This window comes from Pseudonocardia adelaidensis (genome assembly GCF_039543345.1).
Lineage (GTDB): Bacteria > Actinomycetota > Actinomycetes > Mycobacteriales > Pseudonocardiaceae > Pseudonocardia > Pseudonocardia adelaidensis.
The window spans coordinates 111,318-165,847 of sequence record NZ_BAABJO010000016.1 but is presented as its reverse complement, the minus strand read 5'-3'; the positions used below and the strand labels follow the sequence as shown (position 1 = coordinate 165,847).

General features: G+C 71.1%; 59 protein-coding genes, 2 tRNA genes and 1 pseudogene (2 of these 62 cut by a window edge). 31 read left to right on the top strand and 31 right to left on the bottom strand.

Annotated elements, in window-relative coordinates; all coding sequences use genetic code 11:
* The 6 genes from ABEA81_RS22305 to ABEA81_RS22280 form a co-directional block, all read right to left on the bottom strand.
* Window positions 1-137, bottom strand: the beginning of a protein-coding gene (locus ABEA81_RS22305) for an RraA family protein (protein ID WP_345607208.1). Its footprint begins 688 nt before the window's first position; 137 of the gene's 825 nt are visible here — the first part of the coding sequence; its start codon is at window positions 135-137; its stop codon lies off the left edge, out of view.
* A 34-nt stretch (window positions 138-171) separates the two neighbouring features.
* Window positions 172-948: an IclR family transcriptional regulator gene (locus tag ABEA81_RS22300; RefSeq protein WP_345607207.1), complete on the bottom strand. Its 777-nt coding sequence runs from the start codon at window positions 946-948 to the stop codon at window positions 172-174.
* Window positions 945-2,954, bottom strand: coding sequence for an ABC transporter permease (locus ABEA81_RS22295; protein ID WP_345607206.1), 2,010 nt, complete (start codon window positions 2,952-2,954; stop codon window positions 945-947). The genes ABEA81_RS22300 and ABEA81_RS22295 overlap by 4 nt, the downstream gene beginning before the upstream one ends.
* The gene (locus ABEA81_RS22290; protein WP_345607205.1) at window positions 2,951-4,270 is read right to left on the bottom strand and encodes an extracellular solute-binding protein; all 1,320 of its coding nucleotides are present in this window, start codon (window positions 4,268-4,270) and stop codon (window positions 2,951-2,953) included. The genes ABEA81_RS22295 and ABEA81_RS22290 overlap by 4 nt, the downstream gene beginning before the upstream one ends.
* A gap of 306 nt (window positions 4,271-4,576) precedes the next feature.
* Window positions 4,577-5,710: a Gfo/Idh/MocA family protein gene (locus ABEA81_RS22285; protein WP_345607204.1), complete on the bottom strand. Its 1,134-nt coding sequence runs from the start codon at window positions 5,708-5,710 to the stop codon at window positions 4,577-4,579.
* 55 nt (window positions 5,711-5,765) lie between these two features.
* Window positions 5,766-6,551: a FadR/GntR family transcriptional regulator gene (locus tag ABEA81_RS22280; protein WP_345607203.1), complete on the bottom strand. Its 786-nt coding sequence runs from the start codon at window positions 6,549-6,551 to the stop codon at window positions 5,766-5,768.
* A gap of 133 nt (window positions 6,552-6,684) precedes the next feature.
* Between ABEA81_RS22280 and ABEA81_RS22275 the strand changes: the two genes are divergently transcribed.
* The 7 genes from ABEA81_RS22275 to ABEA81_RS22245 are packed head-to-tail and all read left to right on the top strand — an operon-like array spanning window position 6,685 to window position 13,779.
* Window positions 6,685-7,989 carry an AGE family epimerase/isomerase gene (locus ABEA81_RS22275; RefSeq protein ID WP_345607202.1) on the top strand — a complete coding sequence of 435 codons (1,305 nt, stop codon included), beginning with the start codon at window positions 6,685-6,687 and terminating at the stop codon, window positions 7,987-7,989.
* The gene (locus ABEA81_RS22270) at window positions 7,982-9,280 is read left to right on the top strand and encodes an ABC transporter substrate-binding protein (protein WP_345607201.1); all 1,299 of its coding nucleotides are present in this window, start codon (window positions 7,982-7,984) and stop codon (window positions 9,278-9,280) included. The genes ABEA81_RS22275 and ABEA81_RS22270 overlap by 8 nt, the downstream gene beginning before the upstream one ends.
* A gap of 17 nt (window positions 9,281-9,297) precedes the next feature.
* Window positions 9,298-10,221 carry a carbohydrate ABC transporter permease gene (locus ABEA81_RS22265; protein ID WP_345607200.1) on the top strand — a complete coding sequence of 308 codons (924 nt, stop codon included), beginning with the start codon at window positions 9,298-9,300 and terminating at the stop codon, window positions 10,219-10,221.
* Window positions 10,209-11,090, top strand: a complete 882-nt coding sequence (locus ABEA81_RS22260) for a carbohydrate ABC transporter permease (RefSeq protein WP_345607199.1) — start codon at window positions 10,209-10,211, stop codon at window positions 11,088-11,090. The genes ABEA81_RS22265 and ABEA81_RS22260 overlap by 13 nt, the downstream gene beginning before the upstream one ends.
* A gap of 29 nt (window positions 11,091-11,119) precedes the next feature.
* Window positions 11,120-11,881, top strand: coding sequence for an SDR family NAD(P)-dependent oxidoreductase (locus ABEA81_RS22255; RefSeq protein ID WP_345607198.1), 762 nt, complete (start codon window positions 11,120-11,122; stop codon window positions 11,879-11,881).
* A gap of 48 nt (window positions 11,882-11,929) precedes the next feature.
* On the top strand, window positions 11,930-13,084 hold the full coding sequence (locus ABEA81_RS22250; protein WP_345607197.1) for a mandelate racemase/muconate lactonizing enzyme family protein: 1,155 nt from the start codon (window positions 11,930-11,932) through the stop codon (window positions 13,082-13,084).
* A gap of 11 nt (window positions 13,085-13,095) precedes the next feature.
* Window positions 13,096-13,779 (top strand): RraA family protein, encoded by a 684-nt coding sequence (locus ABEA81_RS22245; protein WP_345607196.1) that lies wholly within the window; start codon window positions 13,096-13,098, stop codon window positions 13,777-13,779.
* A 1-nt stretch (window position 13,780) separates the two neighbouring features.
* On the opposite strand, the gene ABEA81_RS22240 is transcribed toward ABEA81_RS22245, so the two are convergent.
* A complete protein-coding gene (locus ABEA81_RS22240) occupies window positions 13,781-14,575 on the bottom strand; it encodes an LppU/SCO3897 family protein (protein ID WP_345607195.1) in 795 nt (264 codons plus the stop codon).
* Window positions 14,576-14,759: 184 nt separating this feature from the next.
* Window positions 14,760-16,055, bottom strand: coding sequence for an adenosylmethionine--8-amino-7-oxononanoate transaminase (locus tag ABEA81_RS22235; protein ID WP_345607194.1), 1,296 nt, complete (start codon window positions 16,053-16,055; stop codon window positions 14,760-14,762).
* A gap of 124 nt (window positions 16,056-16,179) precedes the next feature.
* Between ABEA81_RS22235 and ABEA81_RS22230 the strand changes: the two genes are divergently transcribed.
* Window positions 16,180-16,503, top strand: a complete 324-nt coding sequence (locus tag ABEA81_RS22230; RefSeq protein ID WP_345607193.1) for a DMT family transporter — start codon at window positions 16,180-16,182, stop codon at window positions 16,501-16,503.
* Window positions 16,500-17,042: a TetR/AcrR family transcriptional regulator gene (locus ABEA81_RS22225; RefSeq protein WP_345607219.1), complete on the top strand. Its 543-nt coding sequence runs from the start codon at window positions 16,500-16,502 to the stop codon at window positions 17,040-17,042. The genes ABEA81_RS22230 and ABEA81_RS22225 overlap by 4 nt, the downstream gene beginning before the upstream one ends.
* On the opposite strand, the gene ABEA81_RS22220 is transcribed toward ABEA81_RS22225, so the two are convergent.
* A complete protein-coding gene (locus tag ABEA81_RS22220) occupies window positions 17,043-17,630 on the bottom strand; it encodes a TetR/AcrR family transcriptional regulator (protein ID WP_345607192.1) in 588 nt (195 codons plus the stop codon).
* 80 nt (window positions 17,631-17,710) lie between these two features.
* Between ABEA81_RS22220 and ABEA81_RS22215 the strand changes: the two genes are divergently transcribed.
* Window positions 17,711-18,280: a dihydrofolate reductase family protein gene (locus ABEA81_RS22215; RefSeq protein WP_345607191.1), complete on the top strand. Its 570-nt coding sequence runs from the start codon at window positions 17,711-17,713 to the stop codon at window positions 18,278-18,280.
* On the opposite strand, the gene ABEA81_RS22210 is transcribed toward ABEA81_RS22215, so the two are convergent.
* Window positions 18,261-19,382: an epoxide hydrolase family protein gene (locus ABEA81_RS22210; RefSeq protein WP_345607190.1), complete on the bottom strand. Its 1,122-nt coding sequence runs from the start codon at window positions 19,380-19,382 to the stop codon at window positions 18,261-18,263. The genes ABEA81_RS22215 and ABEA81_RS22210 overlap by 20 nt on opposite strands.
* Window positions 19,383-19,501: 119 nt before the next feature.
* Between ABEA81_RS22210 and ABEA81_RS22205 the strand changes: the two genes are divergently transcribed.
* A complete protein-coding gene (locus ABEA81_RS22205; RefSeq protein WP_345607189.1) occupies window positions 19,502-19,897 on the top strand; it encodes a DUF4189 domain-containing protein in 396 nt (131 codons plus the stop codon).
* A gap of 20 nt (window positions 19,898-19,917) precedes the next feature.
* Here ABEA81_RS22205 and ABEA81_RS22200 read toward each other — a convergent pair whose 3' ends face one another.
* The 5 genes from ABEA81_RS22200 to ABEA81_RS22180 form a co-directional block, all read right to left on the bottom strand.
* Window positions 19,918-20,589: an AAA family ATPase gene (locus tag ABEA81_RS22200; protein WP_345607188.1), complete on the bottom strand. Its 672-nt coding sequence runs from the start codon at window positions 20,587-20,589 to the stop codon at window positions 19,918-19,920.
* 7 nt (window positions 20,590-20,596) lie between these two features.
* A complete protein-coding gene (locus tag ABEA81_RS22195) occupies window positions 20,597-20,932 on the bottom strand; it encodes a TFIIB-type zinc ribbon-containing protein (RefSeq protein WP_345607187.1) in 336 nt (111 codons plus the stop codon).
* Window positions 20,933-20,972: 40 nt separating this feature from the next.
* Window positions 20,973-21,263 (bottom strand): DUF1905 domain-containing protein, encoded by a 291-nt coding sequence (locus ABEA81_RS22190; RefSeq protein WP_345607186.1) that lies wholly within the window; start codon window positions 21,261-21,263, stop codon window positions 20,973-20,975.
* Between the two features lie 126 nt (window positions 21,264-21,389).
* Entirely contained in the window at window positions 21,390-21,851 is a 462-nt protein-coding gene (locus tag ABEA81_RS22185) for a protein-tyrosine phosphatase family protein (RefSeq protein WP_345607185.1), read from the bottom strand.
* Complete coding sequence (locus tag ABEA81_RS22180; RefSeq protein WP_345607184.1) at window positions 21,848-22,243, bottom strand: helix-turn-helix domain-containing protein; 396 nt, start codon at window positions 22,241-22,243, stop codon at window positions 21,848-21,850. Before ABEA81_RS22180 ends, ABEA81_RS22185 begins: the two co-directional genes overlap by 4 nt.
* A gap of 178 nt (window positions 22,244-22,421) precedes the next feature.
* Between ABEA81_RS22180 and ABEA81_RS22175 the strand changes: the two genes are divergently transcribed.
* The 5 genes from ABEA81_RS22175 (at window position 22,422) to ABEA81_RS22155 (ending at window position 25,997) form a co-directional block, all read left to right on the top strand.
* The gene (locus ABEA81_RS22175; protein ID WP_345607183.1) at window positions 22,422-23,144 is read left to right on the top strand and encodes an aspartate/glutamate racemase family protein; all 723 of its coding nucleotides are present in this window, start codon (window positions 22,422-22,424) and stop codon (window positions 23,142-23,144) included.
* 29 nt (window positions 23,145-23,173) lie between these two features.
* Window positions 23,174-24,643: an NCS1 family nucleobase:cation symporter-1 gene (locus tag ABEA81_RS22170; protein WP_345607182.1), complete on the top strand. Its 1,470-nt coding sequence runs from the start codon at window positions 23,174-23,176 to the stop codon at window positions 24,641-24,643.
* A gap of 297 nt (window positions 24,644-24,940) precedes the next feature.
* On the top strand, window positions 24,941-25,189 hold the full coding sequence (locus ABEA81_RS22165; RefSeq protein ID WP_345607181.1) for a hypothetical protein: 249 nt from the start codon (window positions 24,941-24,943) through the stop codon (window positions 25,187-25,189).
* Between the two features lie 86 nt (window positions 25,190-25,275).
* Complete coding sequence (locus tag ABEA81_RS22160; RefSeq protein ID WP_345607180.1) at window positions 25,276-25,650, top strand: YidH family protein; 375 nt, start codon at window positions 25,276-25,278, stop codon at window positions 25,648-25,650.
* The gene (locus ABEA81_RS22155) at window positions 25,647-25,997 is read left to right on the top strand and encodes a DUF202 domain-containing protein (protein WP_345607179.1); all 351 of its coding nucleotides are present in this window, start codon (window positions 25,647-25,649) and stop codon (window positions 25,995-25,997) included. Before ABEA81_RS22160 ends, ABEA81_RS22155 begins: the two co-directional genes overlap by 4 nt.
* Before the next feature lie 5 nt (window positions 25,998-26,002).
* Here ABEA81_RS22155 and ABEA81_RS22150 read toward each other — a convergent pair whose 3' ends face one another.
* Window positions 26,003-27,820 carry a glycoside hydrolase family 15 protein gene (locus ABEA81_RS22150; RefSeq protein WP_425570633.1) on the bottom strand — a complete coding sequence of 606 codons (1,818 nt, stop codon included), beginning with the start codon at window positions 27,818-27,820 and terminating at the stop codon, window positions 26,003-26,005.
* 126 nt (window positions 27,821-27,946) lie between these two features.
* Window positions 27,947-28,447 carry a MarR family winged helix-turn-helix transcriptional regulator gene (locus ABEA81_RS22145; protein ID WP_345607177.1) on the bottom strand — a complete coding sequence of 167 codons (501 nt, stop codon included), beginning with the start codon at window positions 28,445-28,447 and terminating at the stop codon, window positions 27,947-27,949.
* A 115-nt stretch (window positions 28,448-28,562) separates the two neighbouring features.
* On the opposite strand from ABEA81_RS22145, the gene ABEA81_RS22140 reads away from it, so the two are divergent.
* From ABEA81_RS22140 to ABEA81_RS22130, 3 genes are read left to right on the top strand one after another with little or no spacing between them, the layout of a single operon-like run.
* Entirely contained in the window at window positions 28,563-29,657 is a 1,095-nt protein-coding gene (locus ABEA81_RS22140; RefSeq protein ID WP_345607176.1) for an enolase C-terminal domain-like protein, read from the top strand.
* A complete protein-coding gene (locus ABEA81_RS22135) occupies window positions 29,654-32,737 on the top strand; it encodes an FAD-binding and (Fe-S)-binding domain-containing protein (RefSeq protein WP_345607175.1) in 3,084 nt (1,027 codons plus the stop codon). The genes ABEA81_RS22140 and ABEA81_RS22135 overlap by 4 nt, the downstream gene beginning before the upstream one ends.
* Complete coding sequence (locus ABEA81_RS22130; protein WP_345607173.1) at window positions 32,734-33,189, top strand: PPC domain-containing DNA-binding protein; 456 nt, start codon at window positions 32,734-32,736, stop codon at window positions 33,187-33,189. Before ABEA81_RS22135 ends, ABEA81_RS22130 begins: the two co-directional genes overlap by 4 nt.
* A 200-nt stretch (window positions 33,190-33,389) precedes the next feature.
* Here the strand turns inward: ABEA81_RS22130 and ABEA81_RS22125 are convergent, their stop codons facing one another.
* Genes ABEA81_RS22125 through ABEA81_RS22115 form a run of 3 tightly spaced genes read right to left on the bottom strand, consistent with a single transcriptional unit; the run spans window position 33,390 to window position 35,693 of the window.
* Window positions 33,390-34,013: an ABC transporter permease gene (locus tag ABEA81_RS22125; protein WP_345607172.1), complete on the bottom strand. Its 624-nt coding sequence runs from the start codon at window positions 34,011-34,013 to the stop codon at window positions 33,390-33,392.
* A gap of 16 nt (window positions 34,014-34,029) precedes the next feature.
* Window positions 34,030-34,650 carry a TetR/AcrR family transcriptional regulator gene (locus ABEA81_RS22120; RefSeq protein WP_345607171.1) on the bottom strand — a complete coding sequence of 207 codons (621 nt, stop codon included), beginning with the start codon at window positions 34,648-34,650 and terminating at the stop codon, window positions 34,030-34,032.
* Window positions 34,647-35,693, bottom strand: a complete 1,047-nt coding sequence (locus tag ABEA81_RS22115; RefSeq protein WP_345607170.1) for a medium chain dehydrogenase/reductase family protein — start codon at window positions 35,691-35,693, stop codon at window positions 34,647-34,649. Before ABEA81_RS22115 ends, ABEA81_RS22120 begins: the two co-directional genes overlap by 4 nt.
* Before the next feature lie 104 nt (window positions 35,694-35,797).
* Here ABEA81_RS22115 and ABEA81_RS22110 point away from each other — a divergent pair, with 104 nt between their 5' ends.
* A complete protein-coding gene (locus ABEA81_RS22110) occupies window positions 35,798-36,445 on the top strand; it encodes a TetR/AcrR family transcriptional regulator (RefSeq protein ID WP_345607169.1) in 648 nt (215 codons plus the stop codon).
* Window positions 36,446-36,471: 26 nt separating this feature from the next.
* Here ABEA81_RS22110 and ABEA81_RS22105 read toward each other — a convergent pair whose 3' ends face one another.
* On the bottom strand, window positions 36,472-37,353 hold the full coding sequence (locus ABEA81_RS22105; protein WP_345607168.1) for a PaaX family transcriptional regulator: 882 nt from the start codon (window positions 37,351-37,353) through the stop codon (window positions 36,472-36,474).
* A 107-nt stretch (window positions 37,354-37,460) separates the two neighbouring features.
* Between ABEA81_RS22105 and ABEA81_RS22100 the strand changes: the two genes are divergently transcribed.
* The 5 genes from ABEA81_RS22100 (at window position 37,461) to ABEA81_RS22080 (ending at window position 43,030) form a co-directional block, all read left to right on the top strand.
* Window positions 37,461-38,774, top strand: coding sequence for an MFS transporter (locus ABEA81_RS22100; RefSeq protein WP_345607167.1), 1,314 nt, complete (start codon window positions 37,461-37,463; stop codon window positions 38,772-38,774).
* A gap of 54 nt (window positions 38,775-38,828) precedes the next feature.
* A complete protein-coding gene (locus tag ABEA81_RS22095; protein ID WP_345607166.1) occupies window positions 38,829-39,227 on the top strand; it encodes a DoxX family protein in 399 nt (132 codons plus the stop codon).
* 185 nt (window positions 39,228-39,412) lie between these two features.
* Window positions 39,413-40,009, top strand: coding sequence for a superoxide dismutase (locus ABEA81_RS22090; protein ID WP_345607165.1), 597 nt, complete (start codon window positions 39,413-39,415; stop codon window positions 40,007-40,009).
* Between the two features lie 882 nt (window positions 40,010-40,891).
* On the top strand, window positions 40,892-42,139 hold the full coding sequence (locus ABEA81_RS22085; protein WP_345607164.1) for a hypothetical protein: 1,248 nt from the start codon (window positions 40,892-40,894) through the stop codon (window positions 42,137-42,139).
* Between the two features lie 144 nt (window positions 42,140-42,283).
* On the top strand, window positions 42,284-43,030 hold the full coding sequence (locus tag ABEA81_RS22080; protein WP_345607163.1) for a hypothetical protein: 747 nt from the start codon (window positions 42,284-42,286) through the stop codon (window positions 43,028-43,030).
* A gap of 717 nt (window positions 43,031-43,747) precedes the next feature.
* On the opposite strand, the gene ABEA81_RS22075 is transcribed toward ABEA81_RS22080, so the two are convergent.
* Window positions 43,748-44,386: a TMEM175 family protein gene (locus ABEA81_RS22075; protein ID WP_345607162.1), complete on the bottom strand. Its 639-nt coding sequence runs from the start codon at window positions 44,384-44,386 to the stop codon at window positions 43,748-43,750.
* 403 nt (window positions 44,387-44,789) lie between these two features.
* Between ABEA81_RS22075 and ABEA81_RS22070 the strand changes: the two genes are divergently transcribed.
* From ABEA81_RS22070 to ABEA81_RS22060, 4 genes and pseudogenes are all read left to right on the top strand, one after another.
* Window positions 44,790-44,915 (top strand): hypothetical protein, encoded by a 126-nt coding sequence (locus tag ABEA81_RS22070; RefSeq protein ID WP_345607161.1) that lies wholly within the window; start codon window positions 44,790-44,792, stop codon window positions 44,913-44,915.
* 133 nt (window positions 44,916-45,048) lie between these two features.
* Window positions 45,049-45,180 (top strand): annotated as a pseudogene (locus tag ABEA81_RS42735) (tyrosine-type recombinase/integrase); the annotation flags it as partial.
* A gap of 49 nt (window positions 45,181-45,229) precedes the next feature.
* Window positions 45,230-45,547 carry a hypothetical protein gene (locus tag ABEA81_RS22065; RefSeq protein ID WP_345607160.1) on the top strand — a complete coding sequence of 106 codons (318 nt, stop codon included), beginning with the start codon at window positions 45,230-45,232 and terminating at the stop codon, window positions 45,545-45,547.
* Window positions 45,528-45,956, top strand: coding sequence for a site-specific integrase (locus ABEA81_RS22060; RefSeq protein WP_345607159.1), 429 nt, complete (start codon window positions 45,528-45,530; stop codon window positions 45,954-45,956). Before ABEA81_RS22065 ends, ABEA81_RS22060 begins: the two co-directional genes overlap by 20 nt.
* A gap of 64 nt (window positions 45,957-46,020) precedes the next feature.
* Here the strand turns inward: ABEA81_RS22060 and ABEA81_RS22055 are convergent.
* From ABEA81_RS22055 to ABEA81_RS22040, 4 genes are all read right to left on the bottom strand, one after another.
* Window positions 46,021-46,096 (bottom strand) — tRNA-Arg (locus ABEA81_RS22055).
* Between the two features lie 56 nt (window positions 46,097-46,152).
* Window positions 46,153-46,242, bottom strand: a tRNA-Ser gene (locus ABEA81_RS22050).
* A gap of 54 nt (window positions 46,243-46,296) precedes the next feature.
* Complete coding sequence (locus tag ABEA81_RS22045) at window positions 46,297-48,258, bottom strand: acetoacetate--CoA ligase (RefSeq protein ID WP_345607157.1); 1,962 nt, start codon at window positions 48,256-48,258, stop codon at window positions 46,297-46,299.
* A gap of 99 nt (window positions 48,259-48,357) precedes the next feature.
* Window positions 48,358-49,056, bottom strand: coding sequence for a dienelactone hydrolase family protein (locus tag ABEA81_RS22040; protein ID WP_345607156.1), 699 nt, complete (start codon window positions 49,054-49,056; stop codon window positions 48,358-48,360).
* Between the two features lie 61 nt (window positions 49,057-49,117).
* Between ABEA81_RS22040 and hisC the strand changes: the two genes are divergently transcribed.
* Window positions 49,118-50,170 (top strand): histidinol-phosphate transaminase, encoded by a 1,053-nt coding sequence (gene hisC, locus ABEA81_RS22035; protein ID WP_345607155.1) that lies wholly within the window; start codon window positions 49,118-49,120, stop codon window positions 50,168-50,170.
* A gap of 56 nt (window positions 50,171-50,226) precedes the next feature.
* Here the strand turns inward: hisC and ABEA81_RS22030 are convergent, their stop codons facing one another.
* Together ABEA81_RS22030 and ABEA81_RS22025 are read right to left on the bottom strand one after the other, a co-directional pair.
* The gene (locus ABEA81_RS22030; RefSeq protein ID WP_345607154.1) at window positions 50,227-50,502 is read right to left on the bottom strand and encodes a GlsB/YeaQ/YmgE family stress response membrane protein; all 276 of its coding nucleotides are present in this window, start codon (window positions 50,500-50,502) and stop codon (window positions 50,227-50,229) included.
* Window positions 50,503-50,640: 138 nt separating this feature from the next.
* The gene (locus ABEA81_RS22025) at window positions 50,641-51,321 is read right to left on the bottom strand and encodes a response regulator transcription factor (RefSeq protein ID WP_345607153.1); all 681 of its coding nucleotides are present in this window, start codon (window positions 51,319-51,321) and stop codon (window positions 50,641-50,643) included.
* A gap of 311 nt (window positions 51,322-51,632) precedes the next feature.
* Between ABEA81_RS22025 and ABEA81_RS22020 the strand changes: the two genes are divergently transcribed.
* On the top strand, window positions 51,633-52,733 hold the full coding sequence (locus ABEA81_RS22020; RefSeq protein WP_345607152.1) for a glycoside hydrolase family 16 protein: 1,101 nt from the start codon (window positions 51,633-51,635) through the stop codon (window positions 52,731-52,733).
* Window positions 52,734-52,806: 73 nt separating this feature from the next.
* On the opposite strand, the gene ABEA81_RS22015 is transcribed toward ABEA81_RS22020, so the two are convergent.
* The 3 genes from ABEA81_RS22015 to ABEA81_RS22005 form a co-directional block, all read right to left on the bottom strand.
* Window positions 52,807-53,820: an MsnO8 family LLM class oxidoreductase gene (locus tag ABEA81_RS22015; RefSeq protein WP_345607151.1), complete on the bottom strand. Its 1,014-nt coding sequence runs from the start codon at window positions 53,818-53,820 to the stop codon at window positions 52,807-52,809.
* A 51-nt stretch (window positions 53,821-53,871) separates the two neighbouring features.
* Window positions 53,872-54,081 (bottom strand): hypothetical protein, encoded by a 210-nt coding sequence (locus ABEA81_RS22010; RefSeq protein WP_345607150.1) that lies wholly within the window; start codon window positions 54,079-54,081, stop codon window positions 53,872-53,874.
* 105 nt (window positions 54,082-54,186) lie between these two features.
* Window positions 54,187-54,530, bottom strand: partial view of an XRE family transcriptional regulator gene (locus ABEA81_RS22005; protein ID WP_345607149.1) — the 3' portion only. The gene runs 220 nt beyond the window's last position; the window shows 344 of its 564 coding nt (coding positions 221-564); its start codon lies beyond the right edge, outside the window — the gene reads right to left on this strand; its stop codon occupies window positions 54,187-54,189.

Below are 54,530 nucleotides of genomic sequence, written 5' to 3'. Positions count from 1 at the left end.
CACGCCTCCTCCGTGGTGGCGAGCCTCAGGCTCGCCAGCACCTCGTCGGGCACGCGGGGCCGGCCCGACCCGAAGCGCTCACCGGTCCACTCGCCGGTGAGCTCCTCGAGGTCGTCCTTGCCGGGATGGATGCGCACGTCCGCTTCGCCTTCTTCCTCGCTCGTTCCATGGCTAGATCAGATCGGTCATTCCGTGAACGGTGGCCTTCAACAGCGGCGCGTAGCCGAGCAGCTCGGCGCGGTCGACCGCGAACGTCACCGTCGAGATGCTCACCCCCCCGCGAGGCCGGCCCGCCCGGTCGAGGATCGCGGCGCCGAGGCAGCGCACGGTGGCCTCGTTCTCCTCGTCGTCGATCGCGAAACCGCGCTCGCGCACCGCGGCCAGCTCGGCGTGCAGGGCCGGGAGGTCGGTGATCGTGGCCGGGGTCCTGGCCGGCATCCCGGCCGAGGCCACCACCGCATCCACCTCGTCGGGCGGGAGGTGCGCGAGCACCGCCTTGCCGATCGCGGTGCAGTGCAGCATCAGCTGGTTGCCCACCCGCGAGCGCATCTCGTACGGCTTGTCGCTGTCGACCTTGTGCAGGTACACGGCGTGGTCGCCGACGCGGACCGCCAGGTGCACCGTGTTGCCGCCCGCGCCCTCCTGCAGCCGGCGCAGCGCGGGCCCGACTCCGGCCGACACGACCGACACGAGCTGCGCGCCGAGCCCGGACAGGCGGCCCCCGACGCCGTAGCGCCCGTCGCCGCAGTTCTCCGCGAATCCCTCCGCGGTGAGCGTGGACAGCACCCGGTAGGCCGTGGAGCGGGGAACCGCCGCGCGCTCGGCCACGTCCATCAGCCGGTGCGGACCGCCGGGCACGGCGAGCGCCTCCAGGATCCGCATGGCCTTCTCGACGGACGTACCCGCTGCGCTGGTGCGGCCCCGGCGGGTGGGAACTGCTGAGGTCATCCCTTCACGGCACCCGCCGTCAGTCCCTCGGTCAAGAACCGTTGGCCGAACGCGTACATGAGCACCACCGGGATGCTGATCAACAGCGACGCCGCCGCCAGCTGACCCTGCGGCACCACGTCACCGAAGATCATCGACTGCATGCCGACCGGCAGCGTCTTGTAGTCGTCCCGGGTGATGAACACGAAGGCGAACAGGAACTCGTTCCACGCGTTGGTGAGCGTGAACAGCGCGACCGCCAGCAGGCCCGGCTTCGCGAGCGGCAGCACGATCCGCACGAACGCACCGAACCGCGTGCAGCCGTCGACCAGCGCCGACTCCTCCAGGTCGGCCGGGATCGACTTGAAGTAGCCCACGAGCAACCAGGTCGCGAACGGCAGCGTGAACGTCGGGTACGTGATCACGAGCGACCACAGGGAGTCGTTCAGCCCGACGCCGCTCATCATCTGGTAGAGCGGGATGAACAACAGCGCCCCGGGCATCACGTAGGTGAGCAGGATCGTCACCGTGAAGCTCTCCGAGCCGCGGAACTTCAGCCGCGCCAGCGCGTAGCCGGCGAGCGCGGCGCAGATCAGCGCGATCACGGTGGACGCCGTGGCCACCAGGACGGTGTTGATGTACCAGGTGCCGAACTCCCGGCCGGAGAAGAGGTTGGTGAACTGCTCGGTGCTCCACGGCGTGGGCCACAGGTCGCTGGTGCGCATGACGATCTGGGTATCCGACTTGAACGCCGTGACCGTCATCCAGTACAGCGGGGCGAGCACGAACCCCAGCAGCGCGATGAGCGCGGCGCCCGAGCTGACGCCGTTCACCAGCCGGGCCGCCATCTGGTTGCCCCGCGCGGCCAGCGTGGAGACGACCCGGCCGATCACCGCGGCGAGCAGCACGAACACGCCCAGCACGAGCACGGCTTTCCAGATGATCTGCGGCGACGCCCAGGCCAGCGCCACGGTGGCGATGGCGAGCCACACCCACGGCATCGCCTTGCGCTGCGCGGGGGTGAGCCGGCTGCGTCCGAGGTCGCTGGTGCCCGGCAGGTCGCTGCGGCGCATCAGCCGCACCAGGATGACCACGAGGATGCCGATGATCGGCAGCATCACCAGGGTGACCGCCGCGCCCGCGCCGAACTGCAACTGCTGGATGGCCTTGGAGTAGGCCACCATCACGTACGGCGCCGTGGCGTCGCCGGGACCGCCCTGGGTCATCAGCCAGATCAGGTCGAAGTTGTTGAACGTCCAGATGGACGACAGCAGCACCGTGACGATCATGACGTGGCGCAGGCCCGGCAGTGTCACGTGCCGGAAGCGCTGCCACGGAGTGGCGCCGTCCACCTCGGCCGCCTCGTAGAGGGTGCTGTCGATCGCCTTCAGCCCGGCGAGGAAGGTCACCGTGAAGAACGGGATGCCCTTCCAGACGTTCACCAGGATGACCGCCGGCATCGCGAGCGCGGGGTCGGACAGCCACTCCGCGGGCCAGCTGTCGACGAGCCCGATCGCGGCGAGCATCGGCCCGATCCCGGAGTCGGTGAGCACCACGTTGACGCTGCCGAAGATCGGGTCGAACAGCGACCGCCAGGTGAACGCGGTGACGACCGTCGGCACGACCCACGGCAGCAGGATGATCCCGGCGAGGATCGCGCGGCCCTTGCGCATGTGGTGCAGCATCAGCGCCGCGATGAGGCCGAGCACCACCTTGAAGATCTCGGCGTACGCGGTGAAGACGAACGAGTTGATCACGCCGGTGTGGAACACCGTGTCGTGGACGAGTGCGGTGTAGTTGTCCAGCCCGACGAAGACGGACTCCGCCCCGTGCCGCTCGGTGGTGCTCGTGACGATCCCGCTGATGATCGGGAACAGGATCAGCGCGGCGATCAGGAGCCCGGCGGGTGCGAGGAACGCCGTGGCGAGGCGCCAGTCGCGCCCGAGCCTCCGCTGAGTGCCGGTGAGCGAGGACGCCGTGGCGGTGCTCGAGCGGGCTGGCGACGGCCGCGGGCGCAGAACGGTCACTGCTTGAGGCCCTGCTGCTCGAAGATCTGGACCATGCGGTCGTGGGTAGTGGCCACCGCCTTCGCCGCGGGGGTGCCCTGGACCACCGACTGCATCATGTCGGTCAGCAGGTAGGCGGCCACCGCCGCCTGCTGCCCGGGGCTCGGCGGCTGCGGGAACGAGAAGCCGGTGGACGTGGTCATGGGGAGCGCTGTCCTGGTCTGCTCGCGGATCGGGCCGAACGCCGGGTCACCGTTGGAGTAGTACGGGTCGGAGTCCCACACCTTGTCCCACGCCGGGTTGACCAGGCAGGGCGCGCCCTGCGCGACACCCAGCAGGGCGGTGCCGCTCACCATGAACTTCGCCACCTGCTTGGCCAGGTCGGGGTTCTTGGCTCCCTTGAAGATGACGAACGAGTTCGACTGGCCGTATGCCAGCGGGCGGTCGATCGCCGGGCCGGTGGCGCCGCTGATCACGTGCGTGTTCGGGTAGACCGGGTTGCCCTTGGTCTTCGAGTCGGCGTAGACGCTGAACTGGTTCAGGGTGAGCCCGAGAATGTTGGCCAGCCAGTTCTCGTTGTTGCTGGAATCGGTCCAGCTCTCGATCCCGGGCGGGAGCATCGGCTTGTACTTCGGATTGGAGTAGATGTCACCGATGAACTCGACGGCCTTGACGGTCTCCGGCGAGTTGAACGTCACCTTCTGCCCGGTGTTGTCCGCGATCGCGCCGCCGTAGGTGTTGACGACGTTCTCGATGAACCCGTTGGCGTCGCCGGAACGGTTCACCGTGATGCCCCAGCCGAAGCGCCGCTTCGACGGGTCGGACACCTCGAGGGCGTTGTCGCGCAGCTCCTCCCAGCTGTAGTAGGGCTTCAGCGCGATGCCCTTCTCCTGGTACCAGTCCTTGCGCAGGTACATCCCGGACGCGATGAAGTGGTACGGGATCGCGTACCAGCGGCCGTCGAACACGCAGTAGTTGGTGGCCTCGGTGGCCGGCTCGCCGTAGAGCCCCTTCATCTCCTCGACCACGTCGGTGACGTCGGTGAGGTCGCCGAGGTTGTGGAGCTGGCCGACGAACCGGGAGTCGCTCATGAAGGCCAGGTCCCGGGTGGTGCTCGCCTTCACGTCGGCGTCCATCTTGGCCACCATGTCGCCGGCGTCACCCGACACCAGGTCGTTCTGCACGGTGGTGCCGGTGGCCTGCGCGAACGCCTGCAGCGAGCGGTCGAGGGCCTGGTTGGCGGCCTCGGAGTACAGCTTCTGGGAGAGCATCCCCACCGAGCCGCCGCGGTAGGGCGCCGCGGCGTCGAGCACCGCCTGCGGAACCTGAACATCCACCTTGGGAGCGGCGGGCTGGCCGCCGCACGCCGTGAGCCCGACAGCTCCGAGCGCGCTCATTCCCAGGAACTTCCGCCTCGACCAAACGAGTCCGGACTTCTGTGCCATGACGACTCCTCCCGCGTCCTTGCGGTGAGACCAGGTGTCTTCGGGTGATGTGCTGCCGACCGGGTCGGGAGGCACGAGCCCTTCGGGGGGACCCGCATCCGCCCTTGCGCCAGGAGCGAGCTTTTCGCCTAGTGGAACGCCGTGCCGGGTAGTGCGATCGCGGTCACACTATGGGTGACCAAGGCGCGTGTCAACGGGTCATTCGGCCGAGATCTCGCGCGTCCCGGGGAGGCCGTCGAAGAGACCCGCGGACCCCCGCGGGCGCCACAGCGGAACGCCCCCCTCGGTGGGGTTGTCGAGCTCGACGACCGCGGCCTCCTTCGCGGAGTCCAGCGCCGCGAGGACGATCCGCATGTTCGCCACGCTCTGCGCGATCGTCCCGACCACCGGGCCGCCGTGGCGCACCGCGTCGGAGAAGTCGCAGAGCTCGGCGTAGTAGCCGTTGTCGATGCCGCGGAAGACGTCGCTCCTGGTGGTGCCGTCGGCCCGCAGGAGCGTCACCCGCCGTTCCGCGTCCGGCCCGGACAGCACGAGCACGCCCTCCGTGCCGTAGAGGCGCATGTCGTTCGGCTCCGCGGGCACCGGCACCTCGGAGTAGCACGCGGTGTAGTTGCCGATCGCGCCGCCGGCGAACGTCAGGTTCAGCGCGAGGTCCGACGGCGAGTCGATCGTGCTGTTGGCCCACTGCACCGCCCCGTGCACCCGCACCGCATCACCGCAGAGCATGCGGATCTGGGCGATGTCGTGCACGCCCGCGTCGAGGTGCACGCCGCCGCGGTACTGCGGCTGCTGCCGCCACGGCGTGCTGGTGAACCGGCCCTCGCGCGGCACGAGCTGACCGGCACGCCGGTACGCCATGAGGTGCAGCTTGCCGATGGCGCCGTCGTCGACCAGCGCGCGGGCGTGCCGGATGTCGTCGCGGTAGAAGTAGTTCTCCCCGACCAGCACCACGCGGTCCGGGAACTCGCGCTCGAACGCGAGGAACGCCCTCGCCTGCTCCTCGTCGGTACCGGTCGGCTTCTCGCACAGCAGGTGCTTGCCCGCGACCAGCGCGTCCCGCGCGATCCCGTAGAGCAGCGGGATCGGCACCGAGACCAGCACCGCGTCGACGTCGTCGCGGGCGAGCAGGTCGCGGTGGTCCTCGTGGGACCGGGCGGCGTCGACGCCGCTGTAGGCCGCGAAGCGCGCCGCCTGCTCGGGCGACCGGTCGGCGAACGCCGTGACGACGAACCGGTCCGGCATCCGGCGCAGCGCAGGCCAGTGCAGCTTCTCGACCGCCAACCCGGTTCCGATCAGCCCGAGCCGGATCGGACCCTCACCCACCGCTGCCATGCCTCACCCGTCCTCCTCTTCGATTTCGGATCCGCCCGCCGCGGCGTGCGACCGGCTACTGGGCCATGCCCTCGTCGGTGCCGCCCCGCGCGCTGCCGACGTCCTGCGCCGGGCCGCGCTCGCCCCGCTGCTTCGCCGCGAGGATCGGCGAGTTGCGGAGCAGGTGGGCGCGCATGGTCTCCCGGGCCGCGTCCGGGTCCCGCGCCTGCAGCGCCGTGAAGACCTGGGCGTGCGCCTCGGTGGCGCGCCGCAGGCTGTCCGGGCTCGCCTGGTTGGTGACGCGGCGGCTCGCGGTGCCCAGCCAGCGGGCCGAGTACATGATCCGATCGAGGATCCGGTTGTTCGCCGCCCGGCAGATCTCCATGTGGAACTCGTGGTCGACCTCGAGGTAGGCGTCCGGATCGTCCTCGAGCCCCGCCATCCGGTCGAGCTCGGCGCGGAGGCGGGCCAGCGTCTCGTCGGTGATGCCGGCCGCCGCCATCGCGGCGAGCTCCGGCTCCAACAGCACCCGCACCTCGAGCAGCTCCTGCAGCAGCTCGTCGACGAGCTCCTCCGGCAGCCACTCGACCAGCAGCGGACTCAGGTAGTCCCACTCGGCGCGCGGCCGGACCGTGACCCGCCGCCCCTGCGCGATGTCGACGATGTCGAGCGACGCGAGGATCTTGAGCGTCTCGCGCGCCACCACCCGCGAGACACCGAACTCCCGGGAGATGTCCAGCTCGGAAGGCGCCCTGCCCTCGCCGATCTCACCGTTGACGATGCGCCGGGTGAGGTGGGCGGCCACCTGCACCGGGAGAGTCCGGACCTTGACAGCGTCCGAGGACTCTTGTCTCCTGTGCATGTCATCAGCTTATAGGACAAGCTGACCCTCCGCGCCCCTGGCACCCGGAAAATCCCGCAGCCGGGGCGCGCCGCCCAGGCGGTCGACCACCGCCTCCAGTCCCAGCGTCGGCGACCCCAGGGGGCGAGCACACATGGAACCCGCAGCTCGTGCGGCCGCGTTCCGCACCCCCGACGTCGTGCGCGCCCACCTGGCCGGCATCCTCGACTTCTGGGCGGGAACCCGGGACCCGCGCACCGGCGGCTTCGTCTCGCAGGTGCTCGCCGACGGCACGGTCCGCGACGGCGGCACCCGGCACCTCGTGGCCAGTGCCCGGTTCGTCGTCCAGTTCGCGCTCGGCGTGCTGCACGGCGCGGGCAGCAGGTCCGCGGGGGCCGCGGCCGAGGCGCTGGAGTTCCTCACCCGCGCCCATCGGGACCGCCGGCACGGCGGCTACCACTGGGTGCTGCGCGTGACGGGCACCGGCATCGAGGTGGCCGACCCGCGCAAGGAGGCGTACGGGCACGCCTTCGTGCTCCTCGCGGGCGCCACGGCGACGAGCGCCGGCGTGCCGGGCGGGCGGGAGCTGCTCGACGAGGCCCGCGAGATCTGCGAGGAGAAGCTCCTGCGCGGCGGCCACCTGGCCGTCAACACGACCTCGGCGGACTGGACCGAGGTGTCGCCCTACCGCGGCCAGAACGCCAACATGCACCTCTGCGAGGCGTTCCTCGCCGCCTACGACGCCTCCGGCGACCCGAGCGACCTGCACCGCGCCTACCGCATCGCGGACGCCATCGCGCGCCGGATCCCCACCGGCATCGGCGGGTTCGTGTGGGAGAACTACCAGGAGGACTGGTCGCCCGACTGGGCGGAGGCGCCGCGCGACCCGGTGAGCGTCGAGAGCGCGTTCGGGATCTCACCCGGGCACCAGGTCGAGTGGGCGAAGCTGCTCGGGATCCTCGCCCGCCACGACCCTGCGGAGTGGCTGCTGCCCCAGGCGGTGCACCTGCACCGGCTGGCCTGGGACCACGGCTGGCTCCCCGCGCGGGGCGGCTTCGCCAGCGGCCTGCGCCGGGACCTGACCGTCAGCCATCCGGCATCGGCCTACTGGGCACCCGCGGAGGCGATCGGGGCCGCGGCCGTGTTGCTCGAGCGCACCGGCGACGAGGGCTACCGGCACTTCTCCGACCGCGCGTGGGAACACGCGCTGACCCACCTGGCCGATCACGAGCACGGCGGCTGGTTCGTCGCCGCCGAGCCCCGCGCCGCCCGCCGCGACCTCCGCAAGGGCGACGCCTTCGAACCCGACTACCACGCCGCCGGCGCGTGTGCCGAGGTCCTCCGCTCGTACGCGGGGCAGGGGCATTCGCAAGGGCAGCTGAGAAGCCCCGACCTGAAAGACCTCGACCTGAAAAACCTCGACGAGGAGGTTCCCATGGGAGGTACGCATCATGTCTAGTGCCCTGAGCAGGCGCCGGTTCCTCGGTGGCTCGATGGCGCTCGCCGCGGGCGCCGCGGTCGGGCCGTTCCTGGCCGCCTGCGGCGGTGGCTCCGACGGCCCGGTCACCGAGATCGACGCCCTGCTCATCACCGGCGGCGACCGCTACCCGGCCTACTGGGAGAAGGTCACGTCAGCGTTCACGCAGCAGACCGGGATCACGGTCAAGTACGACCTGCTCCAGTTCACGCCGCTCACGTCCAAGGAGATCACGCTCGCCGCCGCGCGGAGCACGCAGTACGACGTCTACAGCACCCACACGGCGCAGATCGGGGCCTTCTTCCCGCACTTCGAGCCGCTCAACAACTACTTCGACCAGGCCGACCTCGCGGACTTCTTCCCCGTCGCGATCCAGTACATGACGAACCCGGCCTCCGGGGAGCTGGCCGCGATCCCGCGCAACATGGACGCGCGCACCCAGTACTACCGGCGCGACCTCTACGAGGCAGCGGGCGTGCAGCCCGCGACGACGTGGGAGGAGCTGGTGTCCGTCGGGCAGCGGCTCACCAGCGGCGGGCAGTTCGGCCTGGTGCTGCCCGGTCAGGGCGACCCGGCGCAGCGCCAGTTCGCCGACTTCCTCTGGCAGGCGGGTGGCGAGTGGCTCGACCAGAACAACAACGTCACGTTCAACTCGCCGGCGGGCGTCGAGGCGCTGACGTTCTACCGAGACCTCATCCAGCAGTACCGGGTCACGCCGTCGGACGTGGTCACCTACCAGTGGAACGAGAACTCGGCAGGCTTCACGAACGGAACCTGCGCCGCCGTCTTCGACTGGCCGGGCGCGTACGCCAGCTTCGGTGACCCGTCGCTGTCCACCGTCTCGGACAAGTACGCGACAGCGCCGATGCCGAGCCACAAGACCGGCACCTCCTGTGCGATCTCGCACGGTCTCGCGATCAACAAGTACTCCCGCAAGAAGGACGCGGCCGCCCAGTTCCTGAAGTTCACGGTCACCCCGGAGGCCCTGGTCGACCAGTACGCGGAGTTCAAGAACTACCCGAGCCGCAGGTCGACGGCCGAGCAGGTGACCAGCCAGGCGCAGGGCATGGAGCACCAATGGCTCGCCGACCTGCGCACCACGATCGACAACGGCAAGGAGTGGCCGAAGGTGCCCGGCTTCGACAAGGTCTCGACGGTCGTGCAGACGGCGGTGCAGAACGCGCTGAGCGACCAGATGAGCCCGCAGGCCGCGCTCGACGCCGCCGCCGCCGAGAGCACCCGCATCCTGCAGCAGGCGGGGGCGCTGCGCTGACGATGGCCACCTCCCAGATGTCCCGTCCGCGAGCGCCGGTCGCCGGGCGCTCGCGGACGACGCCGAAGTGGCTCACCGGCTACACCCTGGCGGCACCCGCGATCCTGCTGATGCTGGTCATCTTCCTGTACCCGCTCGGCCAGTCGTTCGTGATGAGCTTCTTCCGCTGGGACCTGAACTCCGCGGAGAGCCCGTTCCTCGGCCTGAGCAACTACACCGACCTGTTCACCGGCACCTCCTTCGGCCAGACGCTGCGCAACCAGGTGATCTTCACCGTGGCGTCGCTCGTGATCGAGGTGGTGGGCGGCATGGCGATCGCGGTGCTGCTCAGCAGCAAGCTGCGCGGGCTGCGGCCGGCCCGCACCCTGCTGCTGATCCCGCCGATGGTGGCGCCTGCGGTGGTCGGGCTGAACTTCCGGTGGCTGTTCAACGAGCAGTACGGGCTGATCGACGCCGTGCTCGTCCGGCTGGGGCTCCCGGCGATCCCGTGGCTGTCCGACCCCGGGTGGGCACTGGTCTCGGTGATCATCGCCAGCGCGTGGCAGAACACGCCGCTGCTCGTGCTGCTGTTCCTCGCCGGGCTCCAGGCGATCCCGCGCGAGCCCCTCGAGGCGGCGGCGGTGGACGGCGCATCGGCGTGGCGCACGTTCTGGTCGATCGTGCTGCCGCTGATGCGGCCGGTCGTCGTGATCGCCCTGATGATCCGGATCATCGACCTGTTCCGGACGTTCGACGTCGTCTGGCTGATGACGCAGGGCGGGCCCGGCAACGCCTCGAACCTCCTCACGGTCGAGGCCTACAAGCTGGCCTTCCAGAGCGTCGACTTCGGCCACGCCGCGGCCGTGTCGTACGTGGCGCTCGTCCTGTCCCTGCTCGTACTCGCGCTCCTCTACGGGATCCCGCGGCTCACCGCACGGAGGTCGGCGGCATGGCAGGCTTGACGCTCGAGACCACCAGACCGGTACCGGTGCACCCGCGCCGAACGGGCGCCACCGTGGGCCTGGTCGCCCGCTACGTCGTGCTCGTGCTGACGGTGCTGGTGTCGATCTTCCCGCTGGTCTGGCTGCTGCTCACGTCCCTGCGCACCTCCGACGAGCTGTTCGCGGTGCCGGTCCAGCTGCTGCCGAGCACGGTGACGCTCGACCAGTACGTCACCGTGTTCACCGAGTACGAGATGGCCGACTACGTCTGGAACTCCATCGCGGTCTCGCTCGCGACGGTGGCACTGGTGACGGTGCTCGCGCTGCCGTGCGCGTACGTGCTCGCGCGGTTCCGGCTGCCCGGGGTCAAGGTCGTGATCACGGTCCTGCTGATCATGCGGATGATCCCGGTGATCGCGCTCGCCATCCCGCTGTTCTCCGTGTTCTCCGGGATCGGCCTGCTGGACACGGTGCTGGGGCTCGTCCTCACCCACGCGGCCTCGAAGCTGCCGGTGGCGATCTGGCTGCTCATGGCCTTCATCCAGGACCTGCCGAAGGAGATCGAGGAGTCGGCCGAGATCGACGGCGCGGGTGTGATCCGCAAGCTCGTGTTCGTCGTCGCCCCGCTCATCGGACCGGGGATCGCCGCGAGCGCCGTGCTGACGTTCCTGTTCACCTGGAACGACCTGCTACTGGCGCTCACGCTGACCTCGAGCGAGGCAGCCCAGACGCTCCCGGTCGGCCTCACGAACTTCGTCACCCAGTTCGGCATCGACTGGGGCCCGATGTCGGCGGCCGGCGTGCTGATGGTCGTCCCGACCCTGCTCTTCGTGTGGTTCGCCCAGGGCTATCTCGTCAAGGGGCTCGTCGCGGGCGCGGTCCGCGGCTGACCGGTTTCGACAAGGAGATGTGACAACCAGTGGATCTTTCACTCGACGGCAAGGTGGCGATCGTGACGGGCGCCGCGTCCGGCTTCGGCAGGGCGGTCGCCACGACCCTCGCGGCCGAGGGTGTGCGGGTCGCCGGCGCCGACATCAACGAGGCGGGCGTCGCCACCGCGATGAAGGAGCTCGGCGGCGGGTCGGGGTCGTGCCGCGGCTACGCGCTCGACGTCGCCAGCCGGGCCAACTGGCAGGAGGTCGTGCGGTCCGTCGAGGAGGACCTCGGCCCCGTCGACATCCTCTGCAACATCGCCGGTCCCGCCCCCGGGCCCGTCAGCGGGCACGTGGACACCGACGACGACGAATGGCACCGCCAGATCGAGGGGCACCTCTCCGGCGTCTTCCGGGGATGCCAGTCCGTGCTCCCCGGGATGATGGAGCGGCGCTACGGGAAGATCGTGAACATGTGCTCCTTCACGGCGCACGGCACGGTCGCGAACATCCCCGGCTACGACGCCGCGTTCGGCGGGATCCTCGCCTACACGAAGGACCTCGCGCGGTTCGCCGCCCCGTACAACATCAACGTCAACTGCGTCTCCCCCGGCAACGTCGAGACGCCGATGACGCAAGGGTGGATGTCCGCCCCCGGCGCCCGCGAGCGCCTCCTGGAGAACACCCTCATCGGCCGCATCGGCCAACCCGACGACGTCGCCAACTGGGTCGTCTTCCTCGCCTCCGACCGCGCGCAGCACGCCGTCGGCATCGAGATCAACGTGTCCGGCGGCCAGCTCATCGCCTGACCGGCAGGTAGTTCGTCCACTCGGCCCGCGAGGGCCGGAAGGAGAAGCATGAGAATCGTCAACATCACGACGGCGGTGGTCGCGTACCACGGACAGGCCACGCTCGTGCGGATCGACACCGACGAGGGCATCACCGGCTACGGCGAGGCGAACCCGGACGCGGGCGCGGGCGGCGTCGTGGGGCTGATCGACACGTTCAAGCACCTGCTGATCGGCGAGGACCCGCGCAACGTGGAGCGGTGCTGGGAGAAGCTGCGGCGCCGCGTCTTCGCGGGCCCGCAGGCGGGCGTGTTCGTGATCGCCATGTCCGGCATCGAGCTGGCGCTGTGGGACATCGCGGGCAAGGCGGCCGGCCAGCCGGTGCACCGGATGCTCGGCGGGAAGTTCCGCGACCGGATCCGGATCTACGCCGACTGCGGCGACGGCGACGACCCCGGCGGCTCGGTCTCCGGCTGCGTCGACCGCGCCCAGCGGATGGTCTCCGAGGGCTTCACCGCGATCAAGTTCGACATCGACGACCTGCACCACCCGGCCAAGTACGACGAGTACAACCACACCATCAACGCCGCCGAGCTGCGCTCGATGGTCGAGCGGGTGGCGGCGGTGCGCGAGGCGATCGGCCCGGACGTCGACCTGGCCATCGACCTGCACGCCCGCTACGACGTGCCGAGCGCCTGCAAGATCGCGTGGGAGCTCGAGCCGTTCAACCTGATGTGGCTCGAGGAGCCGGTGCCGGCCGAGAACATCGACGCGCTGGTACGGGTGCGCGCGCAGACCCGCACCCCCATCTGCGCGGGCGAGAACCTCTACCTGCGCTGGGGCTTCCGGGAGCTGCTCGAGAAGGGCGCCGTCGACGTCATCGAGCCGGACGTGCCCAAGTGCGGCGGGCTCGCCGAGGCGAAGAAGATCGCCAACCTCGCCGAGATGCACTACGTGCCGTTCGCCCCGCACCTGGTCTCCACGCCGCTGGGCACCATGGCCACGGCGCACCAGTGCGGCGCGATCCCGAACTTCCTCGTGCAGGAGTGGCACGCCCTCGAGGAGCGCGAGGTCTGGGACAGCTACGTGCACGCCCCGGACGGCAGCGGCTCGATCGTCAAGGACGGCTACATCACCCTGCCCGACGCGCCCGGCATCGGCGTCGAGCTCAACATGGACGGCGTCCGCAAGCACGCGGTCCCCGGGTTCGGGATCTTCGAATGACGGTGGCGGGCGTGGACGTGGCCCGGACCGCCAAGCGGTTGAAGGCGCTCTACACGGCGGTGGCCTACGACATCATGGACGAGATGGGCCTGCCCCATCAGTGCCTCGACCTCGCGATCGCGCCCCTCGACCGCTCCATGCAGGTGGCAGGCCCCGCCTACACCGTCATGGCAGGGCCGGACATGCGCGAGCGCGACGAGATGCCGCCGAACACGAAGCTCGCCGACTTCGGCGTCTTCACGCAGATGTACGACGGCTGCGTGGTGGTCGTCGGGGCGGCGGGCGAGCGCCAGAGCGGCATCTGGGGCGAGCTCATGAGCAACGCCAGCCGCGCCCGCGGTGCCACCGGCGTCGTCATCGACGGCGGCATCCGCGACGGCCGGCTCGTCCGGGAGATCGACGGGCTCGGCGTCTTCGCCCGCTACACCTCGCCTATCGAGTCGCTGCGCCGCTCCCGAATCCGCGACATCGAGGTGCCGATCTCGATGACCGGCACCCTCACCAGCCAGGTGCGGGTGAACCCGGGCGACTGGATCTTCGGCGACGAGGACGGCGTCCTCGTCATCCCGAAGGACGCGCTCGAGGAGGTGCTGGCGAAGTCCGAGGAGGCCAAGGACATCGAGGACAAGGTGCGGCAGGAGGTGCAGGCGGGCGTCCCGGTGATCGACGTCTACAACAAGTACGGCCGCTTGTAGATCAGTTCGGGGCCAGGCAGAGGACGTAGCCGTCGAATCCGCTGCCGCGCTGGATCCCCGACGTCGCCTCCGGCGACGACCCGCAGGCGAGCTCGACGCCCATGATGCCGCTGTCCACCCGCTCCACCACGCGGTAGGCGGCGTAGGGCGCTGCGCAGTCGACCTTCTGGTACCCGGGGTCGCCCGACGTCTCGGCCAGGCAGTCGCCCACCTGGGCGGTGTCCGGCGAGGAGTTCGGGTCGACCCCGGGCGGGCCGAGGCAGAACAGCAGGTCGACGCCCATCTTGTCGATCGAGCTCAGCCCGTACGGGTCGTCGCCGGTGGTGACCATGTCCCAGCTGTAGCTGGAGCTGGTGCCCGGCACGTCCGAGCACTGGTCCATGCCGCCGATGGTCGTGGCGTTCTCGATGCGGCGCAGCACCACGGCCTCGGCGGCGCCGTCGCTGCAGTCCACCCGGTGCACGTCGGCGTTCGCCGCGACGCCCACCACGCAGTCGCCCTCCTCCGCCACGTTGATCGCGGCCGCCGGGTCGACGTCCCGCGGGCCGATGCAGAGGGTGGATCCCGACCCGGTGTCGGAGAAGCTCTCGGTCACCCCGGCGACGGCGATGCAGTCGCCCGACGTGTCGTCGAGGCGCTGCAGCACCCGCAACGACGCCGACGCGCAGTCGGCCTTCACGTAGGTGTCGTCGGACTTCTCGACGCAGTCGCCCGTCTCCGGCCCGGTCGAACAGGCGGTGAGACCACCGCCCGCCAGGACCGCCACGACGAGCAGCAGCAGGACACGCACCACCATCTCGACCTCCCCCTCCGGGATCACCCCAGCAGACCCGCGCTCCACGCCGGTGGTTGGGGGCGGTGAGGATGATCGCACCGCATGAGTTCGTACGAACGGCACCTTCGTTCGATGGGGCGGGACGAACGTGCCGCTCGTCCACCGGCAGCGCCACCCCGGTGACGTGCGGCGCGGCCATGGACGATCAACCCACCGCGGCGGCGGCCACCGCAGCCGTGCAGATGCGGGCCAGGTCGTCGTCGTCCGTGACATAGGGCGGCATCGTGTAGACGAGGTCGCGGAACGGGCGCAGCCACACGCCTTCCCGCACGGCAGCGGCCGTGGCGGCCGCGACGTCGACCTCGTGATCGAGCTGCACCACGCCGATGGCGCCGAGGGCACGCACGTCGCGCACTCCGGGCAGGTCACTGGCCGGCTCCAGGCCCGCGTGCAGGACCTTCTCGATCCGGGCCACCCCGGCGCGCCAGTCGCCGCCGAGCAGCAGGCCGAGCGAGGCGTTCGCCGCAGCGGCCGCGAGCGGGTTGCCCATGAAGGTGGGCCCGTGCGCGAGCACGGACAGCTCGCCGCGGGAGATCCCGTCGGCCACCTCGGGGGTGCACAGGGTGGCGGCCATCGAGAGGTACCCGCCGGTGAGGGCCTTGCCGACGCACATGACGTCCGGGCTGACGCCGGCGTGGTCGGCGCCGAACAGCTCGCCGGTGCGCCCGAAGCCGGTGGCGATCTCGTCGAACACCAGCAGCACGTCGTGGGCGTCCGCGAGCTCGCGCAGCGCCCGCAGGTAACGCGGCGAGTGGAACCGCATGCCGCCCGCGTTCTGCACCACGGGCTCGACGATGATGGCCGCCACCTCGTTGGCGTGCCGGGCGAGCAGGCCGGCGAGGTGCTCGACGTAGGCCTGCTCGAACTCCCGGGGCGGGGCGTCGGCGAAGACCTGCTCCGGCAGCGCGCCCGCCCAGATGTGGTGCATCCCGCCGTCCGGGTCGCAGACGGACATCGGGTGCCAGGTGTCGCCGTGGTAGCCGCCGCGCCAGGTGAGCAGCCGCTGCCGCTCCGGGCGGCCGCGGGAACGCCAGTACTGCAGGCACATCTTGATCGCGACCTCGACGGAGATCGACCCCGAGTCGGCGAGGAAGACGTGCTGCAGCGGGTCCGGGGTGATCTCCACGAGCGTGGCGGACAGCCGGATCGCCTGCTCGTGGGTGAGCCCGCCGAACATGACGTGGCTCATCCGCCCGAGCTGGTCGCGCACGGCCTCGTCGAGCACGGGATGGGCGTAGCCGTGGATCGCCGACCACCATGACGCCATCCCGTCGACCAGCTCGCGCACGCCGCCCACCGGCTGGGCGAGCCGCAGCCGGACGCCGGACGCCGACTCCACCAGGTAGGGCGGGCGCACCCCGGGCATCGGCGAGTACGGGTGCCAGACGTGCTGCCGGTCGAGGTCGAGCAGCTGATCGGGGGTGAGGTCACCGGTGGGCACGGGGTCTCCTCGGTAGTCGGCCAGGCGCTGCGACGATGCCAGCCCGCGCGCGGCCCCCGGACGGGAGCCCTCCGGGCGACTAGAATCTAGAGCACTCGCTCAGGTTTCTGCCCCGGAGGTCCCCGTGCCCTGGCTCTTCCTCGCTGGTGCGATCCTCACCGAGGTGGTCGCCACCACCGCGCTCAAGCTCTCGGAGGGCTTCAGCAGAACCGTCCCGTCGGTCGTCGTGGTCGTCGGCTACCTCGCGGCGTTCGGCCTGCTCTCGCAGGCGTTGGTGCGCGGGATGGCGATCGGGGTGGCGTACGGCGTGTGGGCCGCGGTCGGCGTGGCGCTCGTCGCCATCGTCGGGGCCGTGCTCTTCGGCGAGGGCCTGACGGCGGTGCAGCTCGGCGGCATCGCGCTCGTGATCGCCGGGGTGCTCGCCCTCGAGCTGGGGGCGGCACACTGACCACCGACGGGCGCAGGCGCAAGGGCGAGCAGCGCCGCAGGCAGCTCCTCGACGCCACGATGCGGGTGATCGAACGGGCCGGGGTCGCGGCCGTGAGCCAGCGGGTGGTCGCCCAGGAGGCGGGGGTGCCGCCGAGCGCCGTCACCTACTACTTCCCGGCCGTCGACGACCTGCTCGTCGCGGCGCTCGCCGACTGCAACGACTGCTACCTGCGCCGGCTCGACGACTGCGCGCGCGAACCCGATCCGCTCGCGGCGCTCGCCCGCCTCATCGCCGAGGGCGGCGACTCCCGCCGGGCGCACACGGCCGCCGAGTACGAGCTCTTCCTCATCGCCGCCCGCAGGCCGGAGCTGCAGCCGGAGGTCGAGCGCTGGACGGCCGCCGTCGACGCCTACCTCGCCCCCCACGCCGCCGACCCGGTCGTGCGGGCGGCAGCGGCCGCCGCCGTCGACGGGCTGTTCCTGCACTGCTTCGTCGCGGCCGCCCCACCGAGCGCCGACGAGGTGCGCGCGGTGCTCGCGAGCATCCTCGGCTGCTGATCAGGCCGAGCGGCGCGGGCCGGGCAGGATCCGCTCGACGACGTCGGTGACCAGGTCGTGGACCTGCTCGTCGGGGAACACGTCGGGCAGGGTGAGCCGCTCGAGGATCAGCCAGTTCAGCGCGAGGTAGAGCACGACCACGGTGGTGGCGTCGCCCGGCAGCCCGGCCTGCACGTGGTTGCGGATGTTGAAGTCGATGTCGGCGCGGATCCGCTTGCTGAGCAGCTCCCGCAGCTCGGGCCGACGCGTGCTCTCCAGGCGCAGCTCCAGCAGCGCGAGGTAGCCGGAGCGGAACGTCATGACCCGCTCCACGACGTCGTGCATCAGCTCGGTGACCCGATCGCGGTCGCGTGGCCCGGAGAGCGCCTCGGCGAGCGCGGCGGCATCGGGCTCGAGCCGCTCGTAGTAGCGGTGGCCGACCTGCGTGAGCAGCTCGTCGCGACTGCTGAAGTAGTTGGACGCCGTGCCGACGGGCACCTGCGCCTCCGCGTCGACGGCGCGGAAGGTGAGCCCCCGGGCACCATCCCTGGCGAGCACCTCGATCGCCGCGTCCAGGAGCGCCGCCCGCCGGGCCGGGTTCTGCCGCATCCGCATCTCCTCCGTTGACACCACTTCATCCGTAGTACTACGTTCGAACCACTACGATTAGAGTACTGCGGAGGTCGCTCGTGCGAAAGCTCGTCTACTACGTCGGTATGACCATCGACGGCTTCATCGCCGCCCCGGACGGGAGCGCCGACTTCTTCCCCCTCACGCCGGATGTGATCGACTTCATCAGGGGCGACTATCCGGACACCCTGCCCACCCACATCCGCGAACAGCTGGGGGTGGACGTCGCGAACCCGAACTTCGACGTCGGGGTGCAGGGGCGCACGACCTTCCAGCCGGCCCTCGACATCGGTGTGACCAGCCCGTACGCGCACCTGCGGCAGATACTCGTGTCCACGAGCACGGCCGGGAGCCCAGATCCCGCCGTCGAGCTCGTCTCGTCCGGCGTCGTCGAGCGGATCCGGGACCTCAAGGCCGAGGACGGCAAGGACATCTACCTGATCGGCGGGTCGCGGCTGGCGGGGTCGCTGCTCGCCGAGATCGACTCGCTCGTCCTGAAGGTCTACCCGGTGGTGGCCGGGGCCGGCGTCCCCCTCTTCACCGCCGGCTTCAGCCCCACCGCCTTCACGCTGACCCGCACCCGCACCTTGGAGGGGGGAACCGTGATCCTCAGCTACGACCGGAGCTGATCCCGCGGACGAAGGCCCGCACGTCCGCCACGAGCAGGTCGGGCGCCTGCAACGAGGCGAAATGCCCGCCGCGCCCGTACTCGGTCCAGCGCACGACGAGGAGGGAGCGCTCGGCCAGCGCGCGCAGGGCCCCGTCACCGGGGAACACCGCCACCGCCGTGGGTACGTCCACCCGCTCCCCGCCGTAGAAGGCGGCGCGTGACTCCTTGTAGAGGCGCGCCGCCGACCCCGACGTGCGGGTGAACCAGAAGATCGAGACGTCGGTGAGGACGGCGTCCGGGTCGACCGGGGCCTGCGCCGTGCGGGTGGGGTCGTAGTCGACGAACCACTCCAGGTTCCACGCGAGCAGGCCCAGCGGGGAGTCGGTGAGGGCGTAGGCGAGCGTCTGGGGGCGGGTGGACTGGATCGTGGCGTAGCCGGAGCGCTCCGCCCACCGCGCTGCGCCGGCCCGCAGCCGCGCCACGTCGTCGGGGCCGAGGCCGGCCGTCGGGTCCGGCGAGGTCGGGTCGACGGCCGTGACGAGCGCGTTGACGTGCACACCGATCACGTGCTCGGGCGCCACCCGCGCCACCTCCGGCGAGATCAGCGCCCCGAAGTCGCCGCCCTGCACGACGTACCGCTCGTAGCCGAGCCGGTGCATCAGCTCGGCCCATGCGCGGGCGATCCGCCGCACGTCCCACCCGCGCTCGCGCGTGGGGCCCGAGAAGCCGAACCCCGGCACCGACGGCACCACCACGTGGAAGGCCGGCCCGCCGGTGGTGAGCGGCTCGACGACCCCGGCGAAGTCGGCGAACGTGCTGGGCCAGCCGTGGGTCAGCAGTAGCGGCAGCGCGCCCGGGTCGGCGGAGCGGGCGTGCGCGAAGTGCACGGTCTGGCCGTCGATCTCCGTCACGAACTGGGGGAGCTCGTTCAGCCGTTCCTCGTGGGCCCGCCAGTCGTACGTGCTCCGCCACCGGTGCGCCAGCTCGCCGAGGTACCCCGCGGGGACGCCGTACTCCCAGCCGGCGTCCGGCAGCTCGTCGGGCCAGAGCGCCCGATCCAGGCGGTGGTGCAGGTCGTCGAGGTCGGACTGGGGAACGTCGATGCGGAACGGCCGGATCACGCCTCCCACGCTATGGCGCCTTGCGGCCGGTTCTCGTCCTCTTCACCAGGAGACCCCAACCGATTCACGCCCCGGCCGGTCGTCCCCTCCACAACGAGCGACACCGAAGGAGACCGACCATGACGCGCACCCGTTCGATGATCACCCGGGCCGCACTCGGCGTGGCGGTCGCGAGCGGCGCCATGGTCCTGGGCGCGGCCCCGGCGAGCGCCGCCACCCCGAACACGTGGGCCACCATCGCCGTCTCGGTGCGGACCGGCAACATCGGCTACTCCTACGACCAGCCGTCCGCAGGCGCCGCGGCCGCCGCCGCAGTGGACGCGTGCGGCGCGCGGGACTGCCGGGAAGCGGTGAGCGTGACCAACGGCTGCGCCGCCGTGGCGCAGGCGCGGAACCGCGCCTGGGGCTGGGCGTACGCGGCGTCCCTCGACGAGGCCGAGCGCGCGGCGGTCCGCGCGACCCCGGGCAAGGGCGCCCGCGTGCTCTCCCACGTCTGCACCGGCGCCTACCGCTGAGTGCGGCACCGGCAGGCGCTCTACCGACCCGCACCGCGCCGCACCCACTCGACGACCCGGCGCGCCGTCTCGGCGAGCTCTAGGGTGGTGGTGTCGAGCAGCTCGACGGGCGGGGCGAGGGTCGGCCCCTCCCGGCACAGCCAGTCGTTGAACTCCACCGTCTCCGCGATGCGCGGGTCGTCCCAGCCGCGCCACGCCGGGCGGGCACGCAACCGGGTCCGCAGCACGTCCGGGTCGGCCACCAGGGCCAGGTAGTGGATCTGCCCGACGAAGGCGCGCTCCGGCCGCCGCTCGAACTGCTCCGGCACCACGGTGCCGACCAGCACCACCGGGCGCCCGCTCTGGTGGATCATCCCGGCCATCCGCAGCCAGGTGCGGCGGAAGTCCGCGAAGTCGTCGGCGGGGTCCTGCAGGCCAGCCGCCCAGAGCATGTCCTGCTCGACCACGACCGCCACGTCCCCGAGGGCCTGCGGGAGCAGGCGGGCCACCGTCGACTTGCCCGCCCCGCTCGGGCCGGTGAGCGCGAACAGCGGCAGCCGCCGGAACGGCTGCCGGTGCCCGCAGTCCGCGCAGACCAGCACCGGCGCGTCGGGTGCGACCACCGGGTACCTGAACCGGGCGCCGCAGCCGAGGCAGATCTGCAGGTCGACCGCGCGTTGCTCGCCGTGCGGCGGAGCCGGTTCGTTCGGCAACCCCCGCTCAGCCGAACAGCTCGTCGAAGAAGCCCTTGCGGCGCTTGTGCCCCTTCTGGTGGCCGTAGGGCGGTGGCGAGTCGCTGTAGTGGCCCCGCGGCTGGTGCCCGTACGGGGGCGGGGAGTCGCCGTAGTGCCCGCGGTGGCGCTGGTGGGGTGGGGGCGAGTCGGCGTAGTAGGCCCCCGGAGCGCCGTGGCCGCCGTAGAAGCTCTGCTCCGCGTTGGCGATCTGCTCGAGCTCGCCGCGGTCGAGGAAGATCCCTCGACAGCCCTGGCACTGCTCGATGTGGACGCCACGCCGGTCGACGGTATGCATCAGGTTCTGACACTTCGGACAGATCACCCAACAGAGCGTAGCGTGGTCGCCCCGGTACCGGAGGCCGTCAGCGGCCCGTGATCCGCTCGGACAGGTGCACCGTGACCGTCTCGCCGGGCCCCTTGCCGATGGCCCGCTGCAGCTCGCCCTTCACGGGGAGCTTGTGGCTGCCGTCGCCGAGCGCCATGAAGGAGCTCCGGAACGGCTGGCCGTCCACCGTGCCGCGGACCTTCACCAGGCCGCGGGTACCGAAGAACTCCGCAGAGCCGGGCATCACCACGTAGGTCCAACCACCCGGGCTCGGGCTCTTCTGCAGGACGGCGCTGAACTCGTGGTCGAGGGACTGGTTCTCGGTCATCGTTCCTCCTCGGCGGGACGTCCACGGTGGCCGCCCACAACCGGAACGTCGGGGGTGGCCGCCCGTTCTCGACGTGCGGGCCGAAACTCGGGTGACCGAACGAGCATGCCGGACGGTCGAGGACGCTCAGCGGTGCTCGGCGAACCAGGCGATGAAGCGGCGCTGGCCGGGGGTCTCGACGGCGCGTGGCCGGTAGTGGCTCCGCGTCCACGCCACGGCGTCCTCCGCCGGGTGCCCCGCCAGCACGGCCATGCAGGCGATCACGGTGCCGGTGCGGCCCGTGCCCCCGGTGCACGCGACCTCGACCCGCTCCCCCGAGAGCGCCCGGCGATAGGCCCCGGCGATCTGCGCTGCCGCCACGTCGGGGGCGCGAGGCGTGCGGAAGTCCGGCCAGTGGATCCACTCGGCGGGCCAGCCGGGCTGCCACTCCGCGCCGCGCCGGGGCAGCAGGCGCCGCCGGTCCGGCGGGTGTCCCAGGTAGAGGCCGAACTCGGGCGGCGGCCCGGCCGGGAACGGCTCACGACGGCCGCGGCCGCGCACGAGCGTGCCGTCGGGCAGCGCGATGGCGCCGGTGAGCGGGCCGGTCATGCCGCCCCCTCTGCCATCGCACCCACGAGGCGCAGCAGCTCCACGTTCGCCTCGACGGACCCCACGACGATCACCTTGAGCCGGTCGCGGTCCGGCTCGTGGACCATGTCCACGTGGGGTGCCCGCGCGGGTTTCGGCAGGCCCCTGACGAAGGACGCCAGCCGTTCCGCGGCGGCCGCGTCGATGCCGTCGACGTCCAGGACGCTCGTGACGCCGACCTGCCGCGAGCGGGACGGCCCACCGGTGAGCGCCTGGAGGTCGGCGTGCGAGACGCGGTACTGCTTGCCGATCCGCACCGCCCCCAGCCGCCCCTCCCGCACGTAGCTGCGCACCGTGCGGACGTGCAGGCCGAGCCGATCGGCGACATCCTCCAGGGAGTACCACTCACTCATGCTCCCCATCCTTCCCCATGGAGGGACGGATACGACTGGACAGTCCCGGACGATCAGTCGATGCTCGTACCCGGATGCGCACTTCCTCCCCGCGCGCCGCACTTATAACCGCGCGAGGCTTGACGGGCGCATCCCCCGGCGCACACAAATAGCAGCCGGAGCAGGAAGGAGCGGCGCCGTGCGGCTGCTCGTCGTCAACGTCAACACCACCGCGTCCGTCACCGAGTCGATTGCGGCCTCCGCCCGCTCGGTCGCCGCCGCGGACACCGAGATCATCGGGCTGACCCCGGCGATCGGTGCGGAGTCGGTCGAGGGCAACTTCGAGAGCTACCTCGCCGCCGTCGCGGTCATGAACGCCGTGGTGACGTACGAGGGCCCGTTCGACGCGGTGATCCAGGCCGGGTTCGGCGAGCACGGCCGCGAGGGCCTGCAGGAACTGCTCGACGTCCCGGTCGTCGACATCACCGAGGCGGCCGGGCACGTCGCCTCGCTCATCGGCCACCGGTACTCGGTGGTGACCAGCCTCGACCGCACCGTCCCGCTCATCGAGGGCCGCCTCGCGCAGGCGGGGCTGGCGGCCCGCTGCGCATCGGTCCGCTCGAGCGGCCTGTCCGTGCTGCAACTCGAGGAGGACCCGGCGACGGCCGTCAAGGCGATCGTCCGGGAGGCGGAGCTCGCCGTCCGCGACGACCACGCCGAGGTGATCTGCCTCGGCTGCGGCGGCATGGCCGGGCTCGACGACGCGGTGCGCAGCGCGACCGGCGTGCCGGTCGTGGACGGGGTCACGGCCGCGGTGAAGCTCGCCGAGAGCCTCGTCGGACTGGGCCTGTCCACGAGCAAGATCCGCACCTACGCACCGCCGCGCCGCAAACGCGTCACCGGCTGGCCGCTGCCGTCCTGAGCGGCACATCCTCAATGGGGAGGACCCGCATGTCCATCCAGCATCCCGACGTCGACCAGGCCGCACTCGCCGCGCAGGACCCCGAGGGCAGGCTGTACAACGACGACCTCCGGCCCGCCGAGCCGCGCGAGCGGCGGTGGCAGACCTACAGCCTCTTCTGCCTGTGGATGAACGACGCGCACAACGTCGGCAACTACACGTTCGCCGCCGGCCTGTTCCTGCTCGGGCTGAGCCCGATCCAGGTCACCCTCGGCATCCTCGGGGGCGTACTGATCATCTTCGGCGGCTGCTGCCTGTCCGGCTTCATGGGGCACGACACGGGAGCTCCCTACCCCGTCGTGAGCCGGCTGTCCTGGGGTGTCTGGGGCGCTCGGTTCACGGCACTGGTCCGCGGGATCGTGGCCATCGCCTGGTACGGCGTGCAGACGTTCCTGGCGTCGGTCGCGCTCAAGGTGCTGCTGGTCAGGTTCGTCCCGGGCACCGAGTCGCTCACGGGGGTGGGCTTCCTGGGGCTCGACCTGCTGGGCTGGATCGCGTTCGTGCTGCTCTGGGGGATCCAGCTGCTCATCGTGCGCAAGGGCATGGAGGCGGTGCGCCACTTCCAGGGCCTGGCCGGGCCCGCGATCTGGGTGGTGATGCTGGCGCTGGCCGGCTGGATGCTCTGGCAGGCCGACTTCCACATCTCCTGGACCAGCGGGGGCGGCGACACCGTGCTGTCCACCGGCGAGCAGTGGTACCAGACCTTCGCCGCGGTCGGGCTCACGGTCGGTGTGCTCGCCACGCTGATGCTCAACTTCTCCGACTTCGCCCGCTACTCCCCCAGCCGCCGCGACGTCGTGCGGGGCAACGCACTCGGCCTGCCGCTCAACTGGACGGCGTTCGCGCTGACCTCCGTGATCGTCTCGGCCGCCTCGGTCCAGGTGTACGGCAAGGCGGTGCTCGACCCCGCCGCGCTGCTGGAGGACGTCGACAACGAGTGGCTCGTGCTCGTCGGCAGCGCGGTGTTCGTGCTGGCCACGATCGGGGTCAACATCGTCGCGAACTTCGTGTCGGCCGCGTTCGACCTGTCCAACCTCAACCCGAAGCGCATCAGCTTCCGCACCGGGGGCATCATCGCCTCGGCCGCGGCGCTCCTGTCGACGCCGTGGAACCTCTACAACTCGCCCCAGGTGATCGCGTACTTCCTCGGCGGGCTCGGCGCGCTGCTCGGACCGTTCTTCGGGATCATGGCCGTCGACTACTTCCTGCTGCGGCGGGCGCGCGTGAGCATCCCCGATCTCTACGACCCGTCGGAGAAGGGGATCTACCACTACCAGGGCGGGGTCAACCGGCTGGCGATCACGGCGTTCGTCCCGAGCTCGATCATCGCGCTGACCCTCGCGCTCGTCCCCGCGTTCTCGCTGATCGCCCCGTTCGGCTGGTTCATCGGCGCCGCGCTCGGCGCGGTCGCGTACTACGCCGTCGCGAACGGCCGCCTGCAGATCCTGCCGGCCGACTGACCTCGCCGCGTCCTGGAGCTATGGGCCGAGAAGTCGGCCGCCAGCCCCTTCTTCCCGGGCCGCTCGACGCTCCCCGCGGCGCTGGCCGAGCGGCAGGTGGACACGCCTGATCACGTCGGCCCGTTGACCCCGAGACTTCACAAACCCGACGGGCCCTTCACACGAGGCCGGCGCGGTGTGAAGCCGGCCTTGGGTGTGTGAGGTGGTGGCCGCCCTCCGAGCGCGCGCACTTTTCTGCCCCGACGACCCAACCCGGACGCCTCCGCCGACGTCTTACAAGGCGGAGAGGTTGAACCCATGTCGATCCTGAACCTGACCGGACGCGACCGGGCGCTGCTGCGTGCGGTGGCCGCCGGTCGTTGCGATATCGCCCCCACCGGCGTCCCGAACCTGCGCGTCGACGGCCGGTGGTTCTGCGACCAACCCCGCGCGCACGCCCTCCTCGCGGCCGGGCTGGTGGCCCGGGTCCACGGGGCGTCCGCGGCCACGCTCACCCGCGCCGGCCGGGCCGCGCTCGAGGACGAGTACGCGCGCGCCGCCGCCTGACGGCCTGCTCCTGCACCCCGGAGAGATCGGTCTCATTCCGTGGGAGCACCTTCGATATGACCGGACATTGTGGTGCACTGGGACCGATGAGCAGTCCGGTCGCGTCACGTCGCTTCCCCCGCTGGGTGTTCGGCGAGGGCAGCGAGCCGGACCCGCGGTTCACGCTCGCCAACGAGCGCACGTTCCTCGCCTGGATCCGCACCTCGCTCGCCCTGCTCGCCTGCGGTGTCGCGCTCGAGGCCGTCGCCCTGCCGATGCAGCCCCAACTGCGGTTGGCCGCGTCCGTGCTGCTGATCGTGCTGGGCCTGCTCACGCCGGTGCAGGCGTGGTTCGCGTGGAGCCGGGACGAGCGCGCGATGCGGCAGGGGCGGCCGCTGAGCGCGCCATCGCTGATGGTCCCGTTGACGGTGGGCACGACCGCCACGGGCCTGCTCCTCCTGGCGGCGCTGTTGCTGCGATGACCGACGGCGGCCGGATCTTCGACCCCGGGCTGCAGCCCGAGCGCACCGCCCTGGCGTGGCGCCGCACCGGCCTGGCCGTGGCGGTCGGGGCGGTCGCCGGCATGCGCGTGCTCACCCCGGCGCTGGGTGCGGGAGCCGTGGTGGTCGGGCTGCTCGGGCTGGCACTGGCAACGCTGCTCGTCGTCGGCTCGATGCGCCGAGCGCGCCGCGTCGAGGTCGCCCTGCTCCGGGACCACTGCCTTGCCGCCGGTCCCGGTGGCAGGCTCGTGGCCACGGTCTGCATCGCGTGCACGGCGGTCGGCGTCGCGGCGCTCGTCGCGGTCCTGGCCGCGCATGCAGCCCGCTGATCCGCTCAGCGAGCGGCATCGCCGCCCGAGCGCCGGTGGCTGGGCCCGCGCCCGGTCGCCAGCTCGCAGGCCGTGTTGACGAGGGCGAGGTGGCTCAGCGCCTGCGGGTAGTTGCCGACGAGGCGCCGGTCCTCGACGTCGTACTCCTCCGAGAGCAGGCCCAGGTCGCTGCGCAGCCCGAGCAACCGCTCGAACACCGCACGGCCGGCCTCGCTGCGGCCACCGAGCAGGTGCGCGTCCGCCAGCCAGAACGTGCAGGGCAGGAACGCCCCCTCACCCGGGGGTAGCCCGTCGATCCGCCTGGTCGACCTCGTCATCGTGTACCGGTTCACGAAGCCGTCGTGGCACAGGTTCCTCTCGATCGCCGCGACGGTTCCGGTGAACCGCCGGTCATCGGCGGGGAGGAAGCCCACCGACGCCATGAGCAGGAGCGCGGCGTCCAGCTCGCGGGACCCGTAGCACTGGGTGAAGGTGTTGCGCCGGGCGTCGTAGCCGTGCTCGCACACGTCGTCGAAGATCTCCTGGCGCAGGCGTTTCCAGGAGTCGAACGGCCCGTCCAGGTCGAACATCTCCACGCCCCTGATCGCGCGGTCGACGGCCGCCCACGCCATGACCTTCGAGTGGGTGAAGTGCCTGCGGTCGCCGCGGATCTCCCAGATCCCCTCGTCCGGTTCCCGCCAGTGCCCCTCGAGGAAGTCCATGAGGACGCGCTGAACCTGCCACGCCGAGTCGTCCGGGGGGATGCCGTGCTTGCGGGCCTGGTGCAGCGCGTCCATCAGCTCGCCGTACACGTCGAGCTGGAACTGCTGGGACGCGGCGTTGCCGACGCGGACGGGCCGGGAACCCGCGTAGCCCGGCAACCAGTCGAGCTCGAACTCGATCAGCCGTCGTTCGCCCTCGACGCCGTACATCAACTGCATCTGCTCGGGCTGACCGGCCACGGCCCGCAGCAGCCACTCGCGCCACGCGACGGCCTCGGACTCGTACCCGGCGTGGAGCAGCGCCAGCAGCGTGAACGTCGCGTCCCGGATCCAGCAGTACCGGTAGTCCCAGTTCCGCACGCCGCCGAGGTGCTCCGGCAGCGAGGTCGTGGGCGCCGCCACGATGCCCCCGCTCGGCCCGTAGGACATCGCCTTCAGGGTGATCAGCGAGCGGACGACCGCGTCCCGGTGCTCGCCGTCGAACGTGCACCGGGCCGCCCAGTCCTGCCACCACTTCTCGGTGGCCGCGATCCCCCGGCCCACGTCGACCCGGTCCGGCGGACGGTCGTGGGGGCTCGCCCATGCCAACCGGAAGTCGACGTGCTCACCGGCGTTCAGGAAGAACTCGGCGGCGAGGTCGGTGCCCGTGAGCTCGTGCCGCACATCGGAGTCCACCGTGATCGCGTCCGGCCCGGCGAGCGCGGATGTGCGCCTGCCGACCTCCCGGAACCACGGGACGACGTGGCCGTAGTCGAGCCGCAGCAGCACCTCGCTCCGGACCGGGACCCGCCCGGCCAACCCCTCCACCCGGCGGAACAGGTCCGGGCGCTCGGCGCGGATCGGCATGCAGTCCACCACCCGCACCGCACCGTCGGCGGTGGTGAAGTCCGTCTCGAGCACGAGCGAGTCCCGCCGGTAGCGGCGATCGACCGCCCGGTGCTCCCCGACTGGCGCGAGCCGCCATCGCCCGTGCTCCGGCCCACCGAGGAGCGCCGCGAAGCAGGCAGCGGAGTCGAATCGCGGCAGGCACAGCCAGTCGATGGACCCGTCGTAGCCGACGAGGGCCGCGGTGTGGGTGTCCCCGATGAGGCCGTAGTCCTCCAGCTGCAACGGCACCGGCATCCCTCCGTCCCCGCCTCGGCCTGCACGGTTCCTTCTGGTACCCCTGGATCCGCCTGCGCATCCACCTGCCCAGCACGACGATTGCGCCCGCGCACACCCGCCGCGGCCGCGACGGAGGCCGGCGGTTCAGTCGGACGTGGTCCAGCCCAGTGCCCACACGTCGCGGTGTGGTAGCTCGCCGGCCGCATCGGCGAAGGAGCGCAGGACGTTCGTGAGCGCCTGCCTGCGGCCGGAGGGCATCCGGTCGAGGATCTCGGCGATCGCGGCCCGCCGGTGGGCCATCACGCGGCTGACGAGCTCACGTCCGGACGGGGTCAGCTCGAGCAGGAGGTTGCGGCGGTCGGCCGGGTTGTCCCGGCGGTCCAGCAGGCCCCCCGCCACCAGCCGGTCGCAGGCGCGGGTGGCGTTCGACGGGTGGATGCCCAGCCCGTCCGCGACCGCGGCCAGGTTCAGCGGTCCGCGGCTCATCACCATCACGAGCAACCGCAACTGCGGCAGCGTGACGACGTCCTCGACCATGGCGACGGATCGCGCGCTCACCCCGACGAGCACCCGTGCGGCCAGCATGACCGCGTCGACCTCGTTCGCCGGCTCCGGCTGCGCGCTCGCCACCGCGACAGTGTGCATGCCACAGGGCACCGTGTGCGATAGCGCATCACGTGCTTAGGCGCAACGGTCGGGGGTAGCCGGTGGGCGAGGGGCGGGCGAGGAGTCCGCGCACCACCGATCGCCGGGAGGTGACATGGTCGTCGAGGCGCTCGACGTCGCCGTGTACACGGTGCCGACCGACGCCCCGGAGGCTGACGGCACGTTGGCCTGGGACTCCACCACGATGGTGCTGGTCGAGGCCCGGTGCGACGGCACCGTCGGCACGGGGTGGACCTACGGGCCGCCCGCCTGTGCATCGGTGGTGCACGACCAGCTCACCGATGTCGTGCTGGGCAGGGACGCGGTCGACGCCGCCGGTGCCTTCCACGCGATGGTGGCTGTGGTCCGCAACGCCGGACGGCCCGGTGTCGCTGGCTACGCGATCTCCGCTGTGGACACCGCGCTCTGGGACCTCGAAGCGCGGCTGCTCGGGCTGCCGCTGCACCGGCTGCTCGGTGCGGTGCGCGACGAGGTCCCGGTCTACGGGAGCGGGGGCTTCACCACCTACGGCTCCGACCGGCTGCGGGAGCAGCTCACCGGCTGGACGGACACGGGCATCCCGCGCGTCAAGATCAAGATCGGGGAGTCGTTCGGCAGCGCGGTCGCGCGCGACCTGGCCCGCATCGACGAGGCCCGCGCGGCGATCGGGCCGGACGTCGAGCTGTTCGTCGACGCGAACGGCGCTTACGGGCGCAAGCAGGCCGTCCGGGTCATGCAGGCCGCCACCCACTGCGACGTCCGGTGGTTCGAGGAGCCGGTGTCGTCCGACGACCTGGACGGGCTGCGCGCCGTGCGCGACGGCGTCGCGGCGGACGTCGCCGCGGGCGAGTACGGCTACGACCTCACCTACTTCCGGCGCATGTGCGCGGCCCGTGCCGTCGACTGCCTGCAGGCGGACGTGACCCGCTGCGGCGGGATCACCGAGTGGCTGCGCATCGCCGCCGTCGCGGCCGCCCACCACCTCGACGTCTCCGGGCACTGCGCGCCGCACCTGCACGCCCACGTCGCCGCGGCCACCCCGAACCTGCGCCACCTCGAGTGGTTCCACGACCACGTGCGGATCGAGCAGATGTTCTTCGACGGCGTCCTCGACCCCACCGGAGGCACGATCCGCCCCGATCCCGAGGCCGCCGGGAACGGGCTGACCCTGCGCCGCGACGCCGCCGAGCGCTACCGAGAGGACCGATGAGGACCGATCTCGACCTGCGTCCGCCGCGCGCCGTTCCCGACGTGGACGTCCGCGTGCTCGAGGCCGACCTGCGCGCCCGCGTGGACGGGGAGGTCCGGTTCGACGCGGGGTCCCGCGGGGCGTATGCGACCGACGGCTCGAACTACCGGCAGGTGCCGATCGCCGTCGTCGTCCCGCGGTCCGTGGAGGCGGGCGCCACGGCGGTCGCGGTGTGCCGCGACCACGACGCGCCGGTGCTGTCCCGCGGCGGGGGCACCAGCCTCGGCGGGCAGTGCACGAACACCGCGGTGGTGATCGACTGGTCCAAGTACTGCAACCGGCTCGTCTCGGTCGACCCGCAAGCGCGGACGTGCGTGGTGGAGCCGGGCATCGTGCTCGACGACCTGAACCGCGAGCTCGCCCCGCACGGCCTGGTGTTCGGGCCGAAGCCCGCCACCCACGACCACTGCACGCTCGGCGGGATGATCGGGAACAACTCGTGCGGGGCGACCGCCCAGGCCTACGGCAAGACCGCCGACAACGTGCGCCGCCTGGAGATCCTCACCTACCGGGGATGGCGCAGCTGGGTCGGCGCCACCGGCGACGACGAGCTGGCGACCCTCACCCACGGGGCGGGCGACACGGCCCAGCTCTACCGCACCCTGGTGCACCTGCGCGATCGCTACTCGGGCCTGGTCCGGGACAGGTACCCGGACATCCCGCGGCGGGTGTCGGGCTACAGCCTGGACGCGCTGCTGCCCGAGCAGGGCTTCGACCTCGCCAAGCTGCTCGTCGGGAGCGAGGGAACGCTGGCCACCGTCCTGCACGCCGAGCTGCAGCTCGTCCCGGTCCTGGAGCACACCGCGATGCTCGTGCTCGGCTTCCCGGACGTCATCGCGGCCGCCGACGCGGTGCCCGGGATCCTCGCGAACTGCTCCGTCTCCCCGGTGCTGCTCGAGGCGATGGACCAGCGCATGGCCGAGCTCATGCGCAACGAGCACGTCCACCTCGACTCCTTGGCGGCGCTCCCCGAGGGCGAGGCGTGGCTGCTCGTCCAGTTCGGGGCCGACGACCCGGACAGCCCGGACGAGCAGGCGGCGAGCCTGCTCGACGCGCTCGGCAGGAGCCGTGACGACCCCGGCGTCGTCCTCACCGACGATCCCGCCCGCGAGGCCAAGATGCTGGACGCCCGCGAGGCAGGCCTCGGCGTGACGGCCCGCCCCGTGCTCACCCCCGAGACGTGGGAAGGCTGGGAGGACTCGGCCGTCGCACCCGAACACCTGGGCGACTACCTGCGCGACCTGCGCAGACTGTTCGCGGAGTTCGACCTCGACCGGCCCTCGCTCTACGGGCACTTCGGCCACGGGTGCGTGCACACGCGCATCCCGTTCCGGCTCAAGAGCGCCACGGGCGTCGCCGAGTTCCGCCGGTTCCTCGAGCGGGCCGCCGACCTCGTCGTCTCCTACGGTGGTTCGCTGTCCGGCGAGCACGGCGACGGGCAGGCCCGTGGCGAGCTGCTCGAGCGGATGTTCGGACCGGAGCTGGTGCGCGCCTTCGGGGAGCTGAAGGCGCTGTTCGACCCGGAGAACCGGATGAACCCGGGCAAGGTCGTCGCCCCGTACCGGGTGGACGAGAACCTGCGGCTGGGCGCCGGCTGGCGGCCGCAGGCGCACGAGACATGGTTCGGCTACCCGCACGACAAGGGGAGCTTCACCGCCGCGGTCATGCGCTGCGTCGGGGTGGGGGCGTGCCGGCGCTCCGTGCCCGGCGACGGTGTGATGTGCCCGTCCTACCAGGTGACGCGCGAGGAGGAGCACTCGACGCGGGGACGGGCGCGGCTGCTGTTCGAGATGCTGCAGGGCCACGCGGACTCCCCCGTCCGGGACGGGTTCCGCTCCGAGGCGGTGCGCGATGCGCTCGACCTGTGCCTGGCGTGCAAGGGCTGCAAGTCGGACTGCCCGGTGGGCGTCGACATGGCCACCTACAAGGCGGAGTTCCTCGCCCACCACTACGCCGGGCGGTTGCGGCCGATGGCGCACTACGCGTTGGGCTGGCTCCCGACCTGGGCGCGGCTGGCCCGGGTGGCACCGCGCGCGGTCAACGCCCTCCTGCACGCGCCCGGCGTCGCGCGCCTCGGCAAGCGACTCGCCGGCATCGCGGTCGAGCGCGACGCCCCCGCCTTCGCCACCGAGACCTTCCAGGACTGGTGGCACCGGCAAGGGCGGCCGGCCGCGCGACCCGGCGACCCGGACACGGTCGTGCTGTGGCCCGACACGTTCACCAACCACTTCGAGCCGCACATCGCGCGGGCTGCCGTCGACGTCCTCGAGCACGCCGGGTTCCGCGTCGCCGTGCCCGACGAGCCGCTCTGCTGCGGCCTGACGTGGATCTCGACCGGCCAGCTCGGCGTCGCTCGGCGGCGGCTGCAGCGCACGATCGCGGCGCTCCGGCCGTGGATCGAGGCCGGCCACCTCGTCGTCGGGCTGGAACCGTCGTGCTCGGCGGTGTTCCGGTCCGATGCGGCCGAGCTGCTGCCGGAGGACGAGGACGTCGCCCGGCTGCAGTCCCGGTTCGTGACGCTCGCCGAAGCGCTCGTCCACCACGCGCCGCGGCCGTGGCGGCCCGAGCGCCACGAGCGCGCCGCGATCGTGCAGGCGCACTGCCACCAGCACGCGGTGCTGGGGTTCGACGCGGACGTGGAGGCGATGTCGCGCGCCGGCATCGACGCCCGGCGGCTGGAGTCGGGCTGTTGCGGCCTCGCGGGCAACTTCGGGTTCGAGGCCGGGCACTACGACGTGTCGATGGCCTGCGCCGAGCAGGCCCTCCTCCCCGCCGTGCGCGCCGCCGACCCGGACACGCTCGTCCTGGCCGACGGGTTCAGCTGCCGCACCCAGATCGAGCAGGGTGCGACCGGCCGCCGCGGCATGCACCTCGCCGAGGTGCTGAGCAGGTCCATCGCGGACACCCCCACGGCAGCGCCGTCCCACGACGGACACGGGGCCGCCATCGCGGGGGGCGCGCTCGCGGCGACCACCGCCGTCGCGGCGGCGGTGCTGGCGCGGCGAGCGGGACGACGACCGGTCCGGGGAGGAGCACGATGAGGAGCACCCTGCTGCACGACGCCGATGGCCTGCGCACCTTCGCCGTCGTGATGGACAAGGACGACGAGGCCGCCGGCGAGCTGCTCGCGTTCGCGCGGGAACGCGGGATCGGTGGAGCGTCCCTCACCGCGATCGGCGCCTTCCGCGAGGCGACGCTCGCCTACTTCGACCCCGACGAGGCGCAGTACCACGACATCCCGGTCAGCGAGCAGGCCGAGGTGCTCTCACTGATCGGCGACATCGCCGCCCAGGACGAGGCGCCGGCGCTGCACGCCCACGCCGTGCTCGGCCGCCGCGACGGCTCGACCGTCGGCGGCCACCTGAAGCGGGCGATCGTCTGGCCCACGCTCGAGGTGATCGTCACCGAGACCCCCAACCACCTGCGCAAGCAGGTCGACCCGGAGACCGGGCTGGCGCTCATCTCGCTGGGCGGCCACGTCTTCCGGAACTAGCCACACGGCGCCGGGGCCATGATCGCCAGGGGTGGTGCTGAAGCCGCAGCCGTGCGGTTCCACAACCGCACTCGCTGATCAAGACCACCGTGCACGGTCCCGCAGCCGCGGGTGATCAGCCATGATCGTCGGCCCCGGCACGATGCGCGGCACCACCGGAGGCCCTCACCAACCCGGCAGCACATCCGGGCAACCGGTGATCACGAACCCGAGTTGTACGACGAGCGGCCGCCACGGGAGGCGAGGCGGCGGCGCTCCAGCACGGCCGCGACCGCGAACCCACCGCCGCCCGCGACGGCGAGCACCCAGAACAGGCTGGGGATGCCGAGGAAGAGGGCGGCGGCGGAGGTCAGGGCGAGCCACGTCCCGAGCCCGTAGTGCAGGACGTTGCGGCGGGCGGCGCCTTCCCCGAGGTAGAGCACCCCGACGAGGAACCCGGACCAGGTCGGCCACAGCATCGTCTGCAGGTCGGGACGGCCCAGCTCGGCGGCGAGACCGGTGATGGCGAGGAACAGCGCGGCGAAGGCGCTGATCCACGAGAGCCCCAGCAGCTTCCCGGAGAGGACCTCCTCCCGGCCCGCACCGCGCTGGGCCTGGTTGGCCGCGAGCACGGCGAAGACGGTGCCGGCGGCGAGGCCGGCGCCGAGGAGGGTCATGGGCAGCCAGGCCGGCAGGGCGACCAGCGGGTCGGGGCCCAGGGAGATCGCCGATGCGCCGTGTCCGAAGACGTAGGCGAGCCCGAAGCCGGCGTAGGCGGCGCGGCTGTCGACGTCCCCGGTCGTGGCGGGAACGGTGGCCGGGGCGGGCAGGGTCGTGGCGTTCATGATCTCTCCGATGTGGTCAGGTGACGACGAGGCGGGACAGGGGAGCGGCAACCCGGCGGACGATGTCCGGCGGCCAGGGGTACAACGCCGCGACGGCGTGCTGGTGGGCGAGGCCGTGCAGGCCCACCCAGAGCGAGATCGCGTCGGCGCGCAGGTCGGTGCTGGTGGACCGGCCCGCGGCGACGCAGTCGGTCAAGGTCTCGGTGAGGATCCGCACCGCCTCGCCGCCGACGGCGGTCGGATCCTCCGGGTCGTGGACCCGGCCGAACATCAGCCGGTACCGCGCGGGGCGGCGGTCCGCGAAGTCGACGTACGCGCGGCAGGCGCCGATCAGCCGGGCGCGGGGATCGTCGCCCGCCGAGCCGGTCGCCGAGCGGATCCGGCCGCCCAGCTCGGCGAAGCCCTGCCGGGCGACGGCCAGCACGATGGCGGGCCGGTCGGGGAAGTGCGGGTAGATCGACGGGGCGGCGATCCCGACCCGGCGCGCCACGGCACGCAGCGTCACCGCCCGCTCGTCGCCGCTCGCGTCGAGCAGCTCCGTGGCGGCGGCCAGGATCTCGGCGCGCAACCGCACGCCCTCCCCGCGGCGGCTCCGCGGCCGGTCGCGGTTCCGGCGGGCGGGTGCCACGACGGTCACGCGTCCGGGACGATGACGACCTTGCCGGCGACCGTGCGCGACTCGGCCAGCGCCAGCGCCGACCCGGCGTCCGACAGCGGGAACCGCGCGGCGACCTTCGCGGTGAGGACCCCGTCGGCCAGCAGTCGGAACACCGAGGTGAGGTCCTCCCGCAGCCGGGCGCGGAAGGCGTCGCGCCGGCGCAGGCCGGCCCAGAAGTTGTAGAACCGCGCCGACCTGCCGTTGGGCAGCACGTGCCACACCAGCAGCCGCGCGAACAGCTTCAGCACCGGGAGGCGGGAGTCGCCCTCCTCGTCCTTGGTGGCCGCCGTGCCGTACGACACCAGCGTCCCGCCGCGGCGCAGCAGCCGCCAGGACTCGGTGATCCCCGGGCCGCCGACGTGGTCGAACACCGCGTCCACGCCGTCCGGCGCGAGCTCGCGGATCCGCCGGTACACGTCCGGGTCGCGGTAGTCGACCGGGGTGGCGCCGAGCTCGCGCACGGCCGCGTGGTGCCGGGGTGACGCGGTGCCGATCACGGTGATCCCGGCGTGGCGGGCCAGCTGCACGAGCGTCGTCCCGACGCCGCCGTTGGCGCCCAGCACCACGATCGTCGCCCCGGGACGGACCCGCGCGGTCCGGTGCAGCATCTGCCATGCCGTGATCCCGTTGACGACCACCGTCTCGGCGTCGGCGGCGTCCACGCCGTCCGGCACGGGCACCAGGTCGGCGACGTCGAGCAGCTGGTGGGACGCCCAGCTCCCGATCTTGGTGACCGCGGCGAACCGGCGGCCCACCAGGGTGGGGTCCACCCCGGGGCCGGTCGCGGTCACCGTGCCGACGACGTCGTAGCCGGGCACGAACGGGAACGGCGGCTGGTCGAAGTACTTGCCCCGGCGCATCTGCTGCTCGGCGAACGACACGCCGGTCGCGTCCATGCGCAGGACGGCCTGCCCCGCGGCCGGCGCCGCGAGCTCACGGTTGCGGACCTGCAGGCCGCTCGGCTCGACCCGGCCGGGCAGGACGACCTCGGTGACCTGGGTGGTGGCGGTGGTGCGGTCCACGTCTGACTCCGTTCACATCGTTAACCTTACGCTCGTAACGCTACGCGCGTTTACTTCATGCCGCAAGCCAAACGTGCGTAAGTTCTCGGGTGTAAGCTGATGCCATGTCAGAGCACGCCCCGGCACCCGCCGCCCGCACCCGCAACCGCCGCGGCGAGGGCGCCCGGCTGCGCGACGACATCGTGGCCGGGGCCGTCGCACTCCTGGACGAGACCGGTGACGAGCGGGCCGTGACCCTGAGGGCGGTCGCCCGCAGGGTCGGGATCACGGCACCGTCGATCTACCGCCACTTCGCCGACCAACCCGGGATCATGCTGGCCGTCGTCCAGCAGGCCTTCGAGGAGCTCGACGCAGAGCTGCACCGCACGCGGGATGCCGCGGACGACGACCCGCGGTCGCGGCTCTTCGCCGTCTGCACCGCGTACCTCGAGTTCGCCCGGAGTCGTCCCGGCCGCTATCGCACGATGTTCGGGGGACTGTGGATGCCCGACCTGGAGGCGGGCTCGGTGACCGAGGCCGACATGCACGAGCTGGGTCGCAGCACGCTGCAGCTGCTCGCCGACGTGCTGGGCGAGTGCGTCGCCGCGGGTATCGCCACCAGCGACGACCCGGCCGCCGATGCCGTCGCGCTGTGGGTCGGCCTGCACGGGCTCGCCCACCAGCAGTCGGTGACCGTAAGCTTCCCCTGGCCCGCGGACATCGCCGAACGCCTCATCGGCGCGCTGGGACACCTGCGGGAGGCGACGGCCTGACGATCCGGCCGCAACGCCTCAGAACGTCATTCGTGATCGTGGCGGTCGTCAAGAGCCTGTCGAACATCGAGCACCTCGACGAGCTCGGCCGCGAGCGCATCGGCGACCGGTTCGTACTGCGCCCGCAGGCGCAGCGCCACGTGCTCGGCGCGCACCGCGGGCCAGTCGGCCGGCAGGTAGTCCACCGGCAGGCCCGGGTCGCGGCGGGCGAGCAGGCTCCACTCCCCGTGCAACCAGAGCTGGCGGGCGAGGTCGTCGGGCGCGTCCGGCAGCGGCTCGGCACGGTCCCAGCGGGCGAGGAACTCCCGGTAGCCACGGGCGATCCCGGTGACGTCCCACGCATCCTCGATGAGCTCGGCGACCCGGGTCGGCGCGTCGACGTTGGCCCGGAAGACCTTGACGTGCCCGAGCACGTCCAGCTCCTCGAGGAGCCGCTCCACGTCGACGGCCCGGGGCGCGACCCACAGCCCGCTCTGCAGCATCCCGAAGCCCGCCCACTGCAACCGCGCCCGCAGCAGGTGGCGGTCCGCCCGCCTGCTCTCCGGGAGGGAGAAGCCGAGCAGCGTCCACCGCCCGTCCCACGTGCGGTTGACCGGCGACTGCCAGGCGCGGACTCCGCCCTCCTCGAGCGCGGTACGCGCGGAGGGCGTCGGCGACAGGTAGACGCGCCGCCCGCGCCGCCGGCGCTGCAGCACGCCCCGGGAGGTCATCCGCGCGACCGTCGCACGCGCCGCGTGCTCCCCGACGCCTACCCGCGCCAGCACGTCGATCAGCCCGGCGGTGGCGACCGCAGTGCCAGGACGCCCGAGGTGGATCCCGCTGAACATCAGCACGTGGGTCTGGGGCCGGATCTGTGGCGGCCCGTCCGCGCCTTCGGCCGGCCCGATGGGCAGGGCACTGCTCGTCATCCCGCCATCTTCGCAGCTCACCGGCCCTTCGGACGTTGGACATCTTCTTGACGGGCGTGTTGATCACGCATAAAGTCTGGCCCCACCCATTCCGAGAGGGCATCGCAATGGCGCATCCCGCCCACTCCGCCGTCCAGCTCCGGCGTGCCGTGGTGTCGAGCTTCATCGGCACGGTGATCGAGTACTACGACTTCCTGCTCTACGCCACGGCGTCCGCAGTCGTGTTCAACCGGGTGTTCTTCTCCGATCTCGACCCGCTCGTCGGCACCGTCGCGAGCTTCGGCACGCTCGCCACCGGCTATCTCGCCCGCCCGCTCGGGGGCATCCTCTTCGGGCACTTCGGCGATCGCATCGGCCGCAAGCGGATGCTGATGGTGACGATGTCGGTGATGGGCGTTGCGAGCGTGCTCATCGGCCTCCTGCCGACCTACGCCCAGATCGGCGGGCTCGCGCCGATTCTGCTTGTGCTGCTGCGCATCGCCCAGGGGATCGCGGTCGGCGGCGAGTGGGGCGGCGGCGTGCTGATGTCGGCCGAGCACGCCACCTCGCGCCGGGGTCTGTGGGCGAGCTTCACGAACGCGGGCGGGCCCGCGGGGATGGTCGTGTCCACCCTCGTGCTGGCGGCGGCGACCGCGATCTCGGGCGAGGAGCAGTTCCTCGTCTGGGGATGGCGCATCCCGTTCCTGCTCAGCGCCGTGCTACTGGTCGTCGGCCTGTTCATCCGGGCCCGGGTCGAGGAGACGCCGGTGTTCCGGGAGGCGGCCGGCACCCTGCCCAGCACGCCACCGCTGGTCGAGGTGCTGCGCAACCACCCGCGGAGCCTCGCGCTGTCCATCGGCATCGGCTTCGGCTCGTTCGTCGCGCAGAGCACGCTCACGACGTTCGTCATCTCGTACGCGGTCGGGGCCGGTTTCACGCGGCAGACGGTGCTCACCGCGCTCACCGTCTCCTCGGTGGTGGCGGTCCTCGGGGTGATCGGCTACTCCGCCCTGTCCGACCGCGTCGGGCGCAAGCCGGTGGTGCTCGCCGGCGCGATCGGCACCGGCATCTGGAGCTTCCTGCTCTTCCCGCTGGTCGACAGCGGCTCCACGCTCCTGCTCTGGCTGGCCGTCGTGGTCGGGCAGGGCGTGCTCCACGCGGCCCTGCACGGACCTCTCGCCGCGCTCTACGCCGAGCTGTTCGCCACCCGGGCGCGCTACACGGGCGCCTCCCTCGGCTACCAGATCGCCGGCACCGGCGCGGGTCTCGCCCCCGTCACGTTCGCGGCGGTGCTCTCCGGGTCGGCCGGCACGATCGTCGTCTCGCTGATCATCGCCGCGTGCTGCTTGGTGAGCATCGCCTGCATCCTGGTCCTCGGTGAGACGTCGCGGGCCGACCTGCGTTCCACGGGCGAGGCCACGACGAGCCGCGCACCCGCGTAGCGACACCCCTGAACCGACCTCTCCGGTCACATGGCCCGCCCGCACGGTGTCAACGTGCCAGAGCGGCCCCGCACCAGCGCGGCCGCCTGGACCGAGAGGACTGCCGTGGGCATCGTCACGATCACCGTCGCGGTCGCCGCCGCCGCCTGGATCGGCTTCTCCGCCTACGCCCTGCTGGCCCGCAAGGCATTCGTGGTCGACAACCTCGTCGAGTACGGCGTTCCCGAGAGCTGGTGGCCGTGGCTCGCCGTCGCCAAGGCCCTCGGCGCTGCCGGCCTGCTCGCCGGCCTCGCCGTCCCCGGGATCGGGGTCGCCGCGTCCGCCGGACTGCTCCTGTACTTCACCGGAGCCGTCATCACGGTTGTCCGGGCGCGCTCCTACGGCCACATCCCGTTCCCGCTGCTCTACCTCGTCCCCGCGCTGGCCGCCGGCTGGCTGCTCGCGGGCAGCTGACGCCGGACATAATTGCAACTCTCTTGCAGTAGCCATATTGTGTCGCCAATGGCATGCTGGAGGCCGCCGGTGATCGTTCTGGCAGCTCGACATCGGCTGCGCGGTCCGGGTCCGCGGATCGAGGTGAACGGTCCGCGGCCCCGGATCCCCTCCCGCGAGGACCATCACGAACGAGGAGTACATCCGTGGCCGAGTACGCGTTGCCCGATCTCCCCTACGACTACGGCGCCCTCGCCCCGCACATCGCCGGCGAGATCATGGAGCTGCACCACTCCAGGCACCACCAGACCTACGTCAACGCCACCAACGACGTGCTCGACAAGCTCGCCGCCGCCCGCGACTCGGGCGACTACGGCTCGATCGTCGGGCTGGAGAAGACCCTCGCGTTCAACCTCGGCGGCCACGTCAACCACTCGATCTTCTGGAACAACCTCTCCCCCGACGGCGGCGACGAGCCCACCGGCGAGCTCGCCGCCGCCATCGACGACCACTTCGGCTCCTTCGACGCCTTCCGCGCCCACTTCACCGCGGCCGCCACCACCATCCAGGGCTCCGGCTGGGCCGTCCTCGGCTGGGACACCCTCGGCGGACGGCTGCTGGTCCACCAGCTCTACGACCACACCCACCTCCCCGCCGGCCAGGTCCCGCTGGTCATGCTCGACATGTGGGAGCACGCCTTCTACCTGCAGTACCGCAACGTGAAGCCGGACTACGTCAAGGCCTGGTGGAACGTCGTCAACTGGACCGACGCGGCCCAGCGCTTCGCCAAGGCCCGCGCCTGAGACACCGCGGGCACGGGGCAGCGCGCTCTTCGGGGCGCCCATCGTGTTCGGGCTGAGGATGATCACGCTGATCGGGCTCGGCTACCGCACGTGGTGGCACCGCCGGCTGGGGAGGGCGCCCGGTGCCCCGCGGCCGGCTGCGGCGGGCGGGCCCTCCGACCGCGCTCGTCGCGGTGGCCCTCGCCGTCGGCATCGGCTGGGTCGCCCCCTGTTCGGGACCAGCCTGCTCGCGTTCCTGGTGATCGACGTGGCACTGGGCCTGCGCGCCCGCCGCAGAACTCCTGCCCCCGCTCCATGATCACCAGCCATACGTGACGGCAGCTTGACGTGCCCGAGCGAGCGAAGGCACGCCAGCACCGAGCAGCCGAGGGCGCGAAGGCCGAGCGGACAGGCAGAGCCAGCCACGGCATGGGCCGGGGGCGCGCCTCCGGCTGGGGGTGTGGAGGGCTGGGCCCCCAGGACACGACGAAGATCGGTCAGGAGCGAAGGCGCGGAGCCGTCGAGCAAGAGCAACCCCGATCGAGTGCGCCCGAAGGGATTCGAACCCCTAACCTTCTGATCCCTAGGCTTGGCTCCGCTGTCTGGGATAGGCCACTTCTGCTTTCGACCACCCTGCCACCGACGCTGAGGTGGCTGACCGCTCAGCCTGGTTTGAGCCGGTGGCTGTCACCGTGAGCTGTCAAACCCACGTGTTTGCTGCTCGCTTCCGGTGTCTCTGGGAGGGTGTGACGTGCGTTCGCCGGGCCGATACGGCTGGATCCCAACGAAGTAGCTGGGCCCGGGCTCGGCGCTACCTGGCCGGATACCGGGCCCATGCCCCATCGCTGTCGTCCGAGCCTCGTCGTCGTGGAGACATGTAGGTCAGGTGGCATAGTAGGCCTTGTGACCGCGACTCTCTTGAATGAGATCATAAACACATATCTTAAGTCTCGAGACTTTAATGGACTTCTGTTCCGAGATGCGTCCGATGAGGCCAAGGAACACGTCATCCGATTAGTGAAATCAGGTAAGGTTCAGGTCGTCTCCGAAGAGGACTACCCAAATCCACATATCGGCCGTGGCCCTCTCGACGGACAATCGACCAACAGCTCGAATCGGTACGAAATGTCGACAGCCCATGGTCGGGCAATTTGCCTTTATCCGACGTCGGAAGCACTCGCCCGGCGTCGACTAGCCAGAAAGTTCTCGGGAAAGCCGTACAGTACGGCTATGGCCAGGGGTCGAGGAACCCTCGAGCCTGCATACCTCACGCTCGACGTTCTTGAGCAGTACCGAAACGACCCGCGTTTCGAATTCAACTTTTCAGACTTTGGAGTGCGGACGGCAACCTCCGAGGAGGTTTATCTAGATGAAGACGAGCCGGAGTATGACAGCATTGTCATGAGCCATATTGGCTTTGCGTACGACATGGGCGGTTACAGAAAAGGCGACCCAGAATCTCCAATCCACAGGAGGGTCTGCGCGTTCCATGGCGACTTGGCGAAGCTCTCCGACGTTCATCAACAGCGTTGGAAGACGTACGAAGTGCCGGACAGTTCGAGTCTGCGACCTCATCCTGTATGGTGGGGGTCGCAAATGGGACACTGGCCCGATGGACTAGGGCCGTTTCAGCGAATGTTCTTTGAGCTAGAAGCGCTCAATGACCTGAATCGACTGATTTGCGGGGTGCCACTCTTCAGAACCAGTGAGCGACCAGCGGGCTTCGGGTGGATATTGCGACCATCTGAGCGGGAATGGGACGCATTCATTCATGAACTTGACAAATTATTATCAGATAACCTGAGCGCAAAGGCGCTCGATGCCCTTGGTGCTCCAAAAGTGAACTCGGGTGGTCAGAACCTTGGAACGATTGGTCGACTTGAGGAGCTGTTAAAGAACCTAAAGGTTTCACCGGACAATGCGCACGAGGTTATCGAGCCACTCCGGGAGGTTCGGAGGGCGCGCCAGAAGCCTGCGCACGCGATCAGAACAAATTTGACAGACAAGACGTTCACTCACAAACAGGTCGCACTTCTGCATGAAGTAGTTAGCTCCCTTATTGCGCTTCGAACGTTCTGGGCTACGCATCCTTCGGCACGTGCATGGCAGGAGCCAAACTACGTTCGCGAAGGCGCTGTGTACCTTACGTGAGTGCCTTAGGCGTCGTGATCGCCAGTCGTCGCCGCGGCCGGCTGCTCTGCCTTCCCCAGTCCATGGGGCTCCCATTGATACACCGTCGTCGTCTCGAACTATCCCGCCCAACTGACACACCCTCGAATCGGCTACTATCGAGACATGTCAGGATCCGAGGCTACAGAAGAGATTCGCGATGAGATCCGAAAAGCACTACTTGAGGTGGAGTTGAGTACATCTCGAATCGAATACGCCTCGGAGATCTTATCCGTGATCTCCAACATTGAAGACTGGGTGGCGATCGACTCATGGCTAGGAGGCGGACGCGTCGAGGATCCAAAGAATCGGGAAGGGTTCGGGTCTTCATTTGCTGAGTTTCGTGCAGTGTCCATTCTGGTTTCAATGAGTGCCGAGCTGGCAGAGGCAGCCGTTTCTATGGCAAGAAGCAAGCGCTACTATGCCGTTGGCGCAATCGTTCGGCAGCTTATTGAATGCGAGTATCTGTTGACCTGGTTTGGCTCAGACCTTGACAACGCTCGCAAGTGGTTTGAGAGCAGTCCAGACGAGGTGCGCCTTTCTTTCTCCCCTAAGAAAATGAGGAAGCTTACTGGCTTCTCTAACGAGGAGTACTGGGACCATTGCTCGACTGGTGGCCACCCAGCGCCGAGCGGTGCCAGACTACTGGAGAAGATGGACCCGCGTAGGCGGCAATGGCCGTACTCGGCCGCCGAAATGTTGATAGATCTCGGCCTTCATTTGCGTCGCATATGGCGGGCTGTCGACACGCTACTTGCCCGACACCATGCGCGATACGCGCGGGTTCGCGCTGATCAGCGCGAGAAGGCTGAGAACGCTTGGGCACGCTGGCATGAAAAGGATCCGCTGGTCGCAATCTTCGCGAATCAGTAGCTAAGGTGGTTCGGGTGCGGCTTTCAGACCGTGGCTCGCCATCCCCGCGATCTTGGCCGGTTCTTGGCGGGGTCGGGCGGGGTCAACCCGGAACCCCGATCCCGCTACGTGACCACGACGCCGCCGGCGCCCTCCTGCTTATCAGGACCAGTGGCGGGATCGGGGCGCGCAGCGGGGTTGACGCCGCAGGGCACGCTAAGACGATCTGCGGCCAGCGGGGATGACATCTACTCGACGTCGCGTAGCTCTGCTCTTGCCGGCGCATGGCCGGCGGCCCATAGGCGCGCGGCCGCCCGTGAGCGGAGCGGCAGGTAGCGGCCGCGCATGCCGTCCGGCGCAGTCTGGCCCGTCCCCGGCAGGGGACGGCTTGAAGACGTATAGAAAGTTCTCACCACCTGCTCGCGGACCTACTCGCGGACAGTCAGCCTGCCGACACAAGGGATCCAAGGTGTCAAGCACCTAACGGACCAGGAGATGGACTACGGCGTTGACCGTTGCTGATTTGGCTCTAGTCGATCAAGGCCGGCGCTCCGCGCCAGGCGGGGGCGCTGGTCCTCGCTCCGCTGCGGGCCGCGCCGCCTTCTGCCGTCAATCGCTGACAGCGAGTCTGGCGCGAACCCACCCGAACTCCAGCGCAGCCGTCCAACGTGATCGCGCAACGTTGTGATCATCCGAGACCTGTCAGCGATGCGCTCGACGGGACCGTCGTCCTGGAGCTCAGTCGGAGCTCTCCCGGTAGCGAAGATCGCGCCCGGCGGTCTTCTCGACGGCGAGCCACACCAGGTCGGTGAGCGGGAGCAAGAAGACCGCGAACCTGCCGATAGCAGGCACCGTTACCGCCACGATGAGCGCGACGGCGCATATTGCAGCGAACACGATGCTCGGCCCGACCCGGAACGTGCGGCGGCACCCCGGATCCATGACCGGGGGGTCATACCGCGCAACCAGGTGCATCGCCGCGAGCGCGACGAACGCAAGGAGCAGATTCCCGAGATAGAAGGCCGAAGAAAGCCGATCGTGTGCGGGCTGATCTTGAGTGATCGCCGTGCTGAAGGGGATCACCACGATGGCGAAGAGCCACACGAAGTTGAGCACGAGCAGCGGACCGTCGTAGGAGACGAGCAGCTCGAACAGCCGATGGTGCTCCCTCCAGAGGACCGCGATCACGAGGAACGAGATGACGAAGGCGCCGATGTCCGAGGCGTGATCGGCCAGGAACGCATCCACCCCGCCGCGATGCGCCTGGCCGGCAAGTTCCGCGAGCGGCAGCACCAGCACGGTCACGGCGATCGCGACCGTGGCGTCCGAGAAGTTGACCAGCCGATCGAGCCCGCGCTGGGTTGCGAAGCGCGCCATGTCGCCACCCTGCCAGGTCGGACTTGGTCGGCCGGCAGAATCGCTCGGATATCCCACACTCGCCCCTGAGTCGTGCTGGCAGCCTGGACGCTGGCCAGGCGCCGGGTCGGGCTCTGGATCGAGGACGGCGCCCCGCTGCTGTTCTTCGACCCCGGACCCCGCGAACCACTGTTGTTCTTCGATCCCGAGACCCGCGAGCCGTTGCGCACCCGACCCAACCCGTTGGCGCCCGGACAGGCCGCGCGGCTCCAGCGCGGCCGTCCACCCGGCCTGGTGCCCCGCCCCTCGACCGAGCCGATCACCGTGGAGCGTCGCGCCTCCATCCAACACCGGGCTCATCAGGGTCGCCGGCCAGAAGGTCGCTCTGGGCCGTCAGTTCACCCACCACACCGTCACCGTGCACGTGTGGACGACCCTGGCGATCGAGCTGCCCGACGGCGACAGCAAGATCGTCCGCCGCACCACCGACCAGCCCACGCGTAGCATCAAGGGCCAGCGGCCACGGACCGCCGACACCTCAGTTCCCTAGGCCAAACGATGCACATCAGCTGGCGGACTTCTCTGTTGTCGGTGGGGGCATTCGCCGGCAAGCCCTCTACGCCAAGACCCGCACCGAGGCGAGCAAGAAGCTCCGCGAGCTGCTGGACCGGGCCGAGAAGCACATGCCGGTTGCCCCGGCGAGTCTGACCGTGGCGGCCTACCTCGACGAGTGGCTGATCCACGTGAAGCGACACGTGCGGGCGACAACGTGGGTGGCCTACGAGGGCAACGGCCGCCTTCACCTGAAGCCATGCATCGGCAAGAAGGAAGCTCGTCCGGCTCGGGGTCCGCGACATCCGCCTGATGGTCGACGCCATGCGATCCGACGGGATCGGCACTCGGACGATCCAGTACGTGCACGCAACGCTGCGCGCCGCGCTGGAGCACGCCTACCGCGAGGAACTGGTCAGCCGCAACGTCGCCAGGCTCGTTCGGGTCGAAGCCCGCAAGCTGCTCGACGCGACGACCGAAGATCGGTTGCACGCGCTCTGGGTGCTGCTTCTCATGCTCGGCCTCCGCCGTAGCGAGGTCTGCGGGCTCCCGCTGGGATCATGTCGACTTCGTCGCCCGCACGCTTCGCATCACTCAGACCGTGCAGCGGGTGGACGGGAAGCTGCGTGAGCTGCCCACGAAGACCCGGCGCTCGAACCGGACGGTGCCTCTGCCACCACGGGCGCTCTACGCCCTAGCCGAGCACCACCGCCGGCTTCAGGAGCGGTACGGCACGCCCGGACGACTCTGGCCGCCTGAGGGCTACGTGTTCGGCACCCGCAACGGAACGCCGCTGGAGCCGCGGAACCTGACCCGCATGTGGAACGAGCTGTGCGCCGATCACGGAATCCGGGTGGTCCCCCTCCACGGACTCCGCCACACCTGTGTGAGCCTGCTGCTCGCGCTCGGAGTCCACCCGCGGATCGTGATGGAGGTCGTCGGTCACAGCGCCATGGAGATGAGCATGAACGTCTATGGCCACGTGTGCCTGGAGGCGCAGCGGATAGCACTCGACCACCTCGACGAGCAGCTGTCGTGAGGTGGCCGTTGCTGTCACATGCGGCTGTCAGAGTGACACAAGATCGCGGATCAAGGCCCTGACCTGGTGCGCCCGAAGGGATTCGAACCCCTAACCTTCTGATCCGTAGTCAGATGCTCTATCCGTTGAGCTACGGGCGCGTGCTGTTCAGTTGTACATCATGCCGCAACCGACCCGGGAGTCGGCCACGCCAGCGCGGAGGCTCCGGGATTTGAACCCGGGATGGGGGGTGACCCCAAACCGCATTAGCAGTGCGGCGCCATAGACCAGACTAGGCGAAGCCTCCCGGGGCCTCTCGGCCTCCAGCACGGACCAGAGTACATGGGCCCGTCCAGGGGGTTCACGACCCCCCGGCGGCGAGGGCGAGGAAGGGGCCGAGGGCGTCGGGGTTCTGGAGGGCGCCGCGGCTCACGGCCCGCTCCGGCGGGGTGCCGGCGAGGATCTTCTTGACCGGTACCTCGCACTTCTTCCCGTTCAGGGTGCGGGGCACGGCGTCGACGACGACGAACCGGTCCGGCACGTGGCGGGGCGACAGCTCGGTGCGCAGCGCGCGGCGCAGCGCCGGTTCCACCTCCTCGAGCGTGGCGCCGTCGGCGAGGACGAGGAAGCAGAGCAGCGCGCCCTCGTCCCGGGCGCCGAGCTCGGTGGTGTCGATCACCAGCGAGTCCAGCACCTGCTCGAAGCCCTCCACGACGGCGTAGAAGTCGGCCGTGCCCATCCGCACGCCGCCGCGGTTGAGCGTGGAGTCGCTGCGACCGTAGATGACGAAGGAGCCGCGGGGGGTGCGGCGGACCCAGTCGCCGTGCCGCCAGACGCCGGGGAACTCGTCGAAGTACGCCTCGCGCAGACGGCTGCCATCCGGGTCGTTCCAGAACGCCACCGGCATCGACGGCATCGGCCGGGTGATCACCAGCTCGCCGACCTCGTCGACGAGCTCCTCGCCCTTCTCGTCGTAGGACACGACGGCCGCGCCGAGCGAGGCGCAGCTGATCTCGCCGAGCCAGACGGGCAGGTTCGGCGCGGAGCCGACGAACGCGGCGCAGACGTCGGTACCGCCGGACACCGAGCAGATCTGCACGTGCTCGCCGACCGCGGCGCCGACCCAGCGGAAGCCCTCGACGGACAGCGGCGCACCGGTGGAGCCGAGCGCCCGCAGCCCTGCGAGGTCGAACCGGTCACGGGGACGCAGACCGGCCTTCAGGCTCGCCTGGATGAACGGGGCCGACGTGCCGAAGTAGGTGACGCGGTGCCGCTCGGCGAGCCGCCACAGCGCGCCGAGGTCGGGGTGGCCGGGGTTGCCGTCGAAGAGGATCACCGTCGAGCCGACGAGAAGGCCGCCGATGAGGAAGTTCCACATCATCCAGCCGGTGGTGGTGAACCAGAAGAACCGGTCGCCGGGCCCGAGCTCCATCTGCAGCCCGAGCGCCTTGAGGTGCTCCAGCACGATGCCGCCGTGGCCGTGCACGATGCCCTTCGGCAGGCCGGTCGTGCCGGACGAGTACAGCACCCACAGCGGGTGGTCGAAGGGCACCGGCTCGAAGGCGAGCTCACCGGGGGTACCGGTGAACTCGGCCCACGGGACCGCGCCGTCGAGCGTGGCCGCCTCGTCCAGGTACGGCACGAGGACGGTGCCGGCGAGCGTCGGCAGCTCGTCCCGCAGCTGCTGCACGGTGTTCCGGATGTCGAACCGCTTGCCGCCGTAGACGTAGCCGTCCACCGCGAGGAGGACCGTCGGCTCGATCTGCGCGAACCGGTCGTGGACGGCGCGGGCGCCGAAGTCCGGCGAGCAGGAGGACCAGACGGCGCCGAGGCTCGCCGCGGCGAGGAACGTGACCAGGGTCTCGACGCAGTTGGGCGCCAGCGCGACGACGCGGTCGCCCTTGCCGACGCCTGCGCGCACGAGCCCGGCGCGGGCCCGCCCCACCATGTCCCGCAGCTCCCCGCGCGTGACCTCGCGCTCGAGGCCGTCCTCCCGGGCGAAGACGACCGCGGGGTCGGCGTCGGAGCCGACCGCGAGGGCCTGCTCGGCGTAGTTCAGCGTGGCGCCGGGGAACCACTCGGCGCCGGGCATCTCGGCACGGCCGAGCACCGCGGTCGGCGGCTCGTGGAAGCGGACCTCGAGGAACTCGGCGACGGCCGACCAGAAGCCCGCCTGGTCCCCCACCGACCAGGCGTGCAGCGCGGCGTAGTCCGGTGCGTCGACGCCCCGGTGCTCCCGCACCCATTCGGTGAACTCGGCCAACCGACCGTGGTGCTCGGGATCGGGGGTCCACAGAACCTCGGGGGCTTCGGCGCCGCTCATACGCGCAGCATGCAGTCCGACGTCCCGCCGGCGCCAGAGGCGGGCGCTGTGTCGTGCGTCGTGGTCGCGCGCGCCGGTGTCGTGGGTCGGCGACGGGGGTCAGCGCAGGTGCGAGTCGAACCAGTTGAGCGTGCGCTGCCAGGCGTCGGCGGCCACCTCGGGGTCGTCGTCGAAGCGGTGGCCCCGGCGCGGGTAGACGACGACGTCCGTGGCAACCTGCGACGACGACGCCGCGTCGCGCAGCCGGGTGACCTCGGGGTCGGTCTCGCCCCCGTCGACCTCGCCGTAGATGCCCAGCCAGGGACACGTCAGGCCGGGCGCGGCGTCGACGAGCGCGGGAAGCCCGGTGGCCGGGGTGGCCGCCACCCGCTCGCCGGCCACGGTGACGGCCGCGCCGAGCGTGCGTTTGGCGGCCACGAGCAGCGCCACCGAGCCGCCGAGGTCGAAGCCGATCACCCCCATCAGGTCCGGGGTGACGCCGTGCTCGGCGAGCCATCCGAACGCCGTGTCGGTGTCGGCCATCACCTGCTCGCCCTCGAGCCGGTCGACCTGTTGCTGAACCTCGTCGTCGGCGCCGTCGAGCTCGTCGGCACCGTCACGGTGGTAGAGATGTGGGGCGACGGCGAGCCAGCCGTCCGCGGCGAGGCCGTGCACGATGCCGCGTACGGAGTCGGTGACACCCCGCGCCTCGTGCAGCACAACGATCCCCCCGCGGATCGCGCTGACCGGTTCTGCGACGGTGAGCCGCAGCGCACTGCCGTCGACCAGCGGGACGGTCTCGGTGCGGATATCGGTCATTGGACAAGGGTGTCACGGCTGGGTGAAGTCGGCGGCCCCGGGCACGATTACGGTGACCTTCATGACGCAGATCCGCCCGGACCTCGACACCCTGCCGGCCTACGTGCCCGGGAAGACCATCCCGGGTGCGATCAAGCTGGCCAGCAACGAGGTGGCGCTGCCGCCCACCCCCAAGGTGCTGGCGGCCATCGCGGAGGCCGCGACCGGCGGGAACCGCTACCCGGACCTGGCCGTCACCGGCCTGACCGCACGGTTGGCCGAGGCCAAGGGCGTCGCCGCCGAGCGGATCGCGGTGGGATGCGGATCCGTGAGCCTGTGCCAGCAGCTGGTGCAGGCGACCTGCCGGGAACCCGAGGACGAGGTCGTGTTCGCATGGCGCTCGTTCGAGGCGTACCCGATCGTCACGCAGATCGGCGGCGCCACGATCCGCACCGTGCCGATCGACGCCGAGTTCCGGCACGACGTCGATGCGATGGCCGCCGCGGTCGGGCCGCGCACCCGGCTCGTGTTCGTCTGCAGCCCGAACAACCCGACGGGCACCGTGGTCACGCGCGCGGAGCTGGAGCGGCTGCTAGCGACCGTCCCGCAGAACGTGCTGGTGGCGCTGGACGAGGCGTACCACGAGTACGTCACCGACCCGGACGCCGTCGACGGGATGGACCTGATCGACGCGCACCCCAATCTCGTGCTGCTCCGCACGTTCTCGAAGGCCTACCGGCTGGCCGCGCTGCGGGTCGGGTACGCGATCGGGTCGCCGGAGGTGGCCACGGCGCTGCGGAAGGTCTGCTCACCGTTCAGCGTGAGCGCCCTCGCCCAGGCCGCCGCGATCGCCGCGCTGGACGACGAGGAGGCCCTGCTCGCGGGCTGCGGGAGCGTGATCGAGGAGCGGGTGCGGGTGCGGGACGCCCTGCTCGCCGCCGGGTTCACCGTGCCGCCCACGCAGTCGAACTTCGTGTGGCTCGCGCTCGGCGAGCGCACCGCCGGGTTCGCGGCGCACTGCCTGGACCACAAGGTCGTCGTGCGCCCGTTCCACCCCGACGGCGTGCGCGTCACGGTGTCCACGGCGGACGAGAACGACGCGTTCCTCGCCGCGGCCCGCGCGTTCGAGGGGTAGCGGAGCGCGCTCGTGGCCCGGTCCCGAGCTCGGGACCGGGCCTGCGGACGGACGGGTCAGCGCGTGACGCCCCGCCTGCCCCAGATGCCCGCGACGACCGTGACACCGATCGCGGCCACGACGATCTGCAGGATCAGCTCGATCCAGTCGATGCCCCCCGTGTTGGCGACGCCGAACAGGCCGGCGATCCACGTTCCGATGAAGGCCGCCACGATCCCGACCAGGATGGTCAGCCAGATCGGGATGTTCTGCTTCCCGGGCGCCACGAGGCGGCCGAGGAACCCGATGATGGCGCCGATGACGATGGCCGTGATGATCCCGGTGATGGACATTCGCGCTCCCGACTCTCGTGCGGGCAGCAGCCCGCGCGGCTCGTGTACGCACTGGGTAGCACGCTGTGACGAGCGTCGCACTACGCAACCGCAGATGCCACCCGGTCGGGCCGTGTTCGGTAACGGTTTCGACGCCGGTCAGGCCTCGAGGACGTAACCCTCGCCGCGAACGGTGCGGATCCGATCGGGGCCGATCTTGCGCCGGAGGTAGGAGATGTAGACCTGCACGAGGTTCGGCGACGCGGGCTCGGACCAGACCTCGCGGGCCAACCGGTGCGGTGGCACCACCTCTCCCGGCTCGGCGATCAGCGCCATCAGGAGCGCGTACTCGGTGGGCGACAGCGACACCGGCTGGCCGTCGACGCTGACGTCCCCGAACTCGGTGTCGACCACGAGCTCGCCGTGCCGCAGCACGGTGTGCTCGACAGCGGGCCCCATCCGCAGGCGCAGCCGGATCCGGGCGGCCAGCTCGTCGACGGCGAACGGCCGCACGAGGAAGTCGTCGCGGTCACCACGCAGGAGCGCGAGCAGGCCGAGCCTGCGTTCGCGCGGCGTGACGGCGATGACGGGCACGTTCGGCGCCTCGTTCTGCACCGCCGCCAGCACGGCGGCCTGGTCGGGGCCCGGGAGCTCGACGTCGAGCACGACGAGGGCCGGGTCGCGGTTGCGGACGGCGTCGAGCACGCCGATGCCGTCGCTCACCGGGCTGACGGACACGCCTTCGGAACGAAGGCTGCGCAGCACGGAGGCCGACGCGGCGGTCGGGGGCAGCGCCAGCAGGACGTGGTTGTTGGTCGGGGGCATCGTGTTCGGGGGCACGGACACACGCGCCGACGCGGCGGCCGGCGTGTACGAGGACGCACCCCCCGGGGGAGCAGCGGGGAGCATCGCCAGACACCTTGGCGCAGCGGGCGGCCCGTAACAATCGGCTAACGGAGCGACATCGCCCTTCCGAGTACGACGCATGCGCGTCAGCTGAGAGCCGTGCTACTCCGAACGGAGTACATGTCGCGCACAACATCGCCGATCAGGTGCGTCCCGGCGCGTACAACCGACACCTGGGCGCGCACGAGCAACCCGGGCTCTCAGGTTTCCGATCACGAGACGTCACCGTCCCTATCGTTCCGCCCATGCGAAGGACAACCTCCGCAGTGGGCGGTCGCTCGGGCTCAGCCACCGAGTTGATCGATCGGGTCACTGCCGAACAGGGCAGCGACGCCGTCTCGGGTACGGGTCGCCACCGGCTGCCGTCCCGCCACGCGGAGGCCGTCGTCACCACCGACGCGCCCCCGACGAACTCGATGACCCGGCGGCTCGCACCGCTGGCCGTCGGTGCCGTCGTGATGCTGGTGGCCACCCTGGTCGCCACGCTCGCGCAGCCGCCCGGCGACCCATCGCTCGCGGCCCAGGAGCTGAGCAACACCGCCGCCCGCACCGATCCCGCGCAGGCGCCGCCGGCCACCCAGCCACCGCCCACCGCGGAACCGACGGCCGAGCCCACCGCCGAGCCGGAGGCCGCCGCACCCACCGCCCAGCCGGAGCCGACGCGCAAGCCGGAGGCCGCGGAGCGCAAGACGAGCGGTGCCGGGCAGGCCGCGGCCGGCAAGAGCGAGGGCCGGTCGGCCGCCGCGGCACAGGGCTGGACGCGCGTGGGCGGCGACGAGTTCAACGGCGGCATGAGCCCCCTGTGGAGCCCTTACGACAGCGAGGGGCACGCCGGCAACGGCCGCCGCACGCCGGACGCCATCAGCGTCGAGAACGGGATGCTCGTGATCCGCGGCGACTCCGAGGGCAACACCGGTGGCATGTCCTGGAAAGAGGACCAGCGTTTCGGGCGCTGGGAGATGCGCGCCAAGTTCCCGAAGGGCGACGACCAGTACCACCCGGTGCTGATCCTCTGGCGGGAGGGCGGCGGCAAGGAGAACGGCGAGATCGACTTCGCCGAGACGACGAGCGCGTCCCCCGATGTCTCGTTCTTCCTGCACTACGGCGGCGACCAGAAGTACGCGAAGAAGATGATCGACATCACGCAGTGGCACAACTACGCGGTCGAGTGGGTGAACGGCCGGGTCACCGGCTACATCGACGGCCAGAAGTGGTTCGAGAGCACGGACGGGGAGACCCTGCCGCCGGGCAAGATGCACCCCACGATCCAGCTCGACTACTTCCCCGAGGGCGGCTCGCCGAAGGCCACCGAGATGTACGTCGACTACATGCGGATCTACCGCTAGCCCAGGAGCTTCTCCGACGATCGCCCAACACCCCGTCCCGCCCGGCGCTCCCCACCGGGCGGGACGGGACGTTCTAGGCTCCTCGGGCCAGCAGCCGCGCGAGCCGCGCGTCGGACTCGCGCAGGGCACCGAGGTCGAACGTCGAGGTGGACGCGAGCAGCTCGTCGGCACCCGTGCGGTCGAGCAGCTCACCCAGCTCGGCGGCGACGACGGCCTCGTCGCCGTGCACGGTGCGTCCCACGACGTCCTCCACGACAGTGCGCTGCCGGGGCGAGAGCACGCGGTCGGGGTCGACGGGTTCCAGCGCCGGGAACTGCCCGGTGGTGCGGGCCGCGGCCAGGGCCCACGCCTCGGGGAGGGCGAGCTCACGGGCGGCGGCCTCGGAGTCGGCGACCAGCACGTCGAGCGAGACCACCACGTACGGCCTGCCGCCCGCGGACCGGGCCCGCGCCCGGTACTCGTCGAGGGCGGCACCGACATCCGGGTCGTCCAGCACCGGGCCGCCGAGCACCACGGGAAGCGCGGCATCGGCTGCGACCGCGAGACCCCGCCCGGTGGCCAGCACGAACATCGGAACCGGGCGCTCCAGCCGTGGCCGGACCGTGACGGCGCCACGCCCCTCGAGGTAGGAGCGCAGCTCGTCGAGGTCGGCGGCGAAGGTGTCCGGCGCGTCGGCCTCGCGGCGCAGCGCCCTGCGCACCGGCGGGGTGAAGCCGAGCGAGCGGCCGACGCCGAGGTCGATCCGGCCCGGGAAGAGGGCGTCGAGCATCGCGAACTGCTCGGCCACGACGAGCGGCTGGTGGTTGGGCAGCATCACGCCGCCGGAGCCGACCCGGATGTGGTCGGTGCGGGCGGCGACGGCCGCGATCAGCACCGGCGGGCTCCCGCTCGCGATGCCGGGCACGGCGTGGTGCTCGGCCACCCAGAACCGGTGGTACCCGAGGCGTTCGGCGTGCTCAGCGCGCTCCACCGTGTGTCGGAGCGCCACGGCGTCCGGTTCGCCCGCGCGCGTGCGCGAGCGGTCGAGCAAGGAGAGCCTGACCGGGGGAACCACGGTCAGGGCAACGCGGCGGTCCGGGCCCGCCATTCCGGCCCCGTGCGCCGTGCGAGCAGGCCGACCCCGCGGTCGCCCCGGGTGTCAGCGTGGGCGCTTGCTGTGCGGGCGGCCGCCGCGGATCTGACGGACCAGGTCGCCGCGCGGGCCGACGTGCGTGGGCTCGCCCTTCTTGGCCTTGGCGCGGCGCGCGGCGCGGTTGAGCGGCGCGGACCCTTCGTCCGGCTCGGTGGCCGGATCGGGCTCCGCGACGGGCTTCGGCTGCTCGGGGACGGGTGGGACGGACTGGGACACGGAGAACCTCCGAGGTCGTGAGGTGGGGACGGGCGGCGCTCAGAGGATCATCGGCACAGCGTAGTGCCCGGCCGGTACCGAAGGCTTCGCACGTGGGACGCGACGTCAGTGGTCGACGCGGGGGTAGCGGATGAGCAGGCTCGCCAGCACGTCGTCCGCGCCGAGGGCGGCGTAGGTGTGCGGGACGTCGGCCGTCCACTCGACGTGCTCGCCGGGGCCGGCGCGCAGCGGGGCGTCCACCGGGCCGGTCTCGAGCATTCCGGCGAACACGGTGACGTGCTCGGTGACGCCGGCTTGGTGTGCGGCTGAACGCTGCGCGAGGCCGGCCGGCACCCGCATCCGGTAGAGCTCGTACGTCACCGGCCCGTCGTCGAAGACGCGCAGCAGCTCGATCTGCACGGCGGCGCCGCGGAGTGTGGCGGGCGCCGAGCTGACCAGGGCGGTCAGCG

Excerpts from the sequence above, each read along its gene's own strand:
- ABEA81_RS22300 (WP_345607207.1), bottom strand. The coding sequence starts at position 948 with ATGACCTCAGCAGTTCCCACCCGCCGGGGCCGCACCAGCGCAGCGGGT.
- ABEA81_RS22285 (WP_345607204.1), bottom strand. The coding sequence starts at position 5,710 with ATGGCAGCGGTGGGTGAGGGTCCGATCCGGCTCGGGCTGATCGGAACC.
- ABEA81_RS22280 (WP_345607203.1), bottom strand. The coding sequence starts at position 6,551 with ATGCACAGGAGACAAGAGTCCTCGGACGCTGTCAAGGTCCGGACTCTC.
- ABEA81_RS22275 (WP_345607202.1), top strand. The coding sequence starts at position 6,685 with ATGGAACCCGCAGCTCGTGCGGCCGCGTTCCGCACCCCCGACGTCGTG.
- ABEA81_RS22270 (WP_345607201.1), top strand. The coding sequence starts at position 7,982 with ATGTCTAGTGCCCTGAGCAGGCGCCGGTTCCTCGGTGGCTCGATGGCG.
- ABEA81_RS22265 (WP_345607200.1), top strand. The coding sequence starts at position 9,298 with ATGTCCCGTCCGCGAGCGCCGGTCGCCGGGCGCTCGCGGACGACGCCG.
- ABEA81_RS22260 (WP_345607199.1), top strand. The coding sequence starts at position 10,209 with ATGGCAGGCTTGACGCTCGAGACCACCAGACCGGTACCGGTGCACCCG.
- ABEA81_RS22250 (WP_345607197.1), top strand. The coding sequence starts at position 11,930 with ATGAGAATCGTCAACATCACGACGGCGGTGGTCGCGTACCACGGACAG.
- ABEA81_RS22240 (WP_345607195.1), bottom strand. The coding sequence starts at position 14,575 with ATGGTGGTGCGTGTCCTGCTGCTGCTCGTCGTGGCGGTCCTGGCGGGC.
- ABEA81_RS22220 (WP_345607192.1), bottom strand. The coding sequence starts at position 17,630 with ATGCGGCAGAACCCGGCCCGGCGGGCGGCGCTCCTGGACGCGGCGATC.
- ABEA81_RS22205 (WP_345607189.1), top strand. The coding sequence starts at position 19,502 with ATGACGCGCACCCGTTCGATGATCACCCGGGCCGCACTCGGCGTGGCG.
- ABEA81_RS22190 (WP_345607186.1), bottom strand. The coding sequence starts at position 21,263 with ATGACCGAGAACCAGTCCCTCGACCACGAGTTCAGCGCCGTCCTGCAG.
- ABEA81_RS22185 (WP_345607185.1), bottom strand. The coding sequence starts at position 21,851 with ATGACCGGCCCGCTCACCGGCGCCATCGCGCTGCCCGACGGCACGCTC.
- ABEA81_RS22180 (WP_345607184.1), bottom strand. The coding sequence starts at position 22,243 with ATGAGTGAGTGGTACTCCCTGGAGGATGTCGCCGATCGGCTCGGCCTG.
- ABEA81_RS22170 (WP_345607182.1), top strand. The coding sequence starts at position 23,174 with ATGTCCATCCAGCATCCCGACGTCGACCAGGCCGCACTCGCCGCGCAG.
- ABEA81_RS22165 (WP_345607181.1), top strand. The coding sequence starts at position 24,941 with ATGTCGATCCTGAACCTGACCGGACGCGACCGGGCGCTGCTGCGTGCG.
- ABEA81_RS22160 (WP_345607180.1), top strand. The coding sequence starts at position 25,276 with ATGAGCAGTCCGGTCGCGTCACGTCGCTTCCCCCGCTGGGTGTTCGGC.
- ABEA81_RS22155 (WP_345607179.1), top strand. The coding sequence starts at position 25,647 with ATGACCGACGGCGGCCGGATCTTCGACCCCGGGCTGCAGCCCGAGCGC.
- ABEA81_RS22150 (WP_425570633.1), bottom strand. The coding sequence starts at position 27,820 with ATGCCGGTGCCGTTGCAGCTGGAGGACTACGGCCTCATCGGGGACACC.
- ABEA81_RS22145 (WP_345607177.1), bottom strand. The coding sequence starts at position 28,447 with ATGCACACTGTCGCGGTGGCGAGCGCGCAGCCGGAGCCGGCGAACGAG.
- ABEA81_RS22140 (WP_345607176.1), top strand. The coding sequence starts at position 28,563 with ATGGTCGTCGAGGCGCTCGACGTCGCCGTGTACACGGTGCCGACCGAC.
- ABEA81_RS22135 (WP_345607175.1), top strand. The coding sequence starts at position 29,654 with ATGAGGACCGATCTCGACCTGCGTCCGCCGCGCGCCGTTCCCGACGTG.
- ABEA81_RS22130 (WP_345607173.1), top strand. The coding sequence starts at position 32,734 with ATGAGGAGCACCCTGCTGCACGACGCCGATGGCCTGCGCACCTTCGCC.
- ABEA81_RS22125 (WP_345607172.1), bottom strand. The coding sequence starts at position 34,013 with ATGAACGCCACGACCCTGCCCGCCCCGGCCACCGTTCCCGCCACGACC.
- ABEA81_RS22110 (WP_345607169.1), top strand. The coding sequence starts at position 35,798 with ATGTCAGAGCACGCCCCGGCACCCGCCGCCCGCACCCGCAACCGCCGC.
- ABEA81_RS22105 (WP_345607168.1), bottom strand. The coding sequence starts at position 37,353 with ATGACGAGCAGTGCCCTGCCCATCGGGCCGGCCGAAGGCGCGGACGGG.
- ABEA81_RS22100 (WP_345607167.1), top strand. The coding sequence starts at position 37,461 with ATGGCGCATCCCGCCCACTCCGCCGTCCAGCTCCGGCGTGCCGTGGTG.
- ABEA81_RS22080 (WP_345607163.1), top strand. The coding sequence starts at position 42,284 with ATGTCAGGATCCGAGGCTACAGAAGAGATTCGCGATGAGATCCGAAAA.
- ABEA81_RS22075 (WP_345607162.1), bottom strand. The coding sequence starts at position 44,386 with ATGGCGCGCTTCGCAACCCAGCGCGGGCTCGATCGGCTGGTCAACTTC.
- ABEA81_RS22065 (WP_345607160.1), top strand. The coding sequence starts at position 45,230 with ATGGTCGACGCCATGCGATCCGACGGGATCGGCACTCGGACGATCCAG.
- ABEA81_RS22045 (WP_345607157.1), bottom strand. The coding sequence starts at position 48,258 with ATGAGCGGCGCCGAAGCCCCCGAGGTTCTGTGGACCCCCGATCCCGAG.
- ABEA81_RS22040 (WP_345607156.1), bottom strand. The coding sequence starts at position 49,056 with ATGACCGATATCCGCACCGAGACCGTCCCGCTGGTCGACGGCAGTGCG.
- hisC (WP_345607155.1), top strand. The coding sequence starts at position 49,118 with ATGACGCAGATCCGCCCGGACCTCGACACCCTGCCGGCCTACGTGCCC.
- ABEA81_RS22030 (WP_345607154.1), bottom strand. The coding sequence starts at position 50,502 with ATGTCCATCACCGGGATCATCACGGCCATCGTCATCGGCGCCATCATC.
- ABEA81_RS22020 (WP_345607152.1), top strand. The coding sequence starts at position 51,633 with ATGCGAAGGACAACCTCCGCAGTGGGCGGTCGCTCGGGCTCAGCCACC.
- ABEA81_RS22015 (WP_345607151.1), bottom strand. The coding sequence starts at position 53,820 with ATGGCGGGCCCGGACCGCCGCGTTGCCCTGACCGTGGTTCCCCCGGTC.